The sequence below is a fragment of the Tenacibaculum salmonis genome, assembly GCF_041053065.1.
GTDB classification, from domain to species: Bacteria; Bacteroidota; Bacteroidia; order Flavobacteriales; family Flavobacteriaceae; genus Polaribacter; species Polaribacter pacificus_A.
This window is the reverse complement of sequence record NZ_JBFCVV010000001.1, coordinates 230,686-288,356: the sequence shown is the minus strand read 5'-3', so window position 1 is coordinate 288,356 and position 57,671 is coordinate 230,686. Positions and strand designations below refer to the sequence as shown.

The 57,671-nt window shown below is 27.7% G+C and carries 42 protein-coding genes (1 of these 42 running past the window's edge); 19 read left to right on the top strand and 23 right to left on the bottom strand.

The annotated features are described in order from the left end of the window. The 4 genes from AB0T67_RS01215 to AB0T67_RS01200 all read left to right on the top strand — a co-directional run. Positions 1-2,959: the 3' portion of an efflux RND transporter permease subunit gene (locus AB0T67_RS01215; protein WP_369218794.1), read on the top strand. Its footprint begins 746 nt before the window's first position; the window shows 2,959 of its 3,705 coding nt (coding positions 747-3,705); its start codon lies off the left edge, out of view; it ends in the stop codon at positions 2,957-2,959. A gap of 1 nt (position 2,960) precedes the next feature. Continuing rightward, a complete protein-coding gene (locus AB0T67_RS01210) occupies positions 2,961-4,196 on the top strand; it encodes a TolC family protein (RefSeq protein WP_369218793.1) in 1,236 nt (411 codons plus the stop codon). A gap of 30 nt (positions 4,197-4,226) precedes the next feature. Continuing rightward, positions 4,227-4,502 (top strand): heavy metal-binding domain-containing protein, encoded by a 276-nt coding sequence (locus tag AB0T67_RS01205; RefSeq protein WP_369218792.1) that lies wholly within the window; start codon positions 4,227-4,229, stop codon positions 4,500-4,502. A 114-nt stretch (positions 4,503-4,616) separates the two neighbouring features. Continuing rightward, positions 4,617-6,377, top strand: a complete 1,761-nt coding sequence (locus AB0T67_RS01200) for an efflux RND transporter periplasmic adaptor subunit (protein ID WP_369218791.1) — start codon at positions 4,617-4,619, stop codon at positions 6,375-6,377. 55 nt (positions 6,378-6,432) lie between these two features. Here AB0T67_RS01200 and manA read toward each other — a convergent pair whose 3' ends face one another. The 3 genes from manA to AB0T67_RS01185 are packed head-to-tail and all read right to left on the bottom strand — an operon-like array spanning position 6,433 to position 9,301. Next, complete coding sequence (manA, locus tag AB0T67_RS01195; protein ID WP_369218790.1) at positions 6,433-7,662, bottom strand: mannose-6-phosphate isomerase, class I; 1,230 nt, start codon at positions 7,660-7,662, stop codon at positions 6,433-6,435. Positions 7,663-7,674: 12 nt separating this feature from the next. Continuing rightward, the gene (locus AB0T67_RS01190; protein ID WP_369218789.1) at positions 7,675-8,091 is read right to left on the bottom strand and encodes a hypothetical protein; all 417 of its coding nucleotides are present in this window, start codon (positions 8,089-8,091) and stop codon (positions 7,675-7,677) included. Position 8,092: 1 nt separating this feature from the next. After that, entirely contained in the window at positions 8,093-9,301 is a 1,209-nt protein-coding gene (locus AB0T67_RS01185) for a glycosyltransferase (protein ID WP_369218788.1), read from the bottom strand. Between the two features lie 184 nt (positions 9,302-9,485). On the opposite strand from AB0T67_RS01185, the gene AB0T67_RS01180 reads away from it, so the two are divergent. Genes AB0T67_RS01180 through AB0T67_RS01170 form a run of 3 tightly spaced genes read left to right on the top strand, consistent with a single transcriptional unit; the run spans position 9,486 to position 15,309 of the window. Continuing rightward, positions 9,486-12,581 carry a hypothetical protein gene (locus tag AB0T67_RS01180; RefSeq protein ID WP_369218787.1) on the top strand — a complete coding sequence of 1,032 codons (3,096 nt, stop codon included), beginning with the start codon at positions 9,486-9,488 and terminating at the stop codon, positions 12,579-12,581. Further along, complete coding sequence (locus AB0T67_RS01175; RefSeq protein WP_369218786.1) at positions 12,581-13,771, top strand: hypothetical protein; 1,191 nt, start codon at positions 12,581-12,583, stop codon at positions 13,769-13,771. The genes AB0T67_RS01180 and AB0T67_RS01175 overlap by 1 nt, the downstream gene beginning before the upstream one ends. 20 nt (positions 13,772-13,791) lie before the next feature. After that, the gene (locus tag AB0T67_RS01170; RefSeq protein ID WP_369220481.1) at positions 13,792-15,309 is read left to right on the top strand and encodes a glycoside hydrolase family 2 TIM barrel-domain containing protein; all 1,518 of its coding nucleotides are present in this window, start codon (positions 13,792-13,794) and stop codon (positions 15,307-15,309) included. 1 nt (position 15,310) lies between these two features. On the opposite strand, the gene AB0T67_RS01165 is transcribed toward AB0T67_RS01170, so the two are convergent. The 3 genes from AB0T67_RS01165 to AB0T67_RS01155 all read right to left on the bottom strand — a co-directional run bounded on the left by AB0T67_RS01165 (position 15,311) and on the right by AB0T67_RS01155 (position 18,180). After that, entirely contained in the window at positions 15,311-16,519 is a 1,209-nt protein-coding gene (locus AB0T67_RS01165) for a glycosyltransferase (protein WP_215044046.1), read from the bottom strand. Between the two features lie 123 nt (positions 16,520-16,642). After that, positions 16,643-17,881 (bottom strand): MATE family efflux transporter, encoded by a 1,239-nt coding sequence (locus AB0T67_RS01160; protein ID WP_369218785.1) that lies wholly within the window; start codon positions 17,879-17,881, stop codon positions 16,643-16,645. A gap of 20 nt (positions 17,882-17,901) precedes the next feature. Beyond that, positions 17,902-18,180, bottom strand: coding sequence for a hypothetical protein (locus AB0T67_RS01155; RefSeq protein WP_271230068.1), 279 nt, complete (start codon positions 18,178-18,180; stop codon positions 17,902-17,904). 138 nt (positions 18,181-18,318) lie between these two features. Here AB0T67_RS01155 and AB0T67_RS01150 point away from each other — a divergent pair, with 138 nt between their 5' ends. Further along, positions 18,319-20,406 carry a tetratricopeptide repeat protein gene (locus AB0T67_RS01150; RefSeq protein ID WP_455432235.1) on the top strand — a complete coding sequence of 696 codons (2,088 nt, stop codon included), beginning with the start codon at positions 18,319-18,321 and terminating at the stop codon, positions 20,404-20,406. A 34-nt stretch (positions 20,407-20,440) separates the two neighbouring features. Here the strand turns inward: AB0T67_RS01150 and AB0T67_RS01145 are convergent, their stop codons facing one another. The 10 genes from AB0T67_RS01145 to AB0T67_RS01100 form a co-directional block, all read right to left on the bottom strand. Then, positions 20,441-22,909, bottom strand: a complete 2,469-nt coding sequence (locus tag AB0T67_RS01145; protein WP_369218783.1) for a DUF4114 domain-containing protein — start codon at positions 22,907-22,909, stop codon at positions 20,441-20,443. Positions 22,910-23,140: 231 nt separating this feature from the next. Then, on the bottom strand, positions 23,141-25,738 hold the full coding sequence (locus AB0T67_RS01140; protein ID WP_369218782.1) for a DUF6923 family protein: 2,598 nt from the start codon (positions 25,736-25,738) through the stop codon (positions 23,141-23,143). Between the two features lie 106 nt (positions 25,739-25,844). Next, the gene (locus AB0T67_RS01135; RefSeq protein WP_271230071.1) at positions 25,845-26,561 is read right to left on the bottom strand and encodes a LytR/AlgR family response regulator transcription factor; all 717 of its coding nucleotides are present in this window, start codon (positions 26,559-26,561) and stop codon (positions 25,845-25,847) included. A 4-nt stretch (positions 26,562-26,565) separates the two neighbouring features. Then, positions 26,566-26,883, bottom strand: a complete 318-nt coding sequence (locus AB0T67_RS01130; RefSeq protein WP_369218781.1) for an Hpt domain-containing protein — start codon at positions 26,881-26,883, stop codon at positions 26,566-26,568. A 2-nt stretch (positions 26,884-26,885) separates the two neighbouring features. Next, positions 26,886-27,929 (bottom strand): sensor histidine kinase, encoded by a 1,044-nt coding sequence (locus tag AB0T67_RS01125; protein ID WP_369218780.1) that lies wholly within the window; start codon positions 27,927-27,929, stop codon positions 26,886-26,888. Then, complete coding sequence (locus tag AB0T67_RS01120; protein ID WP_369218779.1) at positions 27,929-29,068, bottom strand: FIST signal transduction protein; 1,140 nt, start codon at positions 29,066-29,068, stop codon at positions 27,929-27,931. The genes AB0T67_RS01125 and AB0T67_RS01120 overlap by 1 nt, the downstream gene beginning before the upstream one ends. A gap of 3 nt (positions 29,069-29,071) precedes the next feature. Next, positions 29,072-31,162 carry a PAS domain S-box protein gene (locus tag AB0T67_RS01115; RefSeq protein ID WP_369218778.1) on the bottom strand — a complete coding sequence of 697 codons (2,091 nt, stop codon included), beginning with the start codon at positions 31,160-31,162 and terminating at the stop codon, positions 29,072-29,074. Further along, a complete protein-coding gene (locus AB0T67_RS01110) occupies positions 31,162-31,701 on the bottom strand; it encodes a heme NO-binding domain-containing protein (RefSeq protein ID WP_271230076.1) in 540 nt (179 codons plus the stop codon). Before AB0T67_RS01110 ends, AB0T67_RS01115 begins: the two co-directional genes overlap by 1 nt. Positions 31,702-31,707: 6 nt before the next feature. Continuing rightward, positions 31,708-32,121: a response regulator gene (locus AB0T67_RS01105; protein ID WP_369218777.1), complete on the bottom strand. Its 414-nt coding sequence runs from the start codon at positions 32,119-32,121 to the stop codon at positions 31,708-31,710. A 242-nt stretch (positions 32,122-32,363) separates the two neighbouring features. Then, positions 32,364-34,163, bottom strand: coding sequence for a hypothetical protein (locus AB0T67_RS01100; RefSeq protein ID WP_369218776.1), 1,800 nt, complete (start codon positions 34,161-34,163; stop codon positions 32,364-32,366). 179 nt (positions 34,164-34,342) lie between these two features. Between AB0T67_RS01100 and AB0T67_RS01095 the strand changes: the two genes are divergently transcribed. Next, entirely contained in the window at positions 34,343-34,918 is a 576-nt protein-coding gene (locus AB0T67_RS01095) for a helix-turn-helix domain-containing protein (RefSeq protein ID WP_369218775.1), read from the top strand. 36 nt (positions 34,919-34,954) lie between these two features. Here AB0T67_RS01095 and AB0T67_RS01090 read toward each other — a convergent pair whose 3' ends face one another. From AB0T67_RS01090 to AB0T67_RS01070, 5 genes are all read right to left on the bottom strand, one after another. Then, a complete protein-coding gene (locus AB0T67_RS01090; protein WP_369218774.1) occupies positions 34,955-36,772 on the bottom strand; it encodes a hemopexin repeat-containing protein in 1,818 nt (605 codons plus the stop codon). Between the two features lie 159 nt (positions 36,773-36,931). Beyond that, complete coding sequence (locus AB0T67_RS01085) at positions 36,932-37,615, bottom strand: phosphonatase-like hydrolase (protein ID WP_369218773.1); 684 nt, start codon at positions 37,613-37,615, stop codon at positions 36,932-36,934. Positions 37,616-37,633: 18 nt separating this feature from the next. Then, positions 37,634-38,791 (bottom strand): TIGR03364 family FAD-dependent oxidoreductase, encoded by a 1,158-nt coding sequence (locus tag AB0T67_RS01080; RefSeq protein ID WP_369218772.1) that lies wholly within the window; start codon positions 38,789-38,791, stop codon positions 37,634-37,636. Next, the gene (locus AB0T67_RS01075; RefSeq protein WP_369218771.1) at positions 38,781-40,043 is read right to left on the bottom strand and encodes a DUF5690 family protein; all 1,263 of its coding nucleotides are present in this window, start codon (positions 40,041-40,043) and stop codon (positions 38,781-38,783) included. The genes AB0T67_RS01080 and AB0T67_RS01075 overlap by 11 nt, the downstream gene beginning before the upstream one ends. Before the next feature lie 66 nt (positions 40,044-40,109). Beyond that, complete coding sequence (locus tag AB0T67_RS01070; RefSeq protein ID WP_369218770.1) at positions 40,110-42,962, bottom strand: TonB-dependent receptor; 2,853 nt, start codon at positions 42,960-42,962, stop codon at positions 40,110-40,112. A 263-nt stretch (positions 42,963-43,225) separates the two neighbouring features. On the opposite strand from AB0T67_RS01070, the gene AB0T67_RS01065 reads away from it, so the two are divergent. The 8 genes from AB0T67_RS01065 to AB0T67_RS01030 all read left to right on the top strand — a co-directional run bounded on the left by AB0T67_RS01065 (position 43,226) and on the right by AB0T67_RS01030 (position 53,863). Further along, on the top strand, positions 43,226-43,585 hold the full coding sequence (locus tag AB0T67_RS01065) for a hypothetical protein (protein WP_369218769.1): 360 nt from the start codon (positions 43,226-43,228) through the stop codon (positions 43,583-43,585). Positions 43,586-43,591: 6 nt separating this feature from the next. Continuing rightward, entirely contained in the window at positions 43,592-43,972 is a 381-nt protein-coding gene (locus AB0T67_RS01060) for a YchJ family protein (RefSeq protein ID WP_369218768.1), read from the top strand. A gap of 282 nt (positions 43,973-44,254) precedes the next feature. Next, entirely contained in the window at positions 44,255-46,696 is a 2,442-nt protein-coding gene (gene thrA, locus AB0T67_RS01055; RefSeq protein WP_369218767.1) for a bifunctional aspartate kinase/homoserine dehydrogenase I, read from the top strand. 92 nt (positions 46,697-46,788) lie between these two features. Continuing rightward, the gene (locus AB0T67_RS01050) at positions 46,789-47,721 is read left to right on the top strand and encodes a homoserine kinase (protein WP_369218766.1); all 933 of its coding nucleotides are present in this window, start codon (positions 46,789-46,791) and stop codon (positions 47,719-47,721) included. Between the two features lie 64 nt (positions 47,722-47,785). Further along, on the top strand, positions 47,786-49,072 hold the full coding sequence (gene thrC / locus AB0T67_RS01045; RefSeq protein WP_369218765.1) for a threonine synthase: 1,287 nt from the start codon (positions 47,786-47,788) through the stop codon (positions 49,070-49,072). 275 nt (positions 49,073-49,347) lie between these two features. Further along, a complete protein-coding gene (locus AB0T67_RS01040) occupies positions 49,348-51,120 on the top strand; it encodes an AMP-dependent synthetase/ligase (protein WP_369218764.1) in 1,773 nt (590 codons plus the stop codon). A 68-nt stretch (positions 51,121-51,188) separates the two neighbouring features. Then, a complete protein-coding gene (locus AB0T67_RS01035) occupies positions 51,189-52,802 on the top strand; it encodes an RluA family pseudouridine synthase (RefSeq protein WP_369218763.1) in 1,614 nt (537 codons plus the stop codon). A gap of 110 nt (positions 52,803-52,912) precedes the next feature. Further along, complete coding sequence (locus AB0T67_RS01030) at positions 52,913-53,863, top strand: terpene synthase family protein (protein ID WP_369218762.1); 951 nt, start codon at positions 52,913-52,915, stop codon at positions 53,861-53,863. Between the two features lie 3 nt (positions 53,864-53,866). Here the strand turns inward: AB0T67_RS01030 and AB0T67_RS01025 are convergent, their stop codons facing one another. Next, entirely contained in the window at positions 53,867-55,162 is a 1,296-nt protein-coding gene (locus AB0T67_RS01025) for an MFS transporter (protein ID WP_369218761.1), read from the bottom strand. Positions 55,163-55,226: 64 nt separating this feature from the next. Further along, entirely contained in the window at positions 55,227-56,036 is an 810-nt protein-coding gene (locus AB0T67_RS01020; protein WP_369218760.1) for a M48 family metallopeptidase, read from the bottom strand. A 123-nt stretch (positions 56,037-56,159) separates the two neighbouring features. On the opposite strand from AB0T67_RS01020, the gene AB0T67_RS01015 reads away from it, so the two are divergent. Continuing rightward, positions 56,160-57,026 carry an alpha/beta hydrolase gene (locus AB0T67_RS01015; RefSeq protein WP_369218759.1) on the top strand — a complete coding sequence of 289 codons (867 nt, stop codon included), beginning with the start codon at positions 56,160-56,162 and terminating at the stop codon, positions 57,024-57,026. 3 nt (positions 57,027-57,029) lie between these two features. Beyond that, positions 57,030-57,500: a peptide-methionine (R)-S-oxide reductase MsrB gene (gene msrB / locus AB0T67_RS01010; RefSeq protein WP_369218758.1), complete on the top strand. Its 471-nt coding sequence runs from the start codon at positions 57,030-57,032 to the stop codon at positions 57,498-57,500. Positions 57,501-57,671 lie beyond the last annotated feature (171 nt).

The window sequence follows — 57,671 nt, the reverse complement described above, 5'->3', positions numbered from 1 at the left end:
GCGTGGTTTAGGGTATATAAAATCTATTTCAGATATAGAAAATGCTGTCGTTACTTCAGAAGATTTTACGGCTATTAAAATAAAAGATATCGCCAAAGTAACACTTGCACCAAAAGCAAGACGTGGTATTCTAGACAAAGAAGGTGCCGAAGTTGTTGGTGGCGTAGTCGTTGCAAGATATGGAGCAAATCCTTTGGAAGTTATCAATAATGTAAAATCAAAAATAAAAGAATTAAGTGCAGGTTTGCCTTCAAAGGTTTTAAAAGATGGAACGACTTCACAACTTACTATTGTTCCTTTTTATGATCGATCAGAACTAATAACAGAAACATTAGGTACGCTTAACGAAGCACTTACACTTGAAATATTAATCACCATTTTGGTCATCATTATTATGACTTTTAATCTTCGAGCCTCTATCCTTATTTCGAGTTTGTTGCCTGTTGCTGTTTTGATGGTTTTTATCGCCATGAAAATTTTTAACGTTGATGCCAATATTGTGGCACTTTCAGGAATTGCAATTGCCATCGGAACAATGGTAGATGTTGGCGTAATTCTTTCAGAAAACATCATTCGGCATTTAGATGAAAACAATGATAAATCTCCTATAAATGAAGTAGTTTATACCGCTACAACTGAAGTTTCAGGAGCTATTATAACAGCTGTTTTAACAACAATTATAAGTTTTATTCCTGTATTCACCATGATTGGTGCTGAAGGAAAATTATTCAGACCTTTAGCATTTACTAAAACGTTTGCTTTAACAGCTTCAATTATTGTTGCCTTATTTTTAATTCCACCTTTTGCGGCATTTTTATTCAAAAAAAGAAACATCAAAAAAGTTTCAGGAATTTTTATCAGCAGCCTTTTAATTTTAGTTGGAATAATAGCCGTAATTTATGGCTATTGGATTGCACTTATTCTTATTGCTTTCGGAATATCTGCTATTTTAAAATCGAAACAAAAAATTAATGAGAAACAGGTAAATTATATTAATACAGGTATTTCTGCGCTGGCAATTGTGTTTCTTTTAGCAGAATATTGGCGACCATTAGGTGTTGATAAAAACATCTTTTGGAATTTGATTTTTGTAGCCATTATTTGTTTCGGGCTTTTAGGTGTGTTTACCTTATTCAGAACCTATTATACTCGTATTTTAAATTGGGCTTTAAATAATAAAATTCTATTTCTTTCTGTCCCTACTGCTATTGTAATTTGTGGTTTTTTAATCATGAAAAATACAGGAAAAGAATTTATGCCTTCTTTAAATGAAGGTTCTTTTTTACTGATGCCTACCTCGATGCCGCATGCTGGTGTTGAAGAAAACAAACGTACTTTACAGTTATTAGATATGGCTGTAGCGGGTATTCCTGAAATTAAAACTGTAGTTGGTAAAGCTGGTCGTGTAGGCTCATCTTTAGATCCTGCTCCGCTTTCTATGTATGAAAATTTAATTCAGTATAAACCAGAATACATGCTGAATAAAAATGGAAAACGACAACGTTATAAAACAAATTCAGAAGGATTTTTTGTTCTAAAAACAGGAAAAGTTATTGAAAATCCTAATAATACAAAAAACAAAATTTCAATGCCTGAAGTTACAGTTAAAAATCTTATTGAAGATGATAATGGTAATTTTTACAGAAATTGGCGTCCAAAAATAAAATCAGCAAATGATATTTGGGATGAAATTGTACGAGTAACAAAATTACCAGGCGTTACTTCAGCTCCTAAATTACAACCTATTGAAACCCGTTTGGTTATGTTGCAAACAGGAATGCGTGCGCCGATGGGAATAAAAGTAAAAGGACAAAGTTTAAAACAAATTGAAGGCTTTGGCGTGCAATTAGAAACTATTTTAAAACAAGTAAAAGGTGTTAAAACCGAAGCTGTATTTGCCGATAGAATTGTTGGAAAACCTTATTTGCTTATCGATATTGATAGAGAAAAAATTGCGCGTTATGGAATAACAATACAAAATGTTCAAGAGGTATTAAAAGTTGCTGTTGGTGGTATGGAAATAACACAAACAGTAGAAGGTCGTGAACGATATGGCGTGCGTGTTCGCTATCCGAGAGAGTTAAGGTCTACTCCTACCGATTTAAAAAACATTTATATTCCTGTAGCAAAAGGTAGTCCAATTCCTTTAAGCGAAGTAGCCACTATTAAATACGAACAAGGTGCTCAGGTTATTAAAAGTGAAGATACTTTTTTAATCGGTTACGTACTTTTTGATAAATTAAATGAATACGCCGAAGTTAGTGTTGTTGAAAATGCTCAAACTTTAATTCAATCAAAAATAGATTCAGGTGAATTAATTGTTCCTAAAGGAATTAATTATCAATTTACAGGTACTTATGAAAATCAAATAAGAGCCGAAAAAACATTGTCCGTGGTAGTACCGTTAGCATTAGGTATCATCTTTTTGATTCTATATTTTCAATTTCGATCAGTAGCAACATCGTTAATGGTTTTTACAGGAATTATAGTTGCATTTGCTGGAGGTTTTATTATGATTTGGTTATATGGTCAGGATTGGTTTTTGAATATTAATTTCTTTGGAGAAAATCTGCGAGCCTTATTTCAGATGTATCCTATCAATTTAAGTGTTGCTGTTTGGGTTGGTTTTATCGCTTTATTTGGTATTGCTACGGATGATGGCGTTGTTATGGCGACCTATTTAACACAAATATTTGACAAGAATAAACCGACAAATAAAAAGGAAATTAGGGCATCTATTGTTGAGGCTGGGGAAAAACGTATCCGCCCGTGTTTAATGACAACTGCTACCACTATTTTAGCATTATTACCAGTATTAACAGCTACTGGAAGAGGAAGCGACATTATGATTCCGATGGCAATACCTAGTTTTGGCGGAATGTTAGTTGCTTTAATTACATTGTTTGTAGTGCCTGTTTTATTTAGTTGGAAACAAGAATTAAAACTTAAAAAGAAATAACATGAAACATTTTAAATCATATTTAAAAACAGTTTTTTTGATGTCATTTTTTTGCTTTTTTACAGAAGGAAATGCACAAGAACTCAAAACACTTGTCGAAGAAGGATTATCAAAAAACCTTAAAATTCAATCTTTTAAATTAAAACATAAAATTGCATCAGAAAAAACAAACGAAGCAAACACCTTACCTAATACACAAATAGGTGTTGGTTATTTTGTAAGCGAACCCGAAACAAGAACAGGTGCTCAACGTTTCAAAATTTCTGCAAAACAAATGCTACCTTCTTTTGGAACAATAACTGCTAGAGAAAATTATCTTAATTCTGTTGCAGATGCTGTTTATGAAGATATCGTTATTACCAAACGAAAATTAGTCGCTTCAATAGCTAAATCTTATTATCTTTTATATGCTTTAAAAGAAAAACAAGCTGTTTTAGATGACAATATCATACTGCTTAAAACCTATGAAAAATTAGCGTTAACAGCAATTGAAGTTGGTAAAGCTTCGGCTGTTGATGTATTGCGTTTACAAATACGTCAGAACGAACTACAACAATTAAAACAGGTTTTAAAACAAAATTACTTAGCAGAACAAACCGTAATTAATAAGTTATTAAACAGAGAAAAAGATATTAAAATTACTATCGATACTGAATTTGTAATTCCTTCAGAAAACAACTTAATAAATACCAGTAATTTAACCTTACATCCTGAATTATTAAAATACGATAAACTTTATAAATCAGTTGAAAAATCTGAGTTATTAAATCAAAAAGAAAGTAATCCTATGTTTGGTTTTGGGCTGGATTATGTAGCTGTTTCTGAAAGAGAAAATCTAGATTTTAACGACAATGGAAAAGATATTGTAATGCCAATGATTAGTCTTTCTATTCCTATTTTTAATAATAAATACAAATCAAAAAGCAAACAAAACGAATTACAGCAAAGAAAAATTATCTCCCAAAAAGAAAATCGATTAAATACTTTAGAAACCTTGCTTGATAAAGCTATTAAAAATAGTAATTCAGCAAGAATACGTTTCGATATCCAAAGTAAAAATTTGAAACAGGCTACACATGCGGAAACCATTTTAGTCAAAAGCTACGAAACAGGTGCTATTAATTTCAATGATATTTTAGATATTCAGGAATTACAGTTAAAGTTTCAAATCAATAAAATTGAAGCGATTACCGCTTATTATTTGCAAAAAACTAGCATCAATTATTTAACAAATTAAATTATTTACTAACTTTAAAAATCAATTAAAATGAATTTATTAAACAACAATAGCATCAGTAAAACAATTTTAGCCGTTTTAGTAATCGGATTAACCCTTTCAACAGTATCGTGTAAAGATGCTAAAAAAGAACATACAACTACTGAAAAAACATCCGTAGAAAAAAAAGGAAAAGAATATACATCAGCATACGTATGCCCTATGCATTGTGAAGATAGCGGAAGTGATAAAGAAGGTAAATGTCCAACTTGTGGAATGACTTACATAGATAATAAAATTCATAGCGCAAACGGTCATAAGCACTAAATTAATCTTAAAAATCAGCAATACAAATACTATTATTTAAATATAATAGTACTGTATTGCTCTTTTTTATCAGATTAAAATGATGATAATAATGTTAGTAAACAATCTTTTAAAATGAAAAAATATATAATTTATATAGGAATATTAGCTGTTGGTTTATTATTAGGCTGGAGGCTATTTGGTGATTCATCTAAAGAAGACACCTCACATAATCACACAGAAAAAGCAGCAATGAATCAAATGTGGACCTGCTCAATGCATCCTAAAATAATGCAACCCGAAGCAGGCGATTGCCCAATTTGCGGAATGGATTTAATTCCTGCCGAAACAACTGCTGAGGGATTAAATGCAAATGAATTTAAGCTAACTAAAAATGCAATGGCATTGGCAAATATTCAAACATTGGTGGTTGGTAGTGGTATGAACATGAATACGACGCTCAAATTATCTGGAAAAATAGCAGAAAGCGAAGATGAAAAGGTAGTGCAAGCTAGTTATTTTGCAGGAAGAATAGAACGTTTAAATATTAGTTCGGTTGGTGAAAAAGTTAAAAAAGGACAATTATTAGCTACTATTTATGCTCCTGAATTATTTGCTGCACAACAGGAATTAATTACAGCAGCAACGCTAAAAAAATCAGAGCCTGAATTATATAATGCTGTTCGTAATAAACTAAAACTTTGGAAAATTTCTGAAAGTCAAATAAATCAAATTGAAACATCAGGAAAAGTAGAACAAAATTTTCCGATATATGCAACTGTTTCAGGAACAGTATCCGAAAAACTAGTGTCACAAGGCGATTATGTTAAACAAGGACAGGCGTTATTAAAAATCACAAATTTAACGACTGTTTGGGCGTTGTTTGATGTGTATGAAAATCAAATTGATTTATTTAAAAAAGGTCAGAATATTACAGTTACTACAAATGCGTATCCAAATAAAAAATTAAAAAAGAAAATCGATTTTATTGACCCTACTTTTAATTCAGTAACTAGAACCCTAAAATTAAGAGTAATTTTAGATAATAAAAAACGAGAATTTAAAACAGGAATGTTTATTGAAGGAGCTATTGAAAACAGTTTTTCTGATAAAAAACAATTATTAATGATTCCTGCATCAGCAATATTATGGACAGGAAAACGCTCGGTAGTTTATATAAAAACAATGCCTGACCAGCCTGTTTTTGAAATGAAAGAAATAACCATAGGAAAGCAATTAGGAAATCAATATGAAGTTATTGATGGGCTTGTAAATGGTGATAAAATTGTAACAAACGGTACTTTTACTATTGATGCTTCGGCTCAATTACATGGTAAAAAATCGATGATGAATAGAGAGCAAAAGCAAACGATGGGAATGATGAACAATCATGAAAATCATCCTGAAAAGGAAATGATGAATACTCTTAAAAATGAGCGTATTAAAGTTTCAACCAAATTTCAAGAACAGTTAAAAATGGTTGTTAATAGTTATCTAAAATTAAAAGATGCTTTAGTTAATGACGATGCAAAAAATGTAATTATCGCTTCAAAAAACATTTTAGATAATTTAGAAAATGTTGATATGAAACTATTAAAAAATAATAACACACATTTAAAATGGATGTCTTTTCTTAAAAAGATTAAAAGTACAGTTCATGCTATTTCAAACGAAACAGCTATAAAAGAACAAAGAAATCAGTTTAAAAATCTGTCATTAGTTTTCATAAACACTGTAGAAACCTTTGGTATCAATGAAAAAATGTATCGTCAATTTTGCCCAATGGCAGATAATAATAAAGGTGGATATTGGTTAAGTAAAGATGAGAAAGTTAAAAATCCTTATTTTGGAAATAAAATGTTAAAATGTGGAAGTGTAAAACAAGTTATAGAGTAATTTTCAAAAAAAATATGCTTTATTATTAAAGCATATTTTTTTTTATTATAATGAATTATTCAGAGTCAGGTACACTTGCTTTATAAATTTCAACACCTTTTATTGAAACAATTCTATAACGAGTATTTGCTTTTATTAAAACGGCTTGTCCTTTTTCAATATTAATACGATTCTTATGTCTTATAACAGTAGCATTACCATCTAAAATAATCAAAATTTCTACAGATTTTGATGTTGAATTATATCTTATAGCTTCCGTTGATTGAATTTTACTTAATTTAAAATCTTTTGCTTTTGTTTTATATACTAACTCACCATTAACTCGATTTTTAACACCATATAATATTTTTGGAATTGTTTCTTCAAATTTAGTATTCTTCAAAAGCTCTTCAACATCGATATGTTTAGTTGTTAATCCACCTCTTAAAACATTATCGGAATTAGCCATTAATTCGATATTTTTCCCTTCTAAATAAGCATGCGGAACTCCTGCATCTTGAAAAATAGCTTCTCCTTTTGATAAATTTACAATATTAAAAAAGTAAAAAGAAAATATACCTCTATCAATACTATCTAAACTTTTACCTTCTAATGCTTTTGCAGCCCAATATTCTGGTGATGATTTAGCTATCTTATTATTTAAAAAATCTGGTAAAATTCTATCTGCTAAAGGTTTTAAAATTTTATTTACCTCCTCTTGAGAAAACTGCATCACTTTCTTATATAATTCAAAATAATTAGACTCTTCAAAAGTCGATAGTAAAAAACGTAACTCACTTGTTTGTTCAAGATTTTTTATTATTTTTTCACTTTCTAAAAAACCATGCAGCAACCAAAAGTCACTTAGAGCAACCATTACCTCTGGCTTATGATTTTTATCTTTATAATTTCTATTTCTTGCGGTTAATAAAATTCCTTTTTTATTTTCACGTTTAAATCCTATTTCTGCTGCCTCTTTTGTTGGATGTACTTGTATTGATAACATTTTATGAACATCTAATACTTTAAACAAATAAGGTAATTTACCGTAAGTTTTAGCGACTCTTAACCCTAAAAATTCAATTGGCTTTTGTCTTAAAAAGAAATCTAAAGAAATATTTCCTGCTTTTGTTTTAATAATTGACGGTGCTTTTAAATGTGCACCTAGCCAATATTCAGCATAATTAGCTACACTTTTTTTTCTTCTAATCAAGTTTGAAATAAACCTTCTTCCTCCCCAATCATATCGTTGTATTTTTCCTTCGATTAAAAAAATTTTCTTTACAGTTTTTTCTAGAACAATCATACCATAGCTTTTTTAACAATTAATTATTTCATTAATAGAATACACTTTTCTTAATAATATTCTTTCATTTTTTTTATCAGGAAGCTCTATTTCTGATAAATTTAAAAGCTTTTCAATTAAACTTAAATTTAATATACTTGTTGGCTTTGCATGCATAATGAAACCAATATTTTTAGTAGTACTAGTTAATAATAATCGTACACCAGCTTTTATAGCTAACATTATCTTTTTTTCCCGTCTTAATGTTAAAATTGAAATATCACATTTAGACACTTTTTTCAATTCAAATAACAACCTAAAGACTAGCTCATCACCTCCATTATTAATCAAACAAATTTTTATTTTTTGATTAATAAATGATTTTAGAAAAGATGCTCCTAAAAAACTAACATCCTTTCTTCCAAAAATTATGATTATCCCTTTTTTCATATTATGCTTTATATAAAGGTTGATTTTTGTTTAATGATCTATTAGATATTAATCCTTTTTTCTTTGTTTTTTTTTTATTGTAAAACCAAGCTATTTGCCCTAGTTGCCCAATAATTTTAACTGAATCTTTCATTGATAATTTAGACCCATCTGCATGAACCCATCTTTTTAAAGGTTTCTCACACAATATTTGTTTGGCTTTTTTTAGCCCAAAATGAAGTGTAATTCTTCTAAATATTTCAACATCAAAAATCCATTGTGTTACAAATTTTTCTCCAAATGAAATTTCAATAACATCTTTCTTAAAAATTTTAGCCCCACATTGAGTGTCTTTAAAATCCATTGAAAGAATTTTTCTAATGATAAAGTTTATAGTTAAACTTATTATTTCTCTAGCAGACTCTTTATTGATATTTGCTCCCATTCTACTAATCCTAGATCCACTTACAATCTTATAATCAGAATTTTCAATAGTAGAAACTAAATCATCAAAATCAGATAAATCTGTAGACAAATCGGCATCTAAAAAGCCTATATAATCTAAATCTTCTTTTTTAGACATATGCAGCATTCCTTGTCTTACAGCTTCACCTTTCCCTCCATTTTTCTCACAATTATACACGGTAATAAATTCCTCTCTTCCTTTTCTTAAATTATTTAAAACCTCTAGTGTTTTGTCTTTACTTCCATCATTTACAAAACATAAGTGATATCCTGAATTTTTTTCAATAAAATTAGTAAACTGATTACTTAAAAGCCTTTTTTCTTCATTATAACAAGGTATTACCACACCAACACATCTTTGTTGTATAATTACGCCTTTATAGTTTATATCTTTATTTTTTGCTTCAGGAGCTCCTATTAATCTTTTTACTCTGGCACAAACTTCTAGTAAACTTAATGGTTTTTTCATATAGTCATTAATACCTAAATCAAAACCTTGTATTATCATACTATCATCAGTATTACCTGATAAAATCATAATAGGCGTGGTAGATTTTTTAATATTTCTAATATGTTTTACAACCTCCATACCTGAAACTATTGGCATATTAAGATCTACAATTACTAAGTCTGGCTGAAAAGAACTAAATAAAGCAATTCCTGTTAAAGCATTTGTTTCTGTTACAACTTCATAACCCAATTCTTTTAGTCGAATTTCTAATGGTATTAAAACTAATTTTTGATCATCTATAGCTAATATTTTCATAATTCAGAATTTTTATTACTTAATAACAAAAATAAAAGTAAGTTAATTACCTCATTAAAAGCTAATATAACGATATAAATATACTTTTCTTTAGACGAATGGAAGCTTACCTCTGTTAAATAAATAATTTAAGCATTATATAAATATTTATTTTTATATTACAAAAAAAGAATGTTGCGTTTTTATGAAAGAGACTTCTAATAAATATTTAATATCTGCAATACTACTAGCTGTTTCCTTTCATGGAAGTACCATTTTTTTTACTTTAGAAACTACGTATGATGCTTTAATACACTTGTTTTTTGCTGATCATTATGCTAATAGTTGGTTTGAACCTTGGAATTTTAAATGGTATACTGGTTTTACGGTAATGAGTTACCCACCTTTAGTACATCAGTCTATTGCTGCTTTATCTTTAATTGGCGGCTTAAAATTTGGGCTTTTTAGTGTAGCTATTATTGCTATTTTATTATTTATTACAGGAGTTTATCGTTTCTCATTATTAATGACTTCTAATAGAACCGTAGCTGGTTACGCAGCTCTTTTAGCTGTTTTTTCATCCTCTTTTGTAGAAACACTTCATATTTTTGGACAATTACCTAGTATTATAGGTATTTCTGTTTTAATGCATGCATTGCCAGAAATATATTGTTGGTTAAAAACAGGTCTATATCGCTATTTTTTCACAGCACTGTCATTACTTTCTGTAACAGTAACATCTCATCATGTTACACCTATTTTTGGTATTATTTTCTTCATACTCCCATTAGTTGGTATGGTTATTCTTGATACTAGCCGTGAACAAGTTAATTCCTATAAAGAAATTACTTTTAAATTATTTCTGAAAAATTTTGGTGTATTATTTAAAAGAAATATTACTTTTTGCATTCTTACAGTTGTATTAATTGTTTGTTGTCTTTTACCTTATTGGATTAATTCTAAAAAAAACCCAATTACACAAGTTCCTATTCCGCATGGCTCAAGAGATAATTTTTTAGAGATAACATCTTCAGGACTTGTTTTTTTTATGATTCCTTGGGGAGTTTTATTATTTCTTTTACCTTACTTTTTTTATAGATTTTTTAGCAAAAGATATCTATTCTTCGGAATATGTTTTACAATGTTAGTTGTTTTAGGTACAGGAGGAACAACCCCTGTTCCTAAAATGATTTTAGGACACAATGCCTTTAATATTTTAACTTTAGATAGGTTTACTTTATGGGCTTCGATTATGTCTTTACCACTATTTGGTGAATTTGCTTATCGCTTTATAGAAGGTGACTTAAAAGTATTAATTCAACAAAAATTTGGTGCAGTATATCATCGTTTAATAGGAGGATTATTAGCTTCTTTATTTTTATTGATGACTATTTTCACCATGAGTTTAGGTTATTTTAGACCATCGCAACCACAAAAAATAAAAATGCTACCTATTGTTAACTTTCTTAATCAAGATCAACATGATTTATGGAGATATTTAACCTTAGGTTTTGGCGATCAAATGGCGTGGTTATCGGCACAAACAAAAGCAATGACTGTTGATGGAAACTATCATTCTGCAAGACGTTTACCAGAACTAACAACCAGACCAATAGAGCGTTTAGAAAACTCTAAATTTAAGGGTGTTGCAGGAATCGGGTCTTTACAACAGTTTTTAACAACTCCTGAAAAATACAATTTAAAGTATATTTTTTCTAATGATAAATTTTACGACCCTATTCTTTATTTCTGTGGATGGCAACGCTTACCACAACTAGAAAATGGAATTATGGTTTGGGAAAAATTAAATGTACCTCCACTCTCCTCTATTTTACCAAAAGAAGATGTTGCTACTTGGCAAAAAGTAATGTGGGGTATTATTCCTTTTTTAACTGCTATTATTGCCTTTATTTTAAATATTCAATCTATTTTTATACGTAGTTTAAAAACTAAAGTAAGAACATTACCTCCATATTTAAATAGTAAGTTTAAAAATAAATATACTATATTTTCTAAAGGTCTTTTAAAAACAATACATATTTGGGGTATTATATTATGTGGAATTTTATTTTACAGTTCTTATTTATTTTATATAAAAAATGATTCACAAAGAACTCCTGAAAATGCTATAAAAGCGTATTATGATGCTATTGATTTTAAAGAATATGAAAAAAGTTATCAATTAATAGATCCAAAAAGCGGGTTATCTATTGCGCAATTTATGTTAGAAATTTCTGTTTCTGATGGATTATTAGGTTCTTATGCTAAATTAGATGCTTTAAAAACTATTACGACTAAAAAAACAGATAGTTTAGCTATTTTAAAAGTACATACGAACTGGATTACTCCTCTTGAAAAAATTAGTAAAACAGATTTTAAGACACTAGTTAATCGAAAAGGAAAATGGTTTATTTTACCCGAAAATATGGATTCTGATTTACCACCAGATCAATTATACTCAAATAATGTAACAGGATATTTTAATCAAGGTAGACGAAAAATAACCACAGAACAAACACATCATGAAGATGTTTTAAAACAACCTGTTTTAGAAATTATTTCAGCTAAATTAGTTAAATTTAAAACACATTATGCACTTATCGGTGAAGTACAAAATATAGATAATGTACCTGCCGATGTTGTTTTAAAAGGAACATTATATAATGATGAAAATAAAAAATTAGCTACTTACAATGCTAAATATCATATAAAACATAAATTAATGCCTAAAGAAGTTAGTTCGTTTAGAATTAATTTTGAAGGAATAGCATGGTCTAAAACAAAAGACTCTATTCCTAAAACATTTAATCCTGATGAATTTACACCTATTGAACTAGAAGAACAACCTACTAAATTTAACTTACAAGCAGCAGGAAATGTTTCTAATTCAGATCTGTATAAAAATGTAGTTTTAAGTGATATTAATATCGATAGTAAAAAAATACAAGGAACTTTATTTAATAGTGGTTTACAAGAAATTACAATTCCTCAACTATTAATTACCTATTATAACAAAGATAAAGTACTCGTTTGGGTAGACCATTTATTTTTAGAAAACGGAATAAGACAACAGCGAAAACAGTATTTTGAATACAATATTTTAAAAAATAATGAAGTTATTATTATTAATGATGATATGACAGATTGTTACGTTAACGGATTAAAAAATGAAGATATTTCAGATAAAATAATGCCTAACAGAATAGAAAATCATGCAAATAATCAATTTCAAAAAATAAAACATCCGCTGTATTCTTTTATCAAAATTGAAATGAATAATTACATCGGAAATCCTAAATAATGAATTTTATAAAAAATCTTTTTTTACTTTTCTTGTGCTTTGTAACACATATTACTACTGCACAAAACATAACATTATTATCAAAAGAAAAACAATTTATTGCGGGAGATACTATTCTTTTAAAATTTAATACTAATAGTGCAAAAAAATATCAAATGTACTGTAGCAATAGCTACGGAAGTACTTTGCTTAATTCTGAAATAATTAATAATAAAATAATTTTTAAAATTCCTCCTTACCTAAGTAATAAATCTGGTATTTTAAATTGGAAAATTATAAAAAATAATATTTCAGGACAATTTAAAATAGTACCAAAACAGCAACCTGTTTCTTTAGAAACTTATTTAGGTCCGCCAAGTATTGAAGCAGGCGGAACAGACTACACCATGTTAGTTGTAATACCTACGGATGATTTAGATAATCCTTTAAAAAAAGGTACGATAGTAAAAGTAAAACATCAATTTTTAAAATCAGAAAGAAAAACAAAGGTTTTAACTAATAATTTAATCGCTTTTAAAAATATAAACTCACCTTTAAAAAGCGGACGAATGATAATTACATCAGAATCTTTAAATTTAAACTCTAAAGAATACGATGTAAATATAATGCCTGCTATAGGTACTAATTTTAAACTGTTTTTTAAAAGAAATCATAAATATGCAGATGGAAACCAAATAACAACTTTTTACACTTCTATTATAAAAGATAAAAATAACAATATTATTAGTGATGGTAGTTTTGTTGATTTTTTTATCACTAATAAAAAAGGGAATATGTTAAAAACATCTGGAACTACTATAAATGGTATTGCTTATGCTAAAATGATTCATCCTGAATTTGAAGATAATTGGAAAGTAAAAGCTTATATTAATGGTATTTCAGAAAGTGATATCTTAAAAATTAATTATAAAAAAATTATAGATAAATTTGATGTAAATTTTTCTGATAATAATAGAACTGTTAAAGTTGGACCTTTAAAAAGTTTTATGAAGCAGATGATTCCTGACGGATTAAAAGTAAAATTAGCAATTTATAAAGATGATAAATTCTTAAACAATATTATAAAAAAATCTAATGATGGATTTGTATATTTTAAGCTAAATTCAAACATCTATAAAAATGGCAACTACACTATAAAAATTACTGCTGCGGCAGTAACTGATACTTTTCAAACTAAAAAATTATGGTAAATACCAAAAATATTTTAAAAATGGATAACACTAATAAAAACATAATGAGAGGTATTTTAATTTCGTCATATGTTCTTATTATGTCAATCGTTATCTTTTTAATAAGTTCATTATATACTCATTTTAACACAGGTGCAGATAGAAGTAAAATGTTACATGTTGAAGTTAAAAAAGTAGATCAATATTTGCCTAAAATAATTTGGAAAGAAGATGGTAATCAAGGTAGAGAGATTGATGAACAAACCTTAAATAATATCGAAAATGATTATATCGATGCTTGGTATGTAAAACATGTAGCAAATAAAACAAACCTAAAAAGTGGAATTAATGATTATTATACAAAAAATGCTCGCAAAAATTTATTCAACTTTATAGAACATAATAAAAAGGAAAAAATTACTATTGAAAGTACAACTTTAAAACACAATCCTAATCTTATATTTTTTAGTGAAGATGGTCAGTCAATTGTTTTAGAAGATAAAAATGTTGTTGAATATAAAAAAATACTTAAAGATAAAAAACTTGTTTTAGAAACTACCGAAATATCTGATTATAAAATGGTTTTATTATTAGAAGATGGCTTTTGGAGAATTAGACATTTAGTTAAAGAAAAATCTGCCATTTTTGATAAGACTATCAAAAATACTCCTATCGATTCATTAAATATAAAAGGAATTAATTATTATCCACAAGATACACCTTGGGATATGTTTGGTGATAATTTTGATATGAAAATTATAGAAAATGACTTTAAAATCATTAAAAAAGCAAATCTAAATACTATCCGAATTTTTATTCAATATGAAGATTTTGGTAAAGCAAATGTAAAAATTAGTAAACTAAATAAATTAAAGCAAGTTTTAGATACTGCTGAAAAAAATAATATAAATGTTATTATTACTTTATTTGATTTTTACGGAAACTACAATGTTTTAGACTGGACTTTAAACCATAGACATGCAGAAATTATTGTGTCAAAATTTAAAGATCATGAAGCTATTATTGCTTGGGATATCAAAAATGAACCTAATTTAGATTTTATATCAAGAGGAAAAGAAAATGTTATTGCTTGGTTAAATCACATGATTATTTTGGTAAAATCTATTGATAAAAAACATCCAATTACCATTGGTTGGTCAAATATTGAAAGTGCACCTATTTTAAAAGATAAAGTAGATTTTGTTTCTTTTCATTATTATGAAGACATTAATAATTTTGAAAAAAACTATAAATCATTAAAAAATAAAATACCTAAAAAACCTATTGTTTTAGGTGAATTTGGAGTTTCTTCTTACAATGGTATTTGGAAACCTTTTGGTAATTCAGTAAAAAAACAAGCTAATTATTATAAGATAATGCAACAACTACTTACAAGAAATAATATTCCTTTTATGTCGTGGACTTTATACGATTTTCGTAAAGTACCCAAGGAAGTTGTTGGTAAACTTCCTTGGCGAATAAACCCTCAAAAAGAATTTGGTTTTATTGATAAAAAAGGTCGTAAAAAACCTGCTTTTAGCTATATTTCCTCTAAATAATTTATGATTCAACTAATACTTTTTTTGCTAATTTTTTAACCATTATAATAGCTTCAAACTGATTTAAATACATTGCTGTAATTCTTTCCATTGGAAATGCTGTAGCTGCTTTGTAATTAGCCTCTCCTAAAGCTACTCTATGAGATTCATTAGTTACGATTAGCTCAATTGCATTGGCTAAACTAGCTACATTTTCTGGCTCAAAAAACTCACCTCTGTATCCTTCATCTTCAACCAAAGTTGCTAAATCTCCTAAATTAGGCATTACAACTGCTTTACCATAACTACCCGCTTGATGTAAAACACCTGAACTACCTGTTGTAGATGTATAAGGAAATACCACAACAGCACTTTCGTTAAATAAAGGAGCTACTTCCACTTCTTCAACATAGCCTGTAAATGTTATTTGAGCTACATTTTTGTATTTTTCTTTTACAGATGCTAAATAACCTGGTACATTCGGATTGTCTGTTCCTGCAATTACTATTTCTAAATTTAAACCTGTTGATGCTCTAACTTTTTCAACAGCTTCAATCATTTTTTCAACTTTTTTATAAGTACCAAATTTACCAAAAGTCATTATTTTCAAAGCTCCTTTTGGCAATATATGTGATGGTTTATTAGGAATTTCAAATGTTCCATGAGGAATCATTTTTACATTACTAACTTTATATTTATCTTGTAAAGTAGTTACATATTTATGCATAGTAACAGCTACAATATCAGCTTTTAAAATTAATTTAGTTAATGTTTGTCCTATAAAATTATAAATTTTTTGTAATATTTTATTTGAAGTAAAACCTGCACTTTCTAAATCTGTTTGCTCTAAAATATTATGTAATAATACAATAGTTGGTATTTTTTTTATCTTACAAACTAAAGGCAACATTAACCCTAAAGCTGCAGCAACTTTTTTATCACCAAACTTCATAAATTGTAAGTTAAATAATATAGCATCTGGTTTTATCGTATTTATAGCTTTTGTTACTTTTATAACATTTGTATAACTATTAAACTTCCAACATTCTTTTACTGTAATTTTACAACCATCTTCAGTAAAATGAATGTCTTTTTCTACTGGAGTTACATCCGTCAATAAAATTAATTCAGTTACTTTTTTATTTTGTCTAAAGCTTTTTACTAGATGATAAGCATATTCATTTAAAGTTACTTTACTTGGCGGGTATGCAGTTACAATAGCTAATTTCATAGTATTTTCTTTTTGATTATATTAAATTTCGTAATAAAAAAGAGTTTACAGCTATTACTGTAGCTGAAATGCAATTTTATGTAGTTAAAAGGTATAAAAGTTTAGTTATTATTTCTTGAAACACTATTTTTCATCTTTCAAAAAGAAAAAAGATAATTGCATCAATAATAATAAAACCATTGCTAAAATTTGTACGTGTACAACCTGTTCTAAATTTTTATGAAATAAAATAATCAAACCTATTTGTAGCATTCCAAAAAGCCCAGAAATAACAACTGGAGTGTATTTATCTAAAGACAAATAATAATATGCAAAAATGTTTGATATTGCGAAAATACCTGTCGCTATAGCATATTTCCATAATAAAGGCGTTATTGCCATATATTCATCTCCAAATAAAATGGCTATAATTTGTTCAGGAAAAAAATAACATGAAGTAACAATAGTAGTCGCTATTATAAAAATATAACCTATGTATTTTAGTAAAATTGGCGCTGTAGATTTCCCCTCTTTTTTTAACTGAACAACTGTTGGTAATAATAACATTACAAACATCCATGCTATAAAATAAACAACTCTACCTATTAAGGCTAATGAAGCGTACAAACCTGCGTCATAAGACTCGAAATAATGTTTTACTAATAAAATATCACTATTATTTATTATTATTTGAGTTAACTCGTAAAATGCTGTAATTATAAAAAAATTACGAACCATTTTAGATTCAGTATTTTCTAATGATACTATTTTAGAAAAAGAAATATTTTTAAGTTCAAACGGAATTAATCCAAATATAAATGAACATAAAATACCTAAAGCAATTAATATTGAAGATTGAATATTAAAAAAATATAATAATCCGAAAGTAATTAATAAACGACTTATCATTTCTAATTGATAAGTAACAGATAATTTTTTCAACTGTTTTTTACCTTGAAAAACACCTCTATTTACACTCATCAAAAAATAAATAGGAACTCCAATTCCAAATACAACAAACATAGTAGAAGAAGTTGTTTTAAAAAAAAATTGTAATTCTGATGCAAATACAATTATTAATATTCCTAAAAACACCCCTACAATAGCTGAGTTTTTATATATTTTTGATATAAAATTTTTAAAAACAATGTCTTCAAAAAGTACTGAAAACTTAGCTGTTACTAACTGAAAAGTCATTGCTATAAATGAAAGTACCAATAAAAAAGTAATCATAATAGCTGCATCGGCAAACTTTGCAGGACCTAAAATTCTACCTAAAGCTAAATTATATAAATAATTTCCGCCATTTACAAGTAAAACACTAATCATAAAAATTTGTTCTGATGATATTTTATGCTTTACTTGTTTTAAAATTGGAATCATATTTTACCTTATTTAATTTATTAAGCGACATTTATTTCATCAAAATGGTCATAAATTTCTTTGCAACCAAGACCTATAATAGAAAAATTTTTAGCTGTTTTTTTTGATTTTCTTGTCAAAATATTTATTGCATTTAAACCATCTTTAGTTATTTCGTCTAAATTATCAATATTTATTGTTACCTGTTTATTTTTTTTGATATTAAAATCAAAAAAAATAATAAAAAATTTAGATGTTGAATTATTTAACTTTCCTTTTAAATAAAATGTTCCGTTTTTTTGTGTAATTTGTAATGCCATATTTTATATGTTTTAATTAGTAATAAAACAAATATCTCATTATTAGCATAAAAAAATATTTATTATCGATGAAAAGCTATTTTGTTTAGCCCAATGATAAATGCTATTCCTTAACTTGCAAATAAGAAAAAAAACTATATGAAAATTAAAAATCTTACTTTTTTAGTACTCTTTATTATAAGCAATACTCTTTTTTCACAAAATATGAAAGAAGGTTTTACCTTCTTAGAAACAGGTAAGTATAAACAAGCAGAATCCTTTTTTAAAAATATTTTAGAATCACATCCTACCAATAAAACAGCAAGACTTTGCTATGGTAGAGCTTTAGGATTAAACGGTAGTGCTGATAAAGCTGTTGAATTATTTACTAATCTTTTAAATGATTTCCCTTCAGATTTTGAAGTAAAATTAAATTATGCCGAATCACTTCTTTGGAATAAAAATTATAATAAAGCTGAAAATTATTATCAAAATTTAATATCAGAGAATGACAAAAGTTTTTCTGCCCTTTTAGGATATGCAAATACATTATCTAATTTAAAAAAATTTAATAAAGCGATTAAATATGTAGACAAGGCATTATTGGTATTACCTAAAAATAAAAATGCATTAGTTTCTAAAAAATATATGCGATTAGGTTTGGCAAACAGTAAAGTAAATTCTAAAAATTACACCGCTGCTGAAAAAATATTAAAAGAAAATTTTATCGATTTTAAAAAAGATAAAGAAACTTTATTAAACTTAGCTAATCTTTATCTAATTTCAAATCAAATAGATAAAGCTAAAAAAACATATATTATTATTGGTGAAGATTCAACTAATAAATTAACCTCTTTAAATGGGATTTCATTAGCAAATCATCTTGATAGTAATGATAAACAAGCTTTAATCGTTAGTAAAAAAGCTATTAATCTTTTAGATAACAAGACAGATAAAAGTATAACAAATCAAACTAAAGAACGTTTTATACAAGCTTTAATATGGAACAATAAATATTCTTTAGCAGAAAAAGAGATTAACAAACTATTAATCAATAATAAAAATCCTGAAAATTGGATAATTTCATTAAGAGCAACTTTAAATATTTATAAAAGTGATTTTAAAAAAAGTATTGCTGATTATAATTTGATATTAAAAAAAGATAGTACTTCTTTTGATGGTAACTTAGGTAAAGCAAATGCACTAAAAGCTTCAGGATACTTTATAAATGCCTATAAAAGTGCTAAAAACACTTTAAAATTTTATAAAAAACAAAAAGATGCGACTAATTTTATCAAAAACTTAGATAAATCATTTACTCCTTTTATAGAAATTAAAGCAGCATATTCATTTGATAATGGTAATAATGAAGCTTATTTATACTCTGCTAATTCAGAATTTCCATTTTCAACAAAACTTAAATTATTTGGTAATTACAGCTATAGAACAACAAGTAATACTGTAACTAAAGTTAGTGGTATTTCTAATAATTTTTCAGCAGGAATATCTTATCAATTATTAAATAATGTAACCTTTAAAGGAACTTTAGGAGTTAGTGCTTCTGATACTGATACCAATAAATTCAGTCAATTATTAGCCGATTTATCTTTAAAGATACAACCTTTTAAACTTCAAGATTTAGAAATAGGTTATAAAAGAGAAGTTCAAAATTTTAATGCCGATTTATTAGATAAAGAAATTGTTCAAAATAATTTTTTAATAAATTATAGTTTAAATACCAATTTTAAAGTTGGTTGGTACACACAGTTATACTACACTTCTCAGAATGATGATAATACTAGAAACTTATTATTTTCTTCACTTTATTATAATTTATTAAAAAAACCATCTTTAAAAGCTGGTATTAATTATCAAAATATATCTTTTAAAAACCAAGTTCCTACTATTTATTTTAGTCCTAGTAAGTTTAGTGCTGCTGAAATTTTTATCAATATTATAAAAGATGAAAATGTTGCTAAAAAGAAAGAATGGTTTTATGAACTTACCGCAGCAACAGGATTTCAATTTATTGAAAATAATAAAAAACAAAGTACTTATAGGATTCAAGCCAAATTAGGATATAAATTTTCAGAACGTAGTTTATTAAATATCTATGGTACTCAAAGTAATATTGCTTCTGCAACTGCTACAGCTGGTACAGGTTTCACTTTTACCGAAATTGGTTTACGATTTAAATGGTATTTCTTGAAGAAACCTTTTTTTAAAAAACAAAAGCAAAAGAATTAACTTTTGCTTTTGTAAAATTATTTATTGATACTATTTAATGAATTGCTAATTTTAATGAATTATATTTTTTTGAATTACTAATTATAGTACAAATATAAATTCCTGATATTAAACTTCTTCTTTCTATAGGTATTGAATTTTCTCCTATTAGTACACTATAATTAGTTTGATATATTAATTTACCTAACTGATTATATATATTTAAGATAACTATTTCATTTTTTACAGATGTAAAATTAATTTCTCCTGAAGATGTCATTGGATTTGGAATCGCTATTAATTTCTTATTTTTAAGATTTAAAAGTACTTCTTCTTCTTGCTCTTCCTCTACAACTAACTCTATATTTTCTCTAAACGCTACCTCATCAACTTCTAAAATAAACGGAACATGATTTTTATAATCTCCTTGCAATGAGAAAACGATTGTTTTAACATCAGTAATTAATCCTGCTTTACCATTAGCATCAACAAAATCATTTAATGATATGCTATATATTTTTTTTTCTAAATTTGCTGGAATTTTAATTCTTAAACGGTTATTCCAATCTTTTAAACCTTCTGACACTAATATTAATTCAATAGGTTGGGTATTCTGTATATTAAATTGAATTGCTCCATAATTTGATACATTTAATGTTTGATCACCAGCTAACACATGTCTAAATAAATTAATAGTTCCTTTTACTTTTCCTTTTAAAGCTGGTTGTCTTTCTACTTGATGTGAATCTTCATCATAATCTGATTCTTTATTATCAATATTAAACAACGTTACATCTACTTCTTCTTCTAAATAATCTATTCCCCAAGGTCCATCAGCTAGATACAAGCCATCTATTTGTTTAGAATATTTTGTTGCTAAAGATAAACCTGCATCAAATAATGTTCCTGTTTTTACTATAATTGTTTCATTCCAATCACCACTTAAATTAATAATTTTGCTTAAATTTTCTGTAGTATCAGAAACTTCTGTTGTTGTCATATTTACATCAACAACTACACTTTTAGCTTTTACTTTATTTATAATATTTAAATGAATATTTCCATCTTTATAAAATCCTGAACTTACGAATACAGGTGGTATTACATCTTCTTCTAATTTACTATTTAAAGGTAAAGCCGATGTTAATGCATCTATAATATAATTACTATTAGAAAACACTTGAGATAAAGAACTACCCCATAATTGAAAATTATAATAATCTCCTTTAGGATACTCTTCAATATTCCATAAACTGTATAAGTTATTTTCGTTTTCACCTAATTTCACTGAAAAACCTAAAGTATATTCTATTTCACCAGTAGCTCTTTGTATTTTTGATATAATTAATTTATGTCCTCTTACTAATACTGTTTTTACTTCTTTTAGTATCGAATTATTTAAACGATCACAAATTTCTTTAGAATGATTATAAACTTCTCCTTGAGTTACTGTTGCTAATATGGCTGAAACTCTTTTATCTTCGGTATAGTAATCAACTGAAAATATTTCATTTGCATTTGTAATATCTAACAAATCTATAGGTGTAGATACATATGCTTTTTCAGTTTTATACATTCCTGTTTCAGGTAAAAGCGTTTCTATTTCTGGTGTTTTACCAACTAATTTTTTTATCGATTTTTTTTTATATAATTTCTGTACACTTCTATTATTGAGCAAATTACCTACTTTTTTACGTGTAAAATTTCTTTTAGCGATTAAACTTGCTAATTTACCGTTACTCTCTAAACCACCATCATGTGCTGATGTTACATCTGTTGCTGATGATACATCTACAAAGTTTGTAGTTCTCATTGCTGAGTACGGACTTGCTGTTACATAAAAAACGGCATCATTAAAATCATTATCACAACTACCATAATCGCGTCTAATATCTTCAAAACCAAGAATAATACGCTGATTATCTGGATCATTTAATAATACATTATGATGTTTTAAATCTTCTTGAGTTTCAGGGTTATATTCAGGATTAGAATATACTTTCCAAAAACCATCTTTAACAGTGCTAGAATTAGCACTCCATGCATTAGCTAATAAAACCCAACCAATTCCTGTTCCTGCTTCAAAAGTTCCTATTTTCACTTTATCACCTACCTGAAGTCCACCTCCACTTCCTAATGCAGAAGCATTTGGAAATATAATAGTAATTTCTTCTGCCGTTGGTGGTGTTGGCGATGGATTATCAATATCATAAGTATAAAATCCTAATACATTTCTATACCCAGCTCCTTCACTTACAAAGGTTACCCAAATATCTGCAGTATCATTTAATTCTATATTTGTATCATATCCTGATGATATATAATGAGGATTATAATCTGGCACAGGATAACTTTCAGGTATTGAATTGCTAATCATTTCTAATGTTTCATAAGAAATATTATCTCCTGGTGTTTCTAAATAAAGAGGCGTACCATTTGATGTATACTCTCCTAAATATTGATAGTTTTGGCTATTAATAATAGCTGTTACTGTCATCATTAATATTAGTAGTAATTTTTTCATAATATACACTTTTAATGTTAATATTATAAATATAAGATGTTATTGGAGTTTAAAATTTAATATTCGATATACGGGATTTATGAATAGACGAAATACATTTTTATTCTAATTAAAGTTCTTTGAATACACAAATAATATCGTTAATTTGTAAATAACAAATAAATTAGTTTTAATAAAAAACCTGAACATTTTATTGTTCAGGTTTTACTTGTATTATAAATTATCAATTTTTTAATTAACTATTAACTTTATTGCTTTATAATCTCTTTGTGCACCTATAATTTTACATAAATATAATCCAGGGCTTAAATGTTCTTTTTTTAGCACTATTTTATTATTACCTAATACTGTTTTATATTCAACTTCTTTTACCTTTCTCCCCAACCTTGTATAAAGGACTAATTTTACAGTTTCTATTTGATTAGTGTTAAAATATATATCAGCTTGTGTATCCATCGGATTTGGTACTGCCTTTAAGTTATCTCCCTCTACAGTAATACCAGTATCTGGTACTTCATTTTCAAGAGAAAACCTAATATCTTGTAAACTTACTTTTTTAGTTGTCATATTTCCATCTTCAGCTACTACTGTAAATACGATTGTAGTAACATCGTCTAATACTAAACTATTTCCATTTTTAGATTTAAAATCAGTAAAAGATATTTTATGATCTAAAAGATTATCAGTTAAATTTATGGTTGACTTAAATTGATTATCCCATAAAGAAATACTTTTTTTAATTAATGTAACCTCTATCTTTCCTATTCCCTTTGCTTTTAAATTAAAACTATTATAGTCTGATAAATCTACAGGCATAAAACGTGGAGTTAATGCTCTATGGATAGCCGCATAAGAATCTGTAGTTACTTCTAAATCTACATTTCTTTCTATAGGGAAGTCAGCTTCTTCAAATGAATTTTTATTAGCAGATACATTATAATTAACTACGTTAGTATTTGTTTGAGAATCATCAATCCCCCAAGGTCCATCAGACATAAATAAATCATCTGGTGTGGCTACTCCATCTCCAATTCTAAAACCAATATCAAATAAATTACCTGTTGGCACATTTAAATTTGTTATATATTCTTTATTAAGAGCTAATGTTGTATTACTGTTATTAAGAACAGCTGTTTCAGTAACTCTAAAACCAGCATCAAAATTAACATCATCTGTTTTATTTGTATTTACAACCTGTATATCTAAAGAACCATTTTTATACTTTCCTTTTCTAACAAATACTGTTGGAGGTGTTGATAATTTATAAGTTGATATCGGTTTTTCTACATTTAACAAACTAATAATTTCTTCACCTAAAGTATATAAATCATCTAATGAATTAGACCATATTTGGAAGTTATAAAAAGCAACATCACTTTCGTATTTATCTAAATTCCAATGACTTTCAATTTCAAAATTAGTATCACTATTTACTACTTTTGCCGAAAGACTTAGTACAAATTCTACTGTGTTATCTGCATTTCTAATTAAAGACTTAATAAATTGTTGTCCGTTTATATCAATAGTTGATACAGAAATTAATTCAGCTCCTAGTAAACGATCACAAATATATTTGGTATGTTCATATACACCATTATCTGTTTTTAAAGCTAAAACAGATGCTACTGAAACACCACTTTTCATATAATCTACAGCATAAATTTCTGTTGCATTTGTAATCGCTACTAAATCAGTAGGTGAAGATTCTATCGTTTCATCAGTATTAATAACACCTAAAGGAATAAAATCTTTTAATTCGATATTATTTTTACTTTTCTTTTTATAATGATTAGACCTAGTAACTCTTTGTGCTTTGCTTCTATTAAATTTATAATTATCTTTTGTACGATTATAGTTTCTTTTATTTATTAATTCCGATAATCTATTATTACTTTCTAAACCACCTGCATTTCCTCCTGAAGTTGGAGGTATAATAACATCACATTCACCGTAACCTGAACACGAAGGATCTTCACAATCAATTAACCCGTCACCATCATCATCTATTCCGTTATCACAAATTTCTTGTAAAACAGGTGCTGTAGGACAACGTGCTCCGTCATTACTAGCACTTGAAGGACCAAATGCAAATAAATTAGAATCCATTTCATTTGAACCATTTAAATCTTGTACAGCTTGTATTACGTAAATTGTTCCTGTTTGATTTGCTGATACGTAAAAACGTCCTGAAGCATCAAAATATACTGCTCCATAAGTATAACTTAATCCTGTTAAAATAGGAACAACTCCTAAAGATTCAACGACACTTGTTGTTGGATTAATTCGATATAAAATATTTGTATTCTTTTCTACTGCATATAAGTTATTATCAACAGCATTAAAAGCCCAATCATGAATACCTATATTTTGCGACAAATCTGCTGTAGCCAAGTGCTGAGTATATGTTGCTGAGTTAGGGTCTAAATCTACTTTATAATAAGTACTACCTCCTCCTTTCAGATAATATACACCTTGTGCACTTATATCTCCAATATACCTATTCTTTGTAGGTAACTCATCTATATAAAAAGAAGTTGTTAAAAAATCATCTCCTATTCTTACAATAGTTTTTTCAGGTGTACTTAAAGACCCCCAAATAAAACCATCTGCAGGATTGTATGCTGCGGCATTTATGCTTCCTGGCGTAATATTTTCAGCAGCAAGATAAGAACTACCCGAAGCTAAGTCTATAGAATAAACATCGTTATACTGAAATAAATAAGCGTCATACACACAACTAAATGGAGTGTTTTGAGCATTAATTGTTATATTTATTAAAAGAATAAATAAGAACATTAATTTTTGTTTGAGAGTAATTATTTTTTTCATAATATATATTTTACTCTAAAGTTAAAAAAACACTTAGTTAAAACCTAAAATCTTCGTTATTATTAGTTTATCCATAGACGAAATACAAAAAACTATCGATTAAATTTTATAATAAATTTAATCGCTTCATTAACTCTGGTCGTTTAGACCTACTAACAGGAATTACATCTCTTTTTATTAACACACTATTATCTTCAATATCGATAATTTTTTTAAGATTAATAATATATGAACGGTGTACTTTAAGAAATAATGATTCTGGTAATTTTTCTTCTATTTTTTTTAAAGTAGAATGAACTACATAATTTTTATCTTCTGTTTTTATATTAATATAGTCTCCTTTTGCTTCAACTAAATAAATACTTGGCAAATCTATTTTTATAAGGCGTCTATCAATATTAATGTAAAAATCATTACTATAATCTGACTCTAGCTCTACTTTATTTGAGGTAGTTACTGATTCATTTTTTAATTGATAATTTTGAGCTTTAAGTATTGCTTTTTTAAATCGATTTAATTCAATTGGTTTTAATAAATAATCAACAATAAAACTGTATTCAAAAGCTTCAATTGCAAAATTAGGATCTGAAGTTGTTAAAATTATTTTTGGAGCATTTTTAAGTGTTTTTATAAAATCTAACCCATCAAAATCAGGCATATGAAGGTCTAAAAAAATAAGATCAACTTCATTTGAATTTAAGAATTTTATTGCTTGCATTGCATTTGAAAATTCACCCAATATATTTAAAGACCCTACTTGCTTACAAAGAGATTTAACAATAACTCTTGCAGTGGTTTCGTCATCAACAATTATATAATTCATAGTTTTAAATAGTTTTCAAGTACTCTGAAATAACTATTAAAATTTCATCAAAATCTTCAACTTTATCTAACTTAAGCTCTCTTAGATTATGTTCAAATTCATTAGCTATTTTATAACTTTTTTCAAGACCTAAAATACTAATTTTATGTTTAATTCTATGAACATTTTTTTCAATTTTTTTATATTCTTTTTTTTTAAGGCTATCATAGTAGTCTTTTTTTTCTTCAGGAAATTCTGTTTTTATAACATCTATAAGTGTTTTTCGTATAGATTCATCTCCTCTTGCTAACTTATCTACATATTCTAAATTAGGTTTTTCCATAGTTATTTTTTAATTGTAAAGTAAAAAGTAGACCCCATATTTAATTGAGATACTATCCATATTTTTCCATTATAGACTTGTATAATTTTTTTAACAATAGCTAAACCTATACCAGCCGATTTATAATCATTTTCTAATTTTAAAAAAGCAATAAAAATTTTATCAAAGTATTTTTCTTCTATTCCGTTTCCGTTATCTTTTACATAAAACTGCCAAAAACTATCTTGTTCAGAAAAACCTATTTCTATTTTCTTATCTTCTTTATTATTAAATTTAACAGCATTTTCTATCAAATTTAAAAATAATTGTTCTAATAAATTTTTATCTCCCTTTATAATTGGGAGTTTTTCTGGTATATTAATATTGATGTTTTCAGAAAAATCAAGTTCACTAAAAACTGTTTTAAGTAAATTATCAATATCTAAGTTACATTGTTTTTTTTCTATTTTTTCAATAGTAGCATACTTATGAATTGCTCTAACTAAAGTATCAATTTTTTGAATATTATCTCTTATCAATTCAATTCTTTCTTTTCCTTCAACCCCTAAAACATCACCATAATCATCTGAAAGCCAAACAGACAAAGCTTCTACACTTTGTAAAGGTGTTTTTAAATCATGAGAAATCATATGAGTATAATTATTTAACTCTTGATTTTGTTGCTCTAAACTTTTTAATAAAAAATCTTTTTGTTGATTTATTTTTATAATCTCTTTAGTTTGATTATCGATTAAATCAACTAATTTTAACGAATCTGAATTTTCAATAGAACTACCTTGTTCTAAATCATAAAATTTAAGTGTATTAATAACTCCTTTAAGTTTATCAATAACATTTCTTTGAGAATTTGTTTCTTCTTTTAACTTTTCACTAGCATCAAAAAGCTCTTCAGAGCTAATCATTGTAGCTCGTTGTAACATTAAAAATTGATTATCTGCCGTGGTATACGACCTATCAATTGCATCTAAAAAAGATTCTAATTCTTTATTAGTTTGTAAATTTTCAGGTAAATATTTTCTAATTTGTCTTTTTAAAAGTGAATTCATTATTCGCTTATTAGCGTTATTGTCATCGTTTGGTTGTGTAATTGACAATCATTTTCTCCATTAAATGGCGCTATTTCACCATAAGAATACAATCCACAAACGGTAACTTTATTTCCAATAGTTGCTACAACTTCCTCTAGCTCCTCTTCTACTCTTTGATCTAAAACTAATTTACGTCCAATACAACTAACTAAAATTGCCAATTCTGGTTTGTTTCTTCTTGACTCACTAGCGTTTATAGCTGCTAATTCAGCTGCGTTAACAATATTATCTACATTGGTCATCATTAACTGTACTTTAGAGTTTTCTAAAATATCACCAGCTAAAATCATTGAATTATCAGATTCATTAATATTTAAAATGGTTCTAACAATAGATTGTTTATCATTTGTAGACTTCACTTTTAGTGGATATAATAAAGCTGCAGCTGGTAATTCTTTTGATTTATCACCTAAATATTTTTTGTATAAATCTAATGCTGGTTTTTTATCTAACTCATATAAAATATTTCCTTTTGATTTTGTTACAATTCTTTCAGGGCCAAAAGGTGTCCAACCACCTTTAATAGCAGAAGAAACTTCTAAAGACTCACCATACAAACCGACTGCAATAATTTCTCCTGACTTAGGATTTTCATTATAAGATGCTATTGTTTTTTCAAATCTTGCTGCATCACCACACAAAGCGCCAGTAATTAATAAATTATCCTGTGTAGCAGTATTCATACCTTTTGTTAACTGACTTCCATTTATAAAACTCCCTTCGGAAAGTATAAAAAGATATTTTAAACCTTCTTTAGTAAATTGATTTATTAATTTTTCACCTATTTTAAAACTATCTATTTCAGTTTCTGAATTAAAAACATTTGTAGTTTTAATTACATAATTACTTCTTTCAAATTCAATTGCAGTAACTGTAACACTTTGATCATCTACTGTTTTAGAAGTAATATCTCCGGATGTTGAACCAAAAATAATATGTCCATCTTTAAATATATCTCTTATTTCATTATAAATATCTTTATCTTCTAATAATAACCTGTTACCAAATACCAATACTAACGGCTTTTTTAAAGCTAATTTATCACCTAAATACTGCCAATTTGTATCTATATTTTTTTGTAATTGAACTGTTTTCATTTATTATTTTTTAATAGTGAAATAAAAAGTAGTCCCTAATTCTGGCTCACTTTCTAGCCAAATAGTTCCTTCATATAAATTTACAATTTTTTTAACAATAGAAAGCCCAATACCAGTAGAATCGGGTCTTTTATTAAGTGATTGAAAAATTTTAAATATTTTATCATGAAATTGTTCAGCTATTCCAATACCGTTATCTTTTACCGAAAATTGATATAAAAATGTTTTTTCGATAAAATCTATTTCAATTAGCCCTTTATCTTTATTATTAAATTTTATAGCATTACTAATTAAATTCTGAAACAGTTGTTTAAACTTTGTAGTATCACCATTTACTATTGGTAATTTTTTAACTACTCGAATACAAATATTATCAGGTATAAATAATGTTTTCTTTAAACTGTCAATAATTAAATTTAAATCTACTTTTACTTTATCATTCGTTTCTGTCCCTGAACTAGAATACTCTAAAACACTAGAAATCAAATCCTCCATCGTTTGTAAAGTTTCTTCTATTAGCTTAAAATTGGCTAAAGTAACTTCATCTAATCTACCTTCATTATCTGTTTTTACCCAAGAAACTAAAGCATCAATACTTCTTAGTGGAGATTTTAAATCATGAGACACAATATGTGCATATTCATTTAACTCATCATTACTTTTTTCTAACTGACTTAAAAGTTGCTTATTTTTAACTTCTGTTTTCTTTCTAAATCTTATATTTATAGCACTTTTTAGCTGCATAGAAACCAAACTTGCAATATTTTCTAAAGTATGTAAATGTTCTTTTCTGTAGTGATTTTTATCTATATGTTCAGAATCGATAACACCAATAACTTTACCTTCACTTATTATTGGTACAGATATTTCAGAAAAACGTCTTTCTCCTTCTATAATATACCTACTATCTTTAGAAGTATCATTTACAATGACAGCTTTACCAAATTTAGCTACATTACCTGCAATTCCTTCACCAATAGGTATAATATTTTTCTTTATTCTTTTTTTATCTAACTTTAAAAAATTTGATGCAATTTGTTCTAAGGTGTTATTTTTATGATTTACTAAATAAATTACACAGTCTTTAGAACCTAAATATTTCGCTATTTTTTGAGTTACTTCCCAAGCTATTTCATAAATATTATCTTTTCCTAAAATTGATTTAGCTAAATCATTAATCATATCAATAATTAATGTTCTTTCTCGTTTTAATGTAACATCTTCAACAAGTACAACTTGATATTTAATTGCTCCAAAAGTATCTCTTACCGCATTAACATTTGCTTTTACCCATAAAATAGAGCCATTTTTACGTTTATATCTTCTATCTAATACAAAATTATCAATAGCACCACTATCCATTTTATCTAAGTATTTTTTAGATAATTGGAAATCTTCTTTAAAAGAAATATCTTTAATTGTTAATTCTAAAAATTCATCTTCAGAGTAACCAAGAAAATTCTGAAAAACACTATTTGTTTTTATAAATTCGCCTTGTTGTATAAGAGCTATTCCTAATGATGAGTTTTCTATAATAACATCTAACTCTTTTTTTTGTTCACTAATTAACTCTGTAGTTCTTTTTGTTTCTGTTATATCTCTAATTATTCCTTGAGCAGCGATTTTTTTATTATTTTTGTCGTAAATTAAAGTTGCATTTATTTGAACCCATTTAACTTCATTCTTTTTAGTTAAAATTCTGGCAACATAATTTGAAAACGAACCTGTTTTATATAATATATAAAAAGATTTAAAAGAATAATCTGAATCTTCAGGATAAATTAAATTTTTTACATTTAATTTATCTTTTGATATATCATACCCCAAAAAATCTATCGCTGAATCATTCATTTTAAGAACATTTCCTGATAAATCCATTATTAAATAAGAGTCATTAATATTTTGAAAAACACCTTTTAATTCGGATGATTTTTCTTTTAATGATTCTTCAAGTTTTGTATTTGTTTCTTTTAATTCTTCATATATTAAATATAATTCTCTTGATTTATCTTCTAATATTTTCTCTGCAATTTTCCTTGCTGCTTTCTGTCTTTTTAAAGCACGTTCTAATATATCTATTCGGTTCTGACTCATTAATTTTGATTAATAATAAATTTCACCTCTGTACCATCTTCTTTTATTTTTTCTAAAATAATTGTTGCACTTGAATTAAAATACTCAAATGTTTTATTCATTAAACCAAGCCCAAAATGATGCATTGCTCTACTCGATTTATAAATCATTATAAGTGATTTATCTGTTCTATTTTCTATAATAAATGTTGGTAATTCTGCTTCAGGATATATTTTTTGAACTTCAACATGAATATGATTTTCAATAGAAGCTAACATTTCAATAGGATCTTTATAAGTTTCTAAAAGTCCTGGATAACTTTTTTTGATAACACCAAAAAAGTGTTCAGCATATACTAATAATAAATCATCAATAGAAAGTGAGGTGTGATTACTTAAATGCTCTAATAGTTGTAGCATTTCAGAAAAACGATAAGTTCCAATTGCTGTATATACTCCTTCAGACTCTAAATCTGATTGAGTTATAATTTTATCAACAACTTCTAATCCGAATTTTTCTTCTACTAAATCTAAAAACTCTGTAAAAACAATTCCTTTCATATTTTTTTAATATTTTTTTAATTCATTTATACTCCAATAAGATAAAACTATTTCAATTTTCTTAACATAATCCTCATATTTTAAAGGTTTTAAAATATAACCTGAAACACCTATTTCATAACACTCTTCCATATCTTTTTGGTTATCCGAAGTTGTTAAAATAACCGTTGGTATATGTTTTAAATCGTTATTATTTTTTAAGATTGATAAAAACTCTATACCACTAATTTTTGGCATGTTTAAATCTAATAAAATTAAATCAGGAAAATTAGTTTTTTCTTGTAAAATTTCAAGAGCTATTTCAGCATCCTTTGCTTCTGTAATATTATGTTGCAATTCTAAAAATGAAACAGTTCGCTTCATTTTCATTATTTCGATAATATTATCTTCAATTAATAAAATGTTTAATTTTTTCTTCAAAATATATTTATTATTATTTATTGTTATCTGGAATAAATTTAGTCTAAAAAAAAAAATCACGACTTATAATTTGTTTATCACATATTTTATACCGTTGAATGGTATTTAGATTTAGACGAATGGAAATAACAACAAAATTAAATTACAAGCTAAATTTTTTTATATTTTTTTTATCACAAAAAACTCCTGTATCATTTTAAATTAAAATGATACAGGAGTTTTCAAAAAAATAAGTAAGTTGACTAACTTAATTTTTCTATAGCTATATTTAATCTATTTAGAGTTTTAGAACTTCTTTCTAAATCTGATAAAACAGTAGGTGAATTTTCAATAGCCTTTTTATATTGATTACTAAATAATTGTTGATAATAAGCTAAACCTTCTTTTAAATTACTAGCAAATATTTTTAAATATTTTATTTCTTTTGGAGTTGCGTCAATAGTTGTTTCTTCTAATTTATTTTTTAAATAATCGATATAAATACTTAATTCTTTAATAAATAAATTAGGTCTATCTGCACTGGTTATATTTTCTGATTCACCATAAATAGCTTTTGTAAGTTCATTTAAACGCATCTTTTTAGAAAAATAAGCAATATTTGGTCCTGGGCAAACAGAAACACCTGTTCCTTCGGTTTTAGTATCTAAATCATAAGCTAATAAAGCGGAAGTTCCCAATCCAACACAGGTACAACTTTTTGCTATTATTTTTTGATATTTAATATCATAGGCTTCTTTTGATAATACTTCACCATCGAGTTGTTTTATTTTTAAATGCTGAAATTGTCTTGATGCTGTACAAATTCCTTTTTCAGTAAACTCTTTATTTAAACCTATAAATTTTTTAGGGCAAGCACTTCCTGGTCTTCCTTTATCTATAAAAGATTGTTTTTCTAAATCTTTTGTATTTCCTTTTAAATTATGAAACGGAACTCCTAAAGGAGAAATATCACTTAAATAAACATCCTTTTCTTTGGCTGAAATTAACTTATTTAAAGTTTCGGTATCAACTGTTGTGGCTTCAGGAACTAATAAAAAAGGCGTTCCCCAACCTACCGAATCAACTTTATAATAATCTAATAAAAATTGATGTTCATCAGCAGTACCAACACCACCTTGTGCCGAAATTTTAAATTGTAAATTTATTTTCGGAACTACATATTCCTTTTTTTCTAAAGCAGAAAAAAGTAAGCTTTGAATTGATTCTTGTAACTCTTCTCTTTTATTTTTGAATTCTTCTAAAACTGGTCCTAATAAATATCCATCGGTAGCAAAAGCGTGTCCTCCACAATTTAAACCTGATTCTATTCGATATTCTGAAACCCAAATTCCTTTTTTCGCTAAAAATTTACCTTGAATTAAAGCAGAACGATAATCACTTACTTTTAAAATAATTTTCTTGTTGATATGCCCATTTTCATCAGGATAAAAACCTTTAAATTTTTCTAAATAGGCATATAATCGTGGATTCATTCCTGCTGAAAATACCACAGATGAATTTACATCGCTATTTGCAAAACCTCTTAATGCTGCGTGTGCGTCATTATATTCAATAGGTAATTTTTCGTTTTTTATGTAATTATCTTTATCAACTTTGGTCATGATATTTACATCAATCTGCCCCATTGATAAATTTTCTTTTAACCAAGTTGTCGTATTTTTAAGATCAAAACTAGTTGCTGTTAAGTTCTTAAATTCTTGCTTTAACGATGATGAATCAGGAAGTTCTTCAAAAAAATCAGTAATATCTTGTTTTGTTTGGGTAATATTCTTTTTAAATTCTTCAAATTTATCTTCAGAAAGTGTTTTCATTAAGTTCAAATAAGACGTTACTCTTTTTGCTCTAAAATCTTCCATTTTTTCTGTAATTTCATCATATGGCATTTTAAATTTCAAAGCATACATCTTTCGTATTTTTTCTAATAAAATGTCATCTACTAATGAAATAACCGAATCTATTCCAAATCTTGAAACCTTTAATGGAGAATCTATAGTAAATCCAATTCCCATAACAGGAATATGAAATGAATGTGTTTTTAACATAATTTAAGTATTATAGTCATTATAAAGTACGCAAGCTACTAGCAATTGTTATTTTATTCTATGATAAATATCATATGATTACTGTAACTAAAACACCTTTTTAAATTCTTATTTTTTGTTAAAAAAGAGATAAGAATTTATAACATTACAAAAAACCTTATTTTAGCAAATAAAAAAGCATGAGTAATTTTTTAATTGGAATTGGTAAACGTATCAAAATCATCAGAAAAGAACAAAAATTAACTATTAGCGAAGTTGCTTCAAATGCAGGAGTATCTAATGGCTTAATTTCTAGAATAGAAAACGGAAGAACCATTCCTTCATTACCTGTTTTATTGGAATTAATAAGTGCCTTAAAAATTGATGCAAGTGCTTTTTTTAAAGATATTGAAAATTCACAAGCAAGTAATTATATTCATATAACAAAAGAGCAACAGCAATTAATTGAAAAAGAAGTTGAAGCTGAAGGTTTTACTTACAATCATATTTTTAGTAAAAGTGTATCTGCTATGGGTTTTGAAGCTGTTATTTTAAATATAAAACCAAATTCTAAAAGGGAAAAAGTAGTTACCGATGCTTGGGAGTTTAAATATATTATTAGTGGAAAGTGTACTTACTTAATCAATGATGATGAAGTAATAGTTTCTGAAGGTGATTCTTTATATTTTGATGGTAGAAAACCACATGTTCCTATGAATAAATTTAATGAAAATTGTATAATGCTTGTTTTATACTTTTATTCTGAAAACAGGTAACATTTTTTAAATACTACCTGTTAACAAAATAAAAAGTTAATTATTTAAACTAGGCCAAGTAGTATCATTTATTAATTTTGGATAACCAGAAACAACTTTATTACTTATTTTACTATACTTAATATAAGTATTATCACTTAAAAAGAAGTAACAATATATTGAATTCCAATCTACAGCTGCTGTTATTTTTGTTTTGTAAGATAATAAACCAGACCAGTTAGTATTTGTAATTTCTTTTGGATATCCTGCAATAATTTTATCATTACTGATACTGTATTTAATGTAAGTTCCATCATTTAAAAAGAAATATGCATTATTATCATCCCAGTTTAAAGCCGCTACTATTTTATTTTTATAAGACGCTAATCCTGGCCAATTACTATTTGTTATTGAAACAGGATAACCAGCATCTACAGCATCAACATTCATGTCATAACGCAAATACCTTCCATCTTTTAGGAAAAAATAAGCTTTATTATTATGCCATTTAAAAGCGGCGCTAATTAAATTTTTATACTCTCCTAAACCAGCCCAAGAACTGTTACTTGTTTCTTTAGGATATCCTGAATAAGATTTGTCTAACACTTTATTATAACGAACATATTTATTATCGCTTTTAAAAAAATAAGCTATGTTATTTAAGTTATCATTCCAATCTAAACCTGCTATAATTTTTGAATTACTTGAGACTACTGATGCAGTTTGACCATTCAATAACAAAGTATAATTAACAATTCCTTCTGATTCATTATCAACAAAAAAACCTTGTTGTGCTGGTACTGAATTTAAAAAAACATTGTTTCTGTAAATATCTACATTATTAGATAAATTTGATTCCCAATAAATAGTATTAGTATTTTGCATCATTACTTTTCTAGCTCCTACATTTCCGACTAATGATGTACTATTTAATTGCCATTCTTTTTTTATTGAAACTCCTAAATGCGTTAATACAGAAGGTACTATAGCTGTTTGTGCAACGTTCCCATAAATACTATTAAAATTTTTATTAGGAATTGTTGAAACAACTGAAGTAAACTCTTCATTTCCTATCTTATTCATTCCTACAAAAATAGTTTTCTCTTGAAGAGATTGCCCTCCGTGTCCATAACCACCTATAGCACGTCCATGATCGGTTACCACCATAATTAACCAATCTTCATTCGTTCTTTTTTCAATCTCTGATACAATTTTACCAAACTGTTCATCTGCTTTTGTAATTGCTTTATTATAAGAATTTCCAAAACCTACTGAATGCCCTACTCCATCAATATCATCTAAATGAACAAAAACAAAATCTGATTCTTTAGTGTTAATTGCCTCTATAGCATTTGTAACACTATTTTCATCTCCACCACTTTTAGAATGATAATCTAAAAAATTTAATTTATCTCTAAAAAAATCATGAATTGGTCCCCAAGTAACAATACTTGCTGTTTTTAAACTTGAATTTGATTCTTTAATCAATTCAAAAACACCTTTTACTTTCGATATGTTTGATGTGCTATTGTCTTTTACTTGATGTTTATTTGCCCAAACACCTGTTAGAATTGTTGTCCAACCAGGACCGCTTTTTGTTTTTTGTTCTGAAAAACTCCCCTCTATACCTCCAGTATATGCTTTTACAATATTTAATTTATCTAAATTTGGTGTTGACGTTTCTGAAATTTTGTCAAACTGTAATCCATCAAAACCGACCAATAATACTTTCTTTTTTAACCCTGATTTTGAGGCTGTTTTTTTACTTGACTTTTTTTGTTTAGAATCAATATTTTCTAAACTACTTTCTTCACAACTATATATTGATAGTGTAAAAATTAAAATTGTCAACTTAAATAAATAATTTGTTTTCATAAAAAAAAGTTTACTAATAGTTAATTTAACTGTGTAAATTTATACTATTTGTAAACTTTAAAAAAAATAAAAACTACGTATTAACTCTAATATAATCTAAGTAACATTAAACATACATTTAATAAATAATTAATTTACAATATATTAATAAAGAAATAGTTAAAGAATATCGTTTATAAAATTTAATGATTCTAAAACATAGGTCGGTTTTTCTTTTTCTAATTGTTCTTTGGTTTGTGCGCCTGATAAAACACCTACTGTAATTCCGCACCCTGCATTTTTCCCTTCTTCAATATCAATAGCAGAATCACCTGCTTTTAAAACTTTTGATGCATCGGTAATTCCGAATAATTCCATAGCTTGAAATATCATATCTGGGTGTGGACGACCGTTTACAACATCACTTGCTGTAATTAACGCATCATAATGTATTTTTTCATCCCACTGTAATTTATCTAATAATAAAGTCGCTGTTTTTCTATCATATCCTGTGTTTAAAACAACTTTAATTCCTTCCGATCGTAAATTTAGCAACACCTTTTCAACTCCTTTTATCGGTTTTACTTCTAAAACGCCATACGCCACTGCTAATAATTTTTTAAAATTATCAAAAATAGTTTGAGAATCTTTTAATTTATCAGAATTTAAATGTATTAAAACATCTTTAATTGCTTTATGTTTTTCCTTTCCTGCTCCATATTCTAAAACCGTTTCCAAAGACACCTCAACATTAGCCGCTACAATTGCTTTATGCAATGTTTTATATACTACATTTTGTTCATCCACTGTTGTTCCTGCCATATCAAAAACAACCATTTCTATTTCTCTCTTTGTTTCGCTCATCATCATCATTATTATGTATTAATTATTAAATATTTTATTGATATTTTCTTTTGAAAACCCAGCACTTCCTGTCATTCCTTTTCCACCAATACCCGTTACAACATGCACATTATCACTTACAGCATATTCAAAAATATCTTTTTCTTTACATTGACTGTAAAAACCTGCCCATTTATATTGAATATCGTAAGTTGGTAAGTCTATTATTTTTTTAGCCTCGTTAATCATAAAATTATCAATATCTTCATTTAAGTCGAAACCTAAATCATCGCTATTTTTTGCAGTAGCATATTCATGAGAATCTCCTAAAATTATCGAACCATCTGTAGCTTGTTTAAATAAAATATGAACACCATATTTTTTCTGAAAACTATCAGGGTCTTCTTTTGCTTTAATTTGATTCCAAGACGCACATTCTTCAAAAGACTCATACCTACGGATTGTAGAACCTGTTAAAATCGAACCATCTAATCTGTAATTTTTTTGCGGTTTGGTTTGCATCATTTGTAATTTAGAAACCACCAAATCGCTATTATTATAAATTGCTGGATACAAGGTTTTAAAATCAACTCCATTACAAATAATAACTTTTGAAGCTTTAAATACCGCATCGATTGAAGATGTTACCACCACTTCATTATTTATTTCTTCTGTATTAATTACAGTAGTATTATAATAAATATCAATATTTTTTTCTGCGGATAAAAAAGAGTGTAAACGATGAATCATCATTTTTGGCTCTACGGTTACTTCTTCTGGAAAAAATAAGCCTGCTTTACAATAATCTGCACGTAATCCTGCATATTTATCTAAACATTGTGCTTTCGTTAATAAATTTGAAGTATAATTATTGTTTTTATTAATCTGATGTAATTCTTCAATTAACTGAACTTCTTCATCATTAGAAGCTAAATAAACCGTACCATTTTGACGAATTGTAACATCAAACTGATTTTGAATATCTTTATAAATAGCTAAACTTTCTCTTCCGTAATTTTGCCATTTTTGATTCATTCCCGAAGGCACTACTTGTCCAAAATTACGAACTGTTGCTCCTTGTGGCTTATTATCTCTTTCTAAAATAGCTACTGATAATCCTTTTTTTGCTGCGTGATAAGCGTGAAAAGTTCCTAAAACTCCACCTCCAACAACGATTAAATCATACTTATTGTTCATATACTAATTCTTTTAATTGTACTGGTTTCTTATATTTATTCTTAAAAAAATGAAAACTATAAATTGTTATTGCTAATCCTATAAATGCTAAAAAATATAATGCTTGTGTAAAAAATGAAAGCCAAGAAATATCTCCTTTTCCAAAATTCTTATACAAAAGAATCAGAATGCTTCCTAAATATCCGAAGGCATCGGCAATGTAAATTAAGAAACCTACGTTTCCATTAATTTTAAAAGTTGCAATCATTCTATCAAAGAAAATTCCGTTAAAAGGTACGTAACAACTGTATAATCCTATTCCTGAAACTACCATCCAAACTAATGGTGTAATAATTTCTTGTTGATATAAATATGTTGATACTAAAATTGAAACACACCCAATAATCAACACATAATGATAATACATAAAGGCTTTATAATTTTTAGTGATACTACCTATCATCCCTAAAACAATCAATACAATAATTGCTATTGGTATTTCAGAAATACTATAAATAGAAGCATCTGTATAACCTAAAGAATCCCATATTTCCCTGGCAAAATTGTCTCTAAAATCTCTAATTGATGTTAATAACATAAAGAAGAAAACGATAAACGTTAAAGGCAATGCATATTTTTTAAATAACTGCTTTCTTTCTTGTTTATTTAACGGCTTTCTTACGGCTCTTAATAGTTTATCTTCTGTTGTTGGTGGTGGTAATTTTTCTAATAACCACGCAAAAAACAGCAATGGAAGTATAAAAAATAACCCTGTAATAAATGGCATCCAATATTCATCAAACTGAAATTTATCTAACACCATTTTACCTATTGTTTTAACAGCTCCTGAGGAAACTATAAAACTAGATGATAAAATTACTCCTAATAATTCGGTAGCTTTTCTTCCTTCTAGATAAGAAAATACAATTCCCCAAATCATTCCTAATGGTAGTCCGTTTAAAAATAAAAAGAGAATATTATAAGGTGCTGGAACAACAGCAAAACCTAACAATGCTAATTCTGCCGAAAAAATAAAACCAACTAAATAAAGCATTCTTTTGTGTGATTTCATTTCTGAAATTACTTTTATACCTACAAATTTTGATAATGTATACCCAACCACTTGAGCTACGATTAATAAAATTTTATAATCAACGCCCCAAAAAGCTAAGTTTTCAAATGTTGCTACTGTAAAAGGTTTTCTAAAAGCATACATACAAAAATAAGTACCGAATGCAGCAATAGAAGCTTGTAATAAAAAACGTAAACGCATAAGTTCTTTTTTTTAACATCATTAGCCCTCAATTATTGAGGGCTTTATGACTGTATTTAAAAACCACTATAAAGTGAATTTAACACCAATGTTTCCTTTAACACCGTAGTATTCTACTTGTTTCGGGCGGTCTTGGCTTTTACCGTAATGATATATAAGGGGATTATTTAAAATATTATTGAAATCGGTATATATTGTCCATTTTTTTCCTATTTGATAAGATGCTGAAAAATCTAACGTATTATATTTTCCGTAATACACATCATCAATATCTCTTTCTCCGTAAGCAATAGCATATTTTCCTTTATGATTAAAAGCTACTCGAGTATTAAATCCACCTTTTTCAAAAAATAACTGTGCATTAAATAAACTACCTGCTTGATAAGCCATTCCTACTTTTCTTCCACTTGCTTTTGTCATTTCAGAATCCATAAACGTAGCGTTTAATTGTGTTCCAAAGTATTTTAAAAATCCTGGTAAGAAATCAAAACGTCTATTAATTCCTAATTCTAAACCACCAATCCATGATGCTCCTCCACCGTTTACAGGGGTCGTAAATTCAACACCTTCTTTTCCGTTATAAGTTCCTTGATAAGTATCATTATAAATAATATCTGTAATCGATTTATAAAAAACACCTGCATTTACAACACCTACATTTTGAAAGTAATATTCTCCTAATAAATCAAAATTCCATGAAAATGTTGGATTTAAATCAGGATTACCTCCTTTAAATTCATTATCAAAAGAAATAAAAGTTCCTGATGGAGAAATATCTCCAAAATTAGGTCTTGAGAAACTTCTTGTTGCTGCAAAACGGATATTTAAATCTCTTTTAGGAGAATATTTAACATGTAACATTGGCAATACCGCCCAATATTTTTTAGTCTTTATTGATTTTTTCAAAGCATCATTTTCAACAACATATCCTGATACTTTTGTTTCCGTTTTTGTAGCTCTTAATCCTCCTAAAATAGTCCACTTTTCAGAAGCTTTTAAAGTTCCCATACCATAAAATGATAAATGAGTTTCATCAACATCAAAATTTCTTCCTAATCCACTATTATATTGTAAAGCTGATGAATCATCTTCTAAAACACTTAAATTTTCTTTGTTTGATGCCCAAAAATTATTCATTCCTTCGGTAGATAAAACAGGTCCAAAAGTTGATTGAATATTAGAACCCATTTCATTTAAATAATCCGCTCTACCTGGTTGTTCAATAATATATTGAGAAGAATCTGATAACATTGGAGTTTCTCCTACACCATTCCATCCGTAGTATAGGTCTTCAAAAGTTGCTCTACGATCTTTATCTCTATATTTAGTACCTACTTTAATTTTGAAGTTATCGTTAATCGTATGTTCATAATTTAATGAAGCTGCTATATTATCTCTTTCTTTTATTGATATTTTATATAATTCTAAATCTGAAAACTTCATTTTAGTTGCATCCATTTTAAATTTAGAATCGCTAAAAAATCCAAATAAAGCATCGGTATCATTATAATCTAACTTACCGCCATCGGCTTTCCAATAAGCTCTATCGTCACCAGCACCACCAGCATCTTTTGGTCTGTTATCTAAATAATCAGCATTGATACCAACACCATCTTGTTTAAACTTTACAACAAAATAACTTTTATCTTGAGCTGTTGGCGTGTTTCCGTATTTAAATTCATTAGCATAAGAAGCAATACTCCAATCGAATTTTCCGTTTTCAACAAGATGTCTTCCTCCTATTTCTTTTCCAAAAAGCTCTGTAATTAATTCGTTATGTATATTTTGTAATTCTACTCTTGTAGTGCTTGTTCCTGAATCGAATTTATCAAAACGAATTCTATGTTTATAATGTTCTTCAGTATCCGATAATGTTCCATAAACTCCTCTAAAATACATTTTATGAGCGGGTGTAAAATTATATTCCATCGCTGCATTTAATCCCATGGTAATTCTTACCCCATTATAATCTCTTAACTCCATTCTAAAAACACCTTCGTCTCCTTTTCTACGTGCTTCAAAATTATCAGTACCCCAACTTCTATTCCAGTAAGAACCATTAACCATATATCCGAATTTCCCGTCTTTACTTTTATTACCAATAGTTAAAGAAGCATTATAAATTGGTTCACCAGATTTTTCATTAAAACCTCCACCAATATTTACATTTAAAAGTTTTTTGGTTGGAGCTGTTTGTGTGATAAAATTTACACCGCCACCAATACCGTCTGATTCCATATCAGGCGTGTACGCTTTTGCTGCTTGTACATATGAAATTAATTCCGATGGAAAAAAATCAAAAGCCGTTGCACGTGAAGTCGTTTCTTCTTCGGCTGTTGGAAGTCTATTTCCGTTAATAGTTGTTGATGTCCAAAACGGAGGCAATCCTCTTACCGATACAAAACGTCCTTCACCTTGATCTCTTTCAATAGATAAACCTTGAATACGTTGTACTGTTTCCGCTGCATTACGATCTGGTAATTTACCAATACCATCAGAAGCAATTACACTCATAATACTCATTGATTTTTTTTGAATACTCAAAGCTTTCGCTTCACTATTTCTTCTTGCGCCTCCATTAACGACAACTTCTTCTAGTGCATTTGAAGAAGGTAACAATGCTACTACACCTATATTTTTACTAGCACTACCAACAATAGAAACATCTACTATTTTTGTTTGAAAACCTATATAAGAAATTTCTAATTTTATGGTACCATTTTTCATTTTATTTATCACAAAATTTCCATCAAAATCTGTATAGACTCCTTTTGTAGTTTCTGCTACCGAAACACTTGCTCCAGGTAACGGAAAATTACCATCAGTTACAATTCCTGAAACGTTAGCTTCTTGTGAAAAAATAGCATTACTTATAAAAAGAACTACTAGTGTACTTAATAAAAGTTTAAATTTATTCATTTGTTTAGTTTTACAATAGTTAAATTATCTGATGCAAATCACGTTATTTTTTTACTATTTGTAAACTTTTAGATGTTAAGAAAACTTTTACAAAAAGATATTTTAATGTTAGATAATTGTTAATTAAGTAATTATATTATTTAAATTAACAATTCTAATATTTACTTTTTTACATAAAGTTACGCCTATTAAATAATCATATAATTAGTTCGTACTTTTGTACGCTACATAAACTATACTAATTTTACACTTTTAATACAATAATGATAATACAAGACTTAGTTGGTAAGTATACTATAATTGGTAATAATCAAGATACCGAAGAACATTCTTATAAAGGAGTACTTTCTTTAAAACTTGATATTAATAATCGAATAATTGCTAAATGGTTAATCAATAATCAACAAGAGCAAGTTGGAACTGGTTTTTTTAATGATAATATATTAGTTATCAATTTTAACTATAAAGGAGAAGATAACAATACTTATAAGGGAGTTGTCGTTTACAGATGTATTTCTAAAGATATTTTAGATGGATTTTGGTCTGAAAAACATGGAAACCCACTATTTTTAGGAAAAGAACGTTGTTTTAGAATTGATACAAATAATAATCTCTTAAATTAATAAAATATGAAATGTCCTTGTACCCCAACCAAAAACTATACTGATTGTTGTGAAAAAGCACATAAAAACATTCAAAGTGTTTTAACAGCCGAACAATTAATGCGCTCTCGTTATAGTGCTTTTGCATTAGCTAATGTTGATTATTTACAGAAAAGTCATCATTCAAGCACTCGCCCTTCTAAACAAGAAAACAATGAAATTCTTCAATGGACAAAATCTGTAGAATGGATAAAATTAGAAATCATCAATACAAACAAAGGTAGCATTAATGATATTACAGGAAATGTAACGTTCGAAGCCTTTTTTAAAGAAAATGATAAAATTGACACCATTAAAGAGAATTCTTCTTTCTGTAAAGAGGATAATAATTGGGTATATTTAAAATAATAATTATTTATTTCGATAAAAAAGATTGATTATTAAAAAAAAAGTTTACATTTGGCCTAGTGTTAAACAACAGAAAAAATATCACTTCTTTACCTATCGTAGCTCCTACGATAAATTCTGTTGGCTTAATTATTTCTACAATTATTATTACTATTAGCATTATTACCCTTTAGGGGTTAATTATATACATATCACTTTCGCACCTATTTATTTTTTCAATAATTGAAATACAGATAAATAACACCCAAAATTTATATAATTAATTTTTTTTATACCTTTAAGATGAAAATTTTAAAATTCGGAGGTTCATCCGTAGCTAATAGTGAAACAATAAGTAAAGTAGTTCAAATAGTAGCAAATGCTGCTGCTAAAGAAAAAATAACTGTTGTTGTTTCTGCTTTTGGCAAAACCACCAATAAATTAATAGCTTCAGCAAATAAGGCTGCTAATAATGATGTAAATTATACCGCTCTTTTTAAAGAAGTAGCAGAACATCATGCAGAAGTAATTTCAGATTTAGTTCCTAAAGAAGCACAATCAGAAGTTCAAGAAAAAGTAAATACCTTATTTAATCAATTACAAACCTTACTTGAAGGTTGTTTTTTACTAAGTGAAGTTACGCCAAAAACAATGGCTACAATTAGTGGTTTTGGTGAGCGTTTATCATCTTATATAATTTCTGAAGTTGCTAAAAATACTATAAATGCTACTTTTAAAGATAGTAGAGAACTTATTATTACTTCTAATGTTTTTGATAAAGCACAAGTAAATTTTGCCGTTACCAATAAAAACTGTCAAGATTATTTTAATCAAAATACATATCAAGTAACGGTTTTACCAGGTTTTATCGCCAAAACAGAAAACGGACTACCAACAACATTAGGTAGAGGTGGCTCTGATTATACTGCTGCTATTTATGCCGCTGCTTTACAGGCAAACGAATTACAAATTTGGACAGATGTTAGCGGAATGTTTACTGCAAATCCGAGTGTTGTAAAACAAGCTTTTCCAATTCCTGAAATTTCGTATCAAGAAGCAATGGAACTTTCACATTTTGGAGCAAAAGTTATCTACCCTCCTACTATTCAACCAGTATTAGAAAAAGAAATTCCGATTGTAATTAAAAACACTTTCGAACCAACTCATGTAGGTACTTTAATTGCTAAAGATTTAAAAAGCACTAATTTAGTAAAAGGAATAACACATATAGAAGACATTACTTTATTGACTTTAGAAGGTACGGGAATGGTTGGTGTATCTGGTATTTCTAAACGTTTATTTGAAACACTTTCTAATAAAGATGTTAGTGTTGTATTAATTACACAAGCTTCTTCAGAACATTCAATTTGTGTTGGAATTTATGATGAAGATGCTAAAAAAGCCGAAAAAGCTATTAATGATGCTTTTGAAACTGAAATAGAGCGTCAAAAAGTAAAACCTGTAATTGTAGAACAAGGTTTGGCTATTTTAGCTTTAGTTGGTGATAATATGAAAAATCATCAAGGTTTAAGCGGACAAATGTTTAGTGCTTTAGGAAAAAATAATGTAAATATTAGAGCCATCGCACAAGGTGCTTCTCAAAAAAATATATCAGCAGTGATAGATAGTAAAGATGCTAAAAAAGGATTAAACACCTTACACGAACAGTTTTTTGAAGAAAAAGTAAAACAACTTAATTTATTTGTTACAGGTGTTGGTAATGTTGGCGAGCGTTTTTTAGCGCAAATAAATCAACAAAAAGACTACTTAAAAGAACATTTAAAAATGAGTATTCGTGTTGTTGGACTTGCGAACTCTAAAAAAATGACTTTTGATACCAATGGTATCGATTTAAATAATTGGAAAGATGCATTAAGTAAAGGAGAACCTGCTACTTTAGATGATTTTTTCAATAAAACAAAAGATTACAACCTTCGTAATGCTGTTTTTGTTGATAATACTGCTAATCAGAAAGTATCTGAAACATACGAACAATATTTACGCAATAGTATTGCCGTAGTTACTTGTAATAAAATAGCCTGTGCATCTAGCTTAGAAAACTACAAAATATTAAAAGATGTTTCTAGAAAATACAATGCACCATTTTTATTTGAAACCAATGTTGGTGCAGGTTTACCAGTTATTGATACACTTAAAAATTTAATTGCTTCAGGTGATAGAGTTCAAAAAATACAAGCAGTTTTATCGGGGAGTTTAAATTTTGTTTTTAATAACTTTAATGAAAATACTACTTTTCATGATGTTGTTGCTCAAGCTCAAAAAGAAGGATATACAGAACCAGACCCTAAAATTGATTTAAGCGGTGTTGATGTTGCTAGAAAAATATTAATATTAGCTCGTGAAAGTGGTTATGAATTAGAATTATCTGATATTGATAATAATGCTTTCTTACCTGAAAAAAGTTTAAATACAACGAATAATGATGATTTTTACGCTAGTTTAACAGAGTTTGAGGCTCATTTTCAAAACATATTTAAAGAAGCTAACGATAAAAACTGTCGTTTAAAATATGTAGCTGAATTTGCTGATGGTAAAGCTAAAGTAGGTTTACAACATATTCCTACTGATCATCCTTTTTACAATTTAGAAGGAAGTGATAATATTGTATTATTTTTTACAAATAGATATCCTGTAAATCCTTTATTAATAAAAGGTGCTGGAGCTGGTGCAGATGTTACTGCTTCTGGTCTTTTTGCTGATGTTATTCGCATAGGAAATCGTTAAGATAATTTTTATCTGAATAAAAAAATCATACAAATAAACATCAACTAAAAAATAATTATTATTGTTTTTTAGTTGATTTAAATTGCAAAAAAATGGAATATATAAAAATATTTGCTCCAGCAACAGTTGCTAATGTTTCTTGCGGATTTGACTCTATGGGATTAGCAGTAGATACAATGGGTGATGAAATGACGTTTACAAAAACAACAGAAAAAGGAGTTAAAATTACAGAAATTACAGGTGCTGATGGTTTAAGTTTTGACCCAACAAAAAATGCTGCAGGAGTTGTTGCTTTAGCAATGTTAGCAAAACATCCTGTTGATTTTGGTATTGAAATAACCATGCATAAAGGATTTTCTCCAGGAAGCGGATTAGGTAGTAGCGCAGCAAGTTCAGCAGGTGCAGCTTTTGGTGTAAACGAACTACTAAATAAGCCTTTTTCTTTATTAGAAATCACAAAATTTTCTATGATAGGCGAAGAAGCGGCTTGCGGTACTCCAATTGCCGATAATGTTTCAGCAGCAGTTTACGGTGGTTTTGTCCTTATCCGAAGTTATGAACCTTTAGATATTATAAAACTTCCTGTACCTAGTGAATTACAATTAGTTGCTATACATCCACAAATTGAAGTAAAAACTAAAGATGCTCGTGAAGTTTTACCTGATAATGTGTCTTTAAAAAATGCTGTTACTCAATGGGCTAATGTTGGCGGATTAGTAAGCGGCTTGTACACAAACGATTATCAATTAATCAGTAATTCATTAACTGATGTAATTGTTGAACCTGCTCGTAAACACTTAATTCCTCATTTTGATTTAGTTAAAAGTGAAGCCATTAAAGCAGGTGCTTTAGGTGCTGGAATTTCAGGTTCTGGACCTACTATTTTTGCTTTATGTAAAGGTGATGATGCTGTTAAAAAAGTACACAAAGCCATACAAAATGCTTATGCTGATAAAAATATTGATTTCACATTATTTTCATCAAAAATAAATACAGAAGGAATCAAAATTTTAGAAACTAAATAAAATAACGTTATCGTAAATAAACAAAGTAATTTTGTTTGATTAAAATGACATTAAAAAAATAAAAATGAACTATTATAGTCTTAATAAAAAATCGCCAAACGTTAGTTTTCAAGATGCTGTTGTTAACGGATTAGCTCCTGATAGAGGTTTATATTTTCCTGAAAGCATAACGCCTCTTTCTTCTGATTTCATCAAAAATATTGATACCTATTCTAAGGAAGAAATTGCTTATGAAGTTATCAAACAATTTGTTGGCGATGAAATTCCTACGGATGTTTTACAAGATATCATTAAAGAAACACTTTCTTTTGATTTCCCTGTAGTTTCTGTTGAAGAAAATGTAGCAACTTTAGAGCTTTTTCATGGTCCTACCATGGCTTTTAAAGATGTAGGCGCTCGTTTTATGGCACGTTGTTTAGGGTATTTCAACAGAAATAATAACGACCAATTAACCGTTTTAGTAGCTACTTCTGGTGATACAGGTGGTGCTGTTGCTGATGGATTTTTAGATGTAAAAGGTGTAGATGTTGTAATTTTATATCCAAGCGGAAAAGTAAGTGATGTACAAGAAAAACAATTGACAACTTTAGGAAAAAACATTACAGCTTTAGAGGTTGACGGTGTTTTTGATGATTGTCAAGACATGGTAAAAACGGCATTTTTAGATGCTGAAATTAGCCGTACACTAACCTCTGCAAATTCAATTAACGTTGCTCGTTGGTTACCTCAAATGTTTTATTTTTTCTTAGCTTACAAGCAGGTTTATAAGCAACAAAAAGACGTTGTATTTTCTGTACCAAGTGGAAATTTTGGTAATATTTGCGCAGGAATGATGGCTCAAAAATTAGGTTTACCTATTAAACATTTTGTTGCTTCAACAAATATTAATGATACTGTTCCTAATTATTTAAAAGACGGAGTTTACACTCCAAAACCATCAAAAGCGACTATTTCAAATGCTATGGATGTTGGAAATCCTAGTAATTTTATCCGTATTCAAGAAATATTTGCAAACAATATTGAGGCGTTAAAAAATACTTTTTCTTCATATTCTTTTTCTGATGATGAAACACGTGAAGCAATGAAATTAATCCACAAAAATAGTGGATATATTGCCGACCCTCATGGAGCTGTTGGTTATTTAGGAGCGAAAGAATATCAAAAAACAAATGAAGATGCTTTATGTATCTTTTTAGAAACTGCACATCCTGTTAAATTTTTAGATGTTGTAGAAGAAACTTTAACTGTTAAAGTAGCTATTCCTAAACAAATTAAATCAGTAATGAATAAAGAAAAAAAGTCTTTTAAAATGAGTACTTATGATGATTTAAAGAAGTTTTTAAATTCGTAAAAAAACTTTATACATTAAAATCTAAAAGCACAATACTGTAACTTAATAAGCCTCTATTGATATTAAAAATCAGTAGAGGCTTTTTTAATATATATTCTAGCAAATAAAAATCGAACTCTTATTCGATAATATATCATTTAAAATATATCAAAAAAAGTACTAAAAACACAATAATTATCACTTAAAAAAGATAAAAGACAGTAAATCAATAGATAAGATTAAAGTTGTAAAATCAATCTATTTTACCTAATTTGCAATACCACAAAAAAAATCTTATGTCGATTGAAATAACACGTCTTTTTGATTTTCCTTATTATCAACAAGAAGCTTATAACTTAGAAAAAGCTTTTACAACCAAATACAATGGTCATTGGGAATCAATATCTACAATAGAATATATTGATAAAGCAAATACTATTAGTAGAGGTTTACTACGTTTAGGTGTACAACCTAATGATAAGATTGCCATAATTTCAACAAATAACCGTACAGAATGGAATATTTGCGACATCGGTATTTTACAAACAGGTGCACAAAATGTACCTATTTACCCAACAATATCTAAGGAAGATTATGAGTATGTTTTAAATCATTCTGAAGCTACTTATTGTTTTGTTTCTGACAAAACAATTTTAGAAAAATTAAATCAGATTAAAGGTAATACAAAATTAAAAGCTGTTTTTACTTTTGAAGATATTGAAAATGAAAAAAGTTGGAACGAAATTTTAGAACTTGGTAAAGATACTAGTAATCAAAATGAAGTTGAAGTCAGAAAAAATGCTGTTACTTCAGATTGTTTAGCTACCTTAATTTATACTTCGGGTACTACTGGAAGACCTAAAGGAGTAATGCTTTCTCATAAAAATATCGTTTCTAACGTATTAACTAGTGAAAAAAGAGTCCCTTTATTATATGGTAAAGAACGTGGTTTAAGTTTTTTACCTGTATGTCATGTTTTTGAACGTATGATATTATATTTATATCAATACTGTGGTATTTCTATTTATTTTGCAGAATCAATTCAAAAACTAAGTGAAAATGCTCAAGAAATAAAACCTCATGTAATGACGGCTGTTCCTCGTTTATATGAAAAAATTTATGATAAAATTTACGCAAAAGGAACTGATTTAACTGGTATAAAAAAGAAATTATTCTTTTGGGCTATTGATTTAGGACTTAAATATGAGCCATACGGAGCAAACGGATGGTGGTACGAAAAACAATTAAGCATTGCTCGTAAATTAATTTTTTCGAAATGGCAAGCTGCTTTAGGAGGAGAATTAAAATTAATGGTTTCTGGTTCTGCTGCTTTACAACCACGTTTAACAAGAGTTTTTACTGCTGCAGGAATGCCTGTTATGGAAGGTTATGGACTGACAGAAACATCACCTGTTATTACCGTTAATGACGTTAGAAATAACGGATTTAAAATAGGTACTGTTGGTAAAGTACTTGACGGATTAGAATTAAAATTTGCTGAAAGTGGTGAAATTTTAGTAAAAGGTGATAATGTAATGTTAGGCTATTATAAAGACCCTGTAAAAACTGCTGAAGTTTTAAAAGATGGATATTTCTATACAGGTGATATAGGAGAAATAGACAAAGATGGCTTCTTAAAAATTACAGGACGAACAAAAGAAATGTTTAAAACATCTGGTGGTAAATATATTGTTCCACCATTATTAGAAGGAGAATTAAAACAATCTCGTTTTATAGAACAGGTTATGGTAATTGGTGAAGGCGAAAAAATGGCAGCTGCTTTTATTCAGCCTAATTTTGATTTTGTTAGAGAATGGGCTTCTAGACATGGAATTACCTTAAAAACAAATGAAGAGTTAATAAAAAATCAAAAAGTAATTGACCGTATTGAAGAAGAAGTTGCTATTTGTAATTCTAATTTTGGAAAATGGGAAACTATTAAAAGGTTTGAATTAACATCCGAAGAATGGTCTATAGAAGGTGGTCACCTTACTCCTACCATGAAAATGAAACGTAAAATTATTAAAGAAATTTATAAAGATTTATACGACAAAATCTATAACTGTTAATTTAATTTTATCGTACAAATCTTAAACTTATAAAGTGTTGTGAAAGCAACACTTTTTTTATTTAAATTATGACTAAATTTATTGCTTTTACTTCTGATACTAATACAATAACTATTCCCGAAAAATTTGATTATCCTCATAATTACACACCAAGTACATTATCAAAAATAGCTACTAAAGAATTACAAGAATATTTAACTAATCAAACTGATTTTTTTCATGATTTTGGAATAAAAAACACTGAGAATCAAAATGCTTTAGGTAAAATGTTTGGCGTATTGGTTGTTAAAAATAATAAAGGTCAATTAGGTTATTTAGCTGCTTTTTCAGGAAAAATAGCAGAAAGCACACAACACAAACATTTTGTACCACCTGTATATGATGTTTTAAGTAAAAATGGTGTGTTTTTAAAAATGGAAGAAAAACGCAATCTGATTAACGCTAAAATTTCTTATTCAGAAAATAGTACGCAATATTTAAACATCAAAAAAGATTATATCCAAGGTAAATTATTAAATGAAAATTTAATAATTAAAGAGAAATCTAAAATTAAACAACGTAGAAAATTAAGAAAAGAATTATCTCAACAAGATAATCAACAAAATATTAATGAAGAGTTTTATATACGTGAATATGAAGTTTATTTACAATCTAAAACACACTCTTTAGAAAAAGAATATAGTAATTATCAGCAAAAAACAAATCAATTAAAAGAGCATAGAAAAGAACTTTCAGCAACAGGGCAACAAGAAATTTTTAATCAATATAAATTTTTAAATGCTAAAAAAGAATCTAAAAATTTAATTACTATTTTTAAAGATTCAAAACAAAATATACCCGCTGGCTCAGGTGATTGTTGCGCTCCTAAATTATTGCAATATGCTTTTTTAAATAACCTCAACCCTATTTGTATGGCAGAATTTTGGTGGGGTAAATCTTTAGATAGTTCAGTTCGAAAACATAAAAACTATTACTCGGCTTGTACAGGTAAATGCAAACCTATTTTAAATCATATGCTTAAAGGATTAATTGTTAATAAAAATCCTTTAATTACTCAACTTCAAGCTAAAAAAGATATAGAAATTATTTTTGAAGATGATTACCTAATTGTTATCAATAAACCAGCAGAATTATTATCAGTAGCTGGAAAAATAATTGAAGATTCTGTAGAACATCGCATCCAAAGAAAAAATGCAAATTATTTGGTTGTTCATCGTTTAGATATGTCTACTTCAGGAATTTTACTGATAGCTAAAAATATAGATATCTATAAAACTCTACAAGCTCAATTTACAAACAGAACAATTAAAAAACGATATGTTGCTGTACTTAATGGAATCATATCACAAAAATCAGGTGAAATAAACTTGCCGTTAAGAGTCAATTTAAACGACAGACCAAAACAATTAGTTTGTAATACTCATGGAAAACAAGCACAAACTAAATGGGAAATTATTGATGTAAAAAACGGAAAAACAAGAGTATATTTTTATCCAATTACAGGACGTACGCATCAATTACGAGTTCATGCAGCTCATAATTTAGGGTTAAATACTCCAATTATTGGTGATGATTTATACGGAACAAAAGCAAATAGATTACACTTACACGCTGAAAAAATAGAATTTAGACATCCTATTAGTCGAAAAATAGTTATTTTTATTTGTCCTCCTACTTTTTAAATTGAAAAGCTACTTTTATAAATTTATCATTAAGAAGGTGTTTTTTAAATTTTTACATTACTTTTAAAAAACTAACTAATAATAAAAAACTAACTTCAACTAAAAAAATCATGAATTTCTCTTCAACTTCTTTATCAATATCAAAAACAAAACTCGAAATACATAAAGATGCTAAACTCATACTAAAAGAGGCTAAAGCGATCTCAAAAAAACTAGGTGTTATTGATGATGATTTATACAAACATCACACAACAATGACGAATCATTTATATATAGATACTCCTATTCATAAAATGATTAATGCTGTAGTTACTTATGATGTTTTATATTTTATTGATGATTTTTTTGGCGAAGATACCGCAAGTGGTGTACAACCTGACTTTAAAAAAATATTAGATATTTGGACAGGAAAAGAACTCTATTTAAATAGTGAAAACTCTAAAATATCGAATTTATATAATGCTATTTTTTATATAAGCGATGCTGTTAAAAAAGATAGTCCTTCTTATTTTTTTGATAAATATACCGAATCAATAACCGAACATTTATCTTACTCTTTAAAATCAGTTCCTTTTACAACTGTTGATGAGTATATTTATATCAGATTATATACTGGCGGTATGTTTCCTGTTATAGATTTAATAGAATACATGCATTCAATTTATTTATCACCAGAAATAATAAATAAAGTTCCATCAATAAAAAAAATGAGAGAACAATGTGCTTTAATTGGTGCATTATCTAATGATTTATTTTCTTACGCTAAAGAAAAACACAGTGATTATAATTTAATTAATGCTTATCTTATTTCAAATGAAGCTGATAATTATAACGATGCTGTAAATAAATCAATTATAAAAGTAAATACAATTCATACTGAATATGAAGCTACTTTATTACAAACGATGAAAGAAGCAACTTTTTTATCTTCAGTAAATAACAATATCGTTTTAAAATATATTGATGCATTAAATGTAATCATATCTTCAAGTTATCATTGGCAAAAAAATACCAAAAGATATATACATCCTGAAAATGTATTTGAAGATATGAAAGTTTAAAAATTAGGCTACATACTTCGTTTTTTTCATAGTAGTTAACACAAGTAACGAAGCTAAAAAGAAAATTGCTAAACATAATACAGACCATTGCATTGAATCTGTGACAGCATATAATGCTCCATAAACAGAAGTACCAAGTACAATTGCTATTTTTTCAGTAACATCATAAAAACTAAAATAGGTTGCGGTATCTTCTGTTTCTGGTAATAATTTAGAATATGTAGAACGAGTTAATGTTTGTATCGCTCCTTGTACTAAACCTAACAAACCTCCTAATCCGTAAAAATATATAGCTACATTTTCTTGTGATTTATCTAATGAAAAAGCAAAGAAACAAACAATCATCCAAATAACAATTGTAGCTTTTAAAGCTGTAATATTTCCGAATTTACCAGAAATTCTTGAAAAAATATAAGCTCCTAAAATAGCAACAATTTGAACTAGTAAAATAGTAAGAATCATATTAAAAGTTGATAAATTTAATTCTGATGAACCAAAAATAGCAGCCATTAAAATAATAGTTTGTACTCCAATACTTAAAAAGAAAAATGATATTAAAAAACGTTTTAATGTAGGATAATTTAATACTTCTTTATATACTGTTTTTAATTCTCTGTACCCTTTCCATATATAATCATTATCAGGTTGTTTATTATAAATATCATCAGGTAATTTTTTAAAAGTGATTTGCGCAAAACCAATCCACCAAAGCCCAACCATAACAAAAGAAATACGAGAAGCCATTCCTGATGTAATTCCAAATAACTCGGGTTTTTGAATCATTATTAAATTGATAATCAATAATATTACTGAACCTACATATCCATACATAAAACCTTTTGCACTTGCTTTATCTTGTTGTTCAGGCAAAGCTACTTCAGGTAAATACGCATTGTAGAAAACCCAACTTGCCCAAAAACCAATACTTGCTAAAACAGTAAATAAAATACCTATCCAAACAGTATCGATACCTTCAAAAAAGGATAATCCTATTACAGATAAACCTCCCATCCAACAGAAAAATTTCATGAATTTCTTTTTACTTCCTGTATAATCTGCAATACCAGATAAAATAGGAGAAATAAAAGCTACGACCAAAAATGAAAATGATAAGGCATAACTATACAAACTATCAGGATGTTCCCAATCCATTCCTAAAAAACGAACTGTTTTTCCTTTAGTAACGGCACTATAATATAACGGAAAAACCGCCGTACTAATTACTAATGAATAAACTGAATTTGCCCAATCGTAAAACGCCCAAGCGTTAATTAACTTTTTATCTCCTCTTTTGTACATATATCTTATAAATAAAAAAACCGTTCATAAAATGAACGGTTTGCAATATAAATAATTTATGTTGCTATTGCCTTGCTGGCACATTAAATTTAGCAGCTAATTGTTTTGCTTCTGGTAAATAAGCTCTAAGCGTTTGAATACGTGTTTGGTTTGATGGATGTGTACTCATAAATTCCGCAGGTGCTTTTCCTTTTGATAATTTACTCATTCTTACCCAAACCTCAGCAGCTTCACTACCATTATAACCTGCCATTAACATAAAAACTAAACCTAATTTATCAGCTTCTGTTTCATGACTTCTACTAAATGGTAACATTACAAATGTTTGACTTCCTAAACCATACGCCATATTAAAAAGTTGTGCATTTTTACTATTTGCTGTTCCTAAAGCGACTGCAGCACCACCTAATTGTTGTATTCTTCCTGTTGACATACGTTCTTGACCATGTTTAGCAAATGCATGTGCAACCTCGTGCCCCATAACAGCAGCAATACCATCTTCATTAGCACATACTGGTAAAATACCTGTATAAAAAACTACTTTTCCTCCTGGCATACACCAAGCATTTAAGGTTTTATCTTCTACTAAATTAAATTCCCATTTATAAGAATTTGCTTCGGATGTCATTCCGTTGGCTCTCATAAAACGGTCTACTGCTTCAGAAATATTTTTACCAACTCTCTTTATTTGATTTGATTTACTCGTATTAGTCGATAATTTATTCTCTGCTAAAAAACCTTTGTACTGTGCAAAACTTGCTGGTAACACCTGTGCATCACTTACAAAATTAAGACGTTTTCTTCCTGTAATTGGTACAGTACTACATTGCACTAAAAATACTGTTACAATTCCTAAAGCTATAATTCTTTTCATTTCTTTTGTTTTTATTTGTTTTGGCTATAATATATGACACATTTAAAAAATAATGTCACAAAAATACTAAAGAATTTATTTGTTTAAATTTACAAATTATATATTTATATTAAAATTAATTTTATGAATTCTAATACTTCATTTTTATTTCCTCCAAGCTTAATTGTTCCTAAACCTATTATTTTTTCAGCAAAAATAGTACAACTATTCTCTACACATTTAACTGCACAATTAGGTATCAAACTTTTTAGTACTCCTTTAAAATTTTCGATTCCGAAAAGAGAAAAAATAATGCTCACAAGCGCTCAAAATAAAATGATAAACATACCTGCTATCGCTAAAGAAATTGAAGTTTTATCTTACGGATACTCTCAAAAAAAAGTATTACTAGTTCATGGTTGGGCAGGAAGAAGCACCCAATTATTTATGATTGCTGATAAATTATTGGAAAAAGGATACATGGTTATCTCTTTTGATGGTCCTGCGCATGGTAAATCTTCAGGAAAAACAACAGCAATGCCTGAGTTTTTAGAAACTATTACTGAAATAGATAAAAAATTTGGTCCTTTTGAAGCTGCTATTGGGCATTCATTTGGCGGTATGTGTTTATATAATAGTGTTGCTGATAATTTTAAAATCAAAAAACTAGTAACTATTGGCGCTCCTGATAAAGTTTCTGATGTGATATTGAATTTCACTAAAAACTTAACTTTAAAACCTCTTATTGCAAATAAAATGAAATTTTTATTTGATAAAAAATGGGGAATAGATATTGATGTACATTCTTCGAATATCCTTGCTAAAAATATTTTTATCCCTACTTTAATCGTTCATGATACGAATGATGGAGATGTTCCTGTAAGTTCAGCAATACATATTCGTCAAAAGCTACAAAGAGGAACACTTTTAATTACAAAAGGATTAGGACATACTAAAATACTACGTAATCAAAAAGTAACTTCTGATATTGTAAACTTTATTATTCAATAAAAAATGACAAAAATTATATTTACTTTTATTTTAACAATACTATTTAGTTGTACAGGAAATACTCAAAATAAAAAAACATACAAAGTATCAAAGACAACACAAGAATGGAAAACACTTTTAACAGCAAAACAATATTATATTCTTAGAGAAGCTGGTACAGAACGTCAAAATTCAAGTTCTTTAAATAAAAACTACGAAAAAGGAATTTACGTTTGTGCTGGTTGTAAAACACCGCTATATAAATCTGAACATAAATACGATTCTGGCTCTGGTTGGCCTGCTTTTGATAGCGCTATCAAAAAAAATGTTGAACTAGATATCGATTATAAAATTGGCTATGCTCGTACCGAATTAAAATGTAATACTTGTGGCGGACATTTAGGTCATTCTTTTAATGACGGACCAAAACAAACCACAGGAAAACGTCATTGTGTTAATGGAGCTTCTTTAACTTTCATAAAATCAAATGAGTAATCCTTTTTCAATTTAATCTACTAAATAAAATAAATTTATCATTATTTTGTTTAGTAGGTATTTTAAAATATCTACTTCTGTTTCATCAAAAAACATAGGTATTTCCTTTACTTAAACACTTTCAACTTTTTTCATAATCTTTATTTACGGATATCCGTTTTACTTTTTTTT

Coding starts and splice junctions, on each gene's coding strand:
- AB0T67_RS01210 (WP_369218793.1), top strand. CDS start 2,961: ATGAAACATTTTAAATCATATTTAAAAACAGTTTTTTTGATGTCATTT.
- AB0T67_RS01205 (WP_369218792.1), top strand. CDS start 4,227: ATGAATTTATTAAACAACAATAGCATCAGTAAAACAATTTTAGCCGTT.
- AB0T67_RS01200 (WP_369218791.1), top strand. CDS start 4,617: ATGAAAAAATATATAATTTATATAGGAATATTAGCTGTTGGTTTATTA.
- manA (WP_369218790.1), bottom strand. CDS start 7,662: ATGATTGTTCTAGAAAAAACTGTAAAGAAAATTTTTTTAATCGAAGGA.
- AB0T67_RS01190 (WP_369218789.1), bottom strand. CDS start 8,091: ATGAAAAAAGGGATAATCATAATTTTTGGAAGAAAGGATGTTAGTTTT.
- AB0T67_RS01185 (WP_369218788.1), bottom strand. CDS start 9,301: ATGAAAATATTAGCTATAGATGATCAAAAATTAGTTTTAATACCATTA.
- AB0T67_RS01180 (WP_369218787.1), top strand. CDS start 9,486: ATGAAAGAGACTTCTAATAAATATTTAATATCTGCAATACTACTAGCT.
- AB0T67_RS01175 (WP_369218786.1), top strand. CDS start 12,581: ATGAATTTTATAAAAAATCTTTTTTTACTTTTCTTGTGCTTTGTAACA.
- AB0T67_RS01170 (WP_369220481.1), top strand. CDS start 13,792: ATGGATAACACTAATAAAAACATAATGAGAGGTATTTTAATTTCGTCA.
- AB0T67_RS01165 (WP_215044046.1), bottom strand. CDS start 16,519: ATGAAATTAGCTATTGTAACTGCATACCCGCCAAGTAAAGTAACTTTA.
- AB0T67_RS01160 (WP_369218785.1), bottom strand. CDS start 17,881: ATGATTCCAATTTTAAAACAAGTAAAGCATAAAATATCATCAGAACAA.
- AB0T67_RS01155 (WP_271230068.1), bottom strand. CDS start 18,180: ATGGCATTACAAATTACACAAAAAAACGGAACATTTTATTTAAAAGGA.
- AB0T67_RS01150 (WP_455432235.1), top strand. CDS start 18,319: ATGAAAATTAAAAATCTTACTTTTTTAGTACTCTTTATTATAAGCAAT.
- AB0T67_RS01145 (WP_369218783.1), bottom strand. CDS start 22,909: ATGAAAAAATTACTACTAATATTAATGATGACAGTAACAGCTATTATT.
- AB0T67_RS01140 (WP_369218782.1), bottom strand. CDS start 25,738: ATGAAAAAAATAATTACTCTCAAACAAAAATTAATGTTCTTATTTATT.
- AB0T67_RS01135 (WP_271230071.1), bottom strand. CDS start 26,561: ATGAATTATATAATTGTTGATGACGAAACCACTGCAAGAGTTATTGTT.
- AB0T67_RS01130 (WP_369218781.1), bottom strand. CDS start 26,883: ATGGAAAAACCTAATTTAGAATATGTAGATAAGTTAGCAAGAGGAGAT.
- AB0T67_RS01125 (WP_369218780.1), bottom strand. CDS start 27,929: ATGAATTCACTTTTAAAAAGACAAATTAGAAAATATTTACCTGAAAAT.
- AB0T67_RS01120 (WP_369218779.1), bottom strand. CDS start 29,068: ATGAAAACAGTTCAATTACAAAAAAATATAGATACAAATTGGCAGTAT.
- AB0T67_RS01115 (WP_369218778.1), bottom strand. CDS start 31,162: ATGAGTCAGAACCGAATAGATATATTAGAACGTGCTTTAAAAAGACAG.
- AB0T67_RS01110 (WP_271230076.1), bottom strand. CDS start 31,701: ATGAAAGGAATTGTTTTTACAGAGTTTTTAGATTTAGTAGAAGAAAAA.
- AB0T67_RS01100 (WP_369218776.1), bottom strand. CDS start 34,163: ATGTTAAAAACACATTCATTTCATATTCCTGTTATGGGAATTGGATTT.
- AB0T67_RS01095 (WP_369218775.1), top strand. CDS start 34,343: ATGAGTAATTTTTTAATTGGAATTGGTAAACGTATCAAAATCATCAGA.
- AB0T67_RS01090 (WP_369218774.1), bottom strand. CDS start 36,772: ATGAAAACAAATTATTTATTTAAGTTGACAATTTTAATTTTTACACTA.
- AB0T67_RS01085 (WP_369218773.1), bottom strand. CDS start 37,615: ATGAGCGAAACAAAGAGAGAAATAGAAATGGTTGTTTTTGATATGGCA.
- AB0T67_RS01080 (WP_369218772.1), bottom strand. CDS start 38,791: ATGAACAATAAGTATGATTTAATCGTTGTTGGAGGTGGAGTTTTAGGA.
- AB0T67_RS01075 (WP_369218771.1), bottom strand. CDS start 40,043: ATGCGTTTACGTTTTTTATTACAAGCTTCTATTGCTGCATTCGGTACT.
- AB0T67_RS01070 (WP_369218770.1), bottom strand. CDS start 42,962: ATGAATAAATTTAAACTTTTATTAAGTACACTAGTAGTTCTTTTTATA.
- AB0T67_RS01065 (WP_369218769.1), top strand. CDS start 43,226: ATGATAATACAAGACTTAGTTGGTAAGTATACTATAATTGGTAATAAT.
- AB0T67_RS01060 (WP_369218768.1), top strand. CDS start 43,592: ATGAAATGTCCTTGTACCCCAACCAAAAACTATACTGATTGTTGTGAA.
- thrA (WP_369218767.1), top strand. CDS start 44,255: ATGAAAATTTTAAAATTCGGAGGTTCATCCGTAGCTAATAGTGAAACA.
- AB0T67_RS01050 (WP_369218766.1), top strand. CDS start 46,789: ATGGAATATATAAAAATATTTGCTCCAGCAACAGTTGCTAATGTTTCT.
- thrC (WP_369218765.1), top strand. CDS start 47,786: ATGAACTATTATAGTCTTAATAAAAAATCGCCAAACGTTAGTTTTCAA.
- AB0T67_RS01040 (WP_369218764.1), top strand. CDS start 49,348: ATGTCGATTGAAATAACACGTCTTTTTGATTTTCCTTATTATCAACAA.
- AB0T67_RS01035 (WP_369218763.1), top strand. CDS start 51,189: ATGACTAAATTTATTGCTTTTACTTCTGATACTAATACAATAACTATT.
- AB0T67_RS01030 (WP_369218762.1), top strand. CDS start 52,913: ATGAATTTCTCTTCAACTTCTTTATCAATATCAAAAACAAAACTCGAA.
- AB0T67_RS01025 (WP_369218761.1), bottom strand. CDS start 55,162: ATGTACAAAAGAGGAGATAAAAAGTTAATTAACGCTTGGGCGTTTTAC.
- AB0T67_RS01020 (WP_369218760.1), bottom strand. CDS start 56,036: ATGAAAAGAATTATAGCTTTAGGAATTGTAACAGTATTTTTAGTGCAA.
- AB0T67_RS01015 (WP_369218759.1), top strand. CDS start 56,160: ATGAATTCTAATACTTCATTTTTATTTCCTCCAAGCTTAATTGTTCCT.
- msrB (WP_369218758.1), top strand. CDS start 57,030: ATGACAAAAATTATATTTACTTTTATTTTAACAATACTATTTAGTTGT.